The sequence below is a fragment of the Bacillus sp. C1 genome, assembly GCF_054570475.1.
Window position 1 is genome coordinate 40,779 of record NZ_JBTMZT010000011.1, and the last position, 57,671, is coordinate 98,449.

Here is a 57,671-nt window from a genome sequence, read left to right on the forward strand (position 1 = left end):
TGCTCCGGTTATTCCGGTTGGCCCAGTAGGTCCTGGAGGTCCACCTGAAGGTCCTGTTGCTCCGGTTATTCCGGTTGGCCCAGTAGGTCCTGGAGGTCCACCTGAAGGTCCTGTTGCTCCAGTTATTCCGGTTGGCCCAGTAGGTCCTGGAGGTCCACCTGAAGGTCCTGTTGCTCCGGCTATTCCGGTTGGCCCAGTAAATCCTGTCGCTCCAGTTATTCCAGTAGGCCCTATTTGAGGCAAAGGAAAGGCACATGGAAAGGGTATGTGACAATTCTTTTTAAATTTACTCATTTTTACACCTCCCTTATAAATTAACTACCAATTTATATTTATACTTTAACAACTTATGAGTAAACAGACACACGGGTATAAGGAAAAAACCTATAAAAATTACATAAAGGGCTTTAAGAGCAAGCCTCTATTTCACATTCCATACCAAAAAGAGCACCATATATAAGTGCTCTTCGGACCAAAACTCTTAATGTAAAAGAGTACGTGATACCATATGTGATTTTTTCATGAGGCGTGAAGGATTTGAACAAAAACGCTATTTGACTAGAATATGTTTAAATCGGTAAATTAGGGATGGTTTATTAATAAAAGGGGGCATTAAAATGAGTAACTATTATCAGAATCAACGTCTTGAAAGTATCAATCAACTAAAGGAGATATTCCCGGATGGAGAGGCGAATGAGCGGAATTGGTGTGTATTATCAACAAGTGGAGTGCATGGATCTTATACAACATTAGATGATTTAGAAAAAGATTATGCTAATGGTGAACGAGAAATGAGTATCACGGTATTGGTGATTATGCCGAGGGTTGTGTCAATGCTTTATGGACATATAGATATAACTATTAGCGATATCCCATATTTACGAAAATTGGTTTCGAGTTCGTTAAAATATATTGGAAAATCTCAAGAAAACAATATTACGAAGTAGTTATTCAAACAAAAATTTCATTTTGTAGAAAAGGGGAATGGATATGTGTACTTATTGGGAAAACGCAGTCAAAGAATTCTTCAAGAAACAAGAGCAGGAACGAAATAAAAGAGCAGCTAGCAAAAGCTAACTGCTCGGTTCTCCAAGGGGGAACAAGGAGAAAGTAACTTAATGGGTTGTCTACAGTATTGACGGAATATTGAGTTTTATTCAGGGGAGGAAGAGGGAAATGATTAACGAGCTGAAAATAGGGAGTGTATTCCCATTTTGGATACCAGTTAATTTAGGATTTGCACGATCAATGCACAAAGCAGAAGGTGAATACTTAGGTGAATACAATGGGGTACATTTAATTACTCATTTCGATGAATATTTGTGTATGCATGTAGTATCTGAACTAACTACTGGTTTCGGAATCACAAACAGCTTTAAAAAACGGTTTGCCATTGAAAAAGCAAAAATAAGAATTGATCAGAATAAGGAACGTGTTGATTTATGGATTAAAACAGCTAATGCAAAATACGGAGCATTAAATGAAATGATTTCAACAAAATAATCCTTTGAATAGAAAGAGGTAAATAATATGAGCAAAGAAAAATTAAGTTTAATTGAAAAAACAATTATTGATAAGAAAAGAATGGAACTTTATGAAGAGTTGTTGGATCTGTCAGCTTTAATACGTAGAAAAAAATACGAGATTATGACAATGGCAGGGATCGATACTGACGGAAAAAATATAGTGAGTGATTTTTTAATTGATGTGATTAAGGAGGATAAATTAACCCGTAGGAATGATTTTATTTTATCTAAAGAAACAGAAGAATACTTTTTAGAGAAAGGTGTAAATGAACTATTGAATAAATAATCTTTTGAATAGAAAGAGAGGTTAGGAGAAATGCCCAATTTAAAGAAAAGAAAAATAAAGAAAGCTATTGCTCGTCGTGCAAAGGCAGTTGATAAATATCAAGTTGACAATGCTTGGAGAAATATCTTTGTACAAGCTGGATTTTTAAAATAAAAAAGAAAAAGCAACTCGTTGGGGACGAGCCGCTTTTTCAGATAGCAATGATACATTTATTGTAACAGGATTAATGTATCAGCAGAATGAATAAAAAACGAAATTATTAGACAAACTCCGAGTCGAAAAATGAATACAGTCCGGCTAGAAAACTAGAGGACACCAATTTTTAGAACAGCAATTACAGCTGTTTTAAGAAATGGTGTCCTTTTTATTTTAAAAAGGGAGATGGGAAAATGAAAGCACTTAAAGATCAATTACGTGAATGGAAAAAACAAGCGAACCAAGCAAAAAAGAAAAATAAGAAAAAAAGAAAAGAGAAGTTAAGCACTCGTGAGATTGAAGAGTTAATGGGAATTCGTGGACCACGTTATGAGCGTAGACGTGGAGCATTGAGACAAAAATAAAATAATGGAGGAATTTAATATGAATAAACAATTATCATTTAAAATGCCAATTGTAGATGGTAAACGAACAAAACAAGAAGTTGAAAAAGTATTTGAATATTATCGTATATATTTAGTAACAATGCCCTGTGATTTGCTACCAAAAGTGACACCGTCATATTCTATTGTTCCTCCATCAGTTACAAATGAATTTAATAGTTCGACTGAGAATATTGCAATTGAAAGGGTAGAGTATGAGCAAGAAAGAAATGAATTCATGAATTGGGTTCATGCTGCGGTAAATCGCTTGAGAGATGATGAAAGGAAAATTATTATCAAATTCTTTATGGAAGATGTACCAGGATATGATCCAGATATTTGGTTGGAACTTGGGATAGGAAAAACAAAGTACTATGAGATCAAAGGACAGGCCATATTGCGTTTGGCTTTTAATTTAAAAAAAGAAGTATATAAAAAGAAACCTAGACAAAAAGAGGTGCAGGGTGCATGAATCTTGTTCAACCAATTCGAGATAAGGAAACGATTCAAGAAATAAAAGAATATTTCAAGGGACAGAATGAACGTAATTACATTCTGTTCCTTCTTGGTATTAATACAGGCTTACGTATTTCGGACATCTTACGTTTGCGAGTTCGAGATGTAGAGGGATGGAGTATCTTTATTCGTGAAAAGAAAACAAAGAAGGTAAAAGAAGTAAAGATGCCATCTGAATTAAAGAAAGCATTACGAGAATATTCGAAAGGGAAACCTAAAAATGAATTTCTAATTAAGAGTAGGAATGGAAAGAACAAACCAATTACTAGATCGATGGCATATGTCATATTGAATCAAGCAGCACAAAAATTTGGTTTAGAACGAATCGGTACTCACTCACTTCGTAAAACCTATGGTTATCATCATTATAAACAGTTTAAAGATGTTGTCGTTTTACAAAGAATGCTAAATCATACAGACCAAAAAGAAACATTAAGATATATCGGAATTGAGCAAGATACATTGAATGATTATCAAAAAAAGTTTAAAATCTAAGACTATATATTTTTTTATGTATTTTTGAATTAACTACAAAAGAAAAGTGTCAAATTCATTTTAGTGATATGTTAAAAAGCTTGATGTATCTAAGGGGAAACGAGATGGCTTAATTCAACACAATATAGTTTGTAGCGAATTCATTTTTTGAAATTATTAATCTGAAATATTAAAAATCACGTAAAAAAGTTGAAAATAATAAGAAAAGATATGTGATGAAATAATCCTTAAAGTTGATTTAGTTGTATAATGTAAAGGCAAGGAGGTGAAATCGTGTTTAAAAGACTAAGAAATTTTATAACAAGTTTTGAACTCATAATTGGATTCAACTTCATTTTAATGATTGTTGCTCTCGGTGGCGCAATTTTTAGTGTTTACGTAAAAGAATACACTTTAGCAATTTCATCTTCATCTGTCGTAGCAGCTTCTATCTCAGGTATCATTGCAGCTAGGGTAATAAAAAGCCAAAAAGATAAAGAAAGACCTTATCTTACCTTGGTACTAAATTATGATCGATATGATATTGTACAAATTGGTGTTAAAAATAGTGGGAATACACTAGCTGTTATAGAAAAAGTGGAAGCTGACAATAATATCAAACTACATCACGGACAAGTTATGTTTGATATTATAAAGGGATTACCGATACAACCTAATGAAACAGTTGCATATCCTTTAACTATTTTAAATGATAGTTTCGCAGATAGAAAAAGCTCATACACTACAAACGGAGAAATTGTATACAAGGATTTAACTGGTAAAACATACAAAAATAAATTTATGATAAATTTAGAGCCAACGGGAGCAACTTTAGCATATCCAAATGAGCAATTAAAAAGGGATTATCAACTTCAAAAGATACCTCAGGCTTTAGATAAGATAGCAGAAAGCTTAGATAAGGTTTATAAAATGTAAATAATAGTATTGAAGCCACTATGTTATTGATAGTGGTTTTTGGTTTGAGAAATAGCGAACTATTTGCGGAGGATTCGCGAACTATTTGCGGACGAAATTGAATTTTAAGCGTGTTATATTTGTATTGTGAATAATGGCGGAAAACGTTCTTCATAAAGATTACTTTATAAATTTTTAAAACGGCTTCATAATAGCGGCGCATAAAATCCGTAACCAGCAGGTGGTACTGATTGAATGATACCGGTAATGAGGAGAGCTTTTGCTCTTCTCTCAGTTACTTAATACAGAATGATGTAAAGCTGTATAAAACAGCATTAGGTGACTGAGAGAAGGATGAAACTTCATGTACCGTATTTAAATTAAAAATAATAATTAATCATAAAGCATCCATTAGGGTGCTTTTTATTTTGGAGGAGGATGAAGGATGAGTAGTTTCGAAGAAAAGATATTTTGTGAAATTGGCAAGGGTATTGAATCAAAACCGCTAGTACTCGAACCTTGACATAGATACAAGATTGATCCAAATCAAATCCAAACGTTGGATGATGTAATCCAAATTTTAAGAAGAGTAACAATGCATGTAGATGATGAAGGTGTAAAAGGGATTGAACATTTAATTGTGGAGGGTGATGAATGATGAATATACAAATCGAATGTATGGATGTGAATTGTCGTACTTTTATGTTTGGGAGCAGACTTCTTGAGGGGATATCTTGTGTGAGATGTGGTGGTCCAACGCATTCAAAACCATTTTCTTTGTTAAAAAAACAGATTGAAAAAGATAGTTCAAAAGAATTAACAATTCAAGTGAATGTTGATACAAAAGAAGCGAATGAAAACATTAGTGAGTTAACTACATCAGTTAATAAATGTATAGCTATATTGGAGAAATTGGAAGAAGTGAATACTAGGGTTGGTCTTGTGTTAGATGGCAAAGTAGTAGCTTCGGATATTGCACAGAGTATTAATTCCATGAAAAGAGGATGTCATATTTAAGTTATGATTAAACCAATAGCAATCATTCTAGGCGTTACCTTTATCGGTTTGACGTCTTATTTTATTTTGAAGAGGAAGTGATGGGATGAATTGGTTTAGTTACTTTCTTGGATGTGGAACAGGATTGATAGTTGGTGTACTAATCATGATTCAATTCCTCAAAGCAAAAGAAGTTAAAGAATTAGATTGATAAGAGGTGAGAGTAATGACCAGCCATTACTTAATCAATACATTAGTTAATTGGCGTGAGAGTCTAAAGCGACAACAATCTAATGGCACAGTTACACTTGAAGACATAAGACGTATATTGAGTCTTGATTGGGGAGAAGAGTTAGTTGTAAGTCCTTATGACAAGAATTCATTGGGGTATAGAGGTTATGAATGGAGACATCCGAAGTTACGTGAGTTATTAGGAGAATGGTAAGGAGTGAAGATAGATGAGTAATATTTTGAGATGTTGTTTAGCTTGTGACTATCAAATTAAAACATATCAATCGCCAAAAGATGAGTATCAAGAAATAACTGTTTGTCCGAAATGTACCGGTGCGTTTGTAGATGTGTTTAAGTTAGCTAAGTACAAACAATCGAATGATATAAAAGCTAGTGAAGAACCTTTATTACAAATTGTACAATCAGACATCAATGATGTTCCTGTTGTACTTTACAAAGGTCAAAAACTAAACAAGAAGATAAGAGTTAGCTTTGATTGGAAGACGGGAGAACATAATAATATACATAGTTCTTATATCCATATTGAACATATAGAACCAGATGAGAAATTGCTTAACACGAAGATCATACAGCACAATCATCCTATTGTGGAAGAAGAAGTGGAGTTCAAATATTTTAGGTAGGGAGTGAAGATAGATGAGTAAGGGATTATACAATTACGAATGTCGCAACTGTAAGTATGCATTTAGTTCAACTGTATGTGTGGATGTTATAGTGCCATGTCTTAAATGTAAACATAGTAGTCTGTACATGAAACCTCAATCAAATGGAGTTTACATAGAAAAGGTAGAACATAAAGATGTGTTAGAAGTCTTATCTAAGTTCTCAACTGAGGAACTAATTGAAGCGTTAAAGCTAAAGCAAGATGTACAGGTTCATGATACAACTAAGGATATGTATGCAGTAACAATGGATTTAACTAAGGTAAATAAACATGTCGTAGTAATCAACAACTGTGATCCGAATGTAGTTGAACATCGTAAAAGAATTATGGAAGCTGAAATGATTCGGTTTGCTGGTGGTTATTAATGAATACATTCTTTCATAATACAATCGGTGTACATGAAGCTGCATCTATTCTTAATGTATCACCTGGATATGTTAAGAACCTTTGCGCTCAAGAAAAGATTGTAGCAAAGAAGATCGGTAAGACATGGGTAATTGATAGATCGAGATTAAAAGGAGTGAGATAGATGAAGAAGGCTGAACTCATCGAAAAGAAAATTAGAGAAGGTAAGCTAAGTATCAATGAAGCAAGGATATTACAAGACTTGGAACCTATTGAAGAAGAACGGTGCAATCAATACTGTATATACTTTACAGGTATTGACTTTGCGATTGATTCAGACGGTACCTACATTAAGTAGGCGGACAAGATGCTATGAATGAATACAATACCAAACAACAGAATCGTAAGTTCTATGACAAACACAAGCGAGACAAGGGAGCAAAGAAGTTCTACAATAGCAAAGCTTGGCGTGACTGTAGACATTTAGCTTTGATAAGAGACAACTATCTTTGCCAAGAGTGTTTAAAGCATAACATCATTACTCCTGCTGATATGGTTCATCATATCAAAGAAAGAAGCGAAAATCCTGAACTCGCATTAACATTAGAAAATTTAATCAGCCTATGCAATCCATGTCACAACAAAGAACATCCTGAAAAGGGTGGAGGGGAAAAGAATAAAAAGAAAAAAAGAAACATTCCAATTTTAAAAGTTAAGGCAAATAAAGAATTAATATAATCCCCCCCACCTTTTAAAATATTTTTTTCAGAATCCGGAAGACCGGTCGGCACCGTCGTGTGCAGCGCAAGTGGTTCTTCTAAAGGGGGGTAACCTATGGAAATAGTTAATTTTCAGTTCAGAATAAATAATTTTTATCCATAAAATGTAAGTGGGGTGATATCGTGGATAAAGGATTAATTGAGAGGAAGCCCCCTACTCATTTGAAAAAGGTAGGGAAAGATACTTGGATTCGTATTTGGGCCGTTCTAGAAGGGGAAGGAAAGGCTGAAATCAATGATCCAATTGTAGTTGAAGCAATTGCTTTCAGTTATCAAATGTTTAGGGAGATGGCAGCTAATGTTAAGAAAGAAGGGCTGACAATGGAGTATACGAATAAAGCAGGTGCTACAAACTTGACTAAGCATACTTTGATACCAGAGATACCTAAGTATTTACAGCAGATTCGTCAATATTTAGGAGAACTCGGATTGACTGGAGCAAGTCGTAAAAAACTTCAGGAAGAATTAACCGGAGATTCTGAAGATGATTTCAACGACTTCTAAGCCATCTGAAATAGCTAAGTGGTATAAAAATTGGCGTAACGAACAAATAAAACATTTTTACATTTTGGCAAATCCATCTCCTGAATTAAAAACAACGTGGTATGCAGAGCAAGTTGTTCAAGGCAACATAAAAGCTAGCAAGAAAAATATTATGTCTTGTCAACGACATTTAAATGACTTAAAGAGACAAGGGACTGAGGAATTTCCTTGGGTGTTCGATGCTGAAAAGGCTCATCGTCCAATTCGTTATATTGAAAAATTTTGTTGTCCGTCAAAAGGAGACTATAAAAGTTTAGTTCTTCAGCCGTGGCAACATTTTGTTATTGGCTCTTTATATGGATGGGTTCATAAAGATACTGGTTATAGGCGCTTTCGTGAGGGCCTTATTTTTATTAGCCGTAAAAACGGAAAAACAACAATGATTTCTGGTCTATCTAATTATGCTGTTGCTAAAGATAATGAACCAGGGGCTCGTGTTTATGTTTTGGCTAATACAAAACAACAAGCTGGAGAACTTTTTGATGAAAGTCGTGCAATGGTTCAAAAGTCACCATTTCTTCGGAAGCATCTACGTGAAAACCAGAAAGGTATTTTTTATGATAAAACCCATTCTAAAATTGAACCTCGTGCATCTGATAGTAAGAAATTAGATGGATTGAATACACATCTTGGTATTTTTGATGAAATACATGAATTTAAAAACTTTAAGTTAATCAATGTTATTAAAAAGTCACGTGGTGCACGAAAGCAACCAATGATAGTGTATATCACTACGGCAGGATATCAACTTGAAGGACCACTTGTTCAATACTATGAGATTGCAACTGATGTTTTAGAAGGTGTTATCGATCAAGATAGAAAGTTTTATTTCATGGCTGAAATGGACAGTGTGGATGAGATTGAGAATCCAGAATTGTGGATTAAAGCAAATCCAAATATGGGAGTTTCGTTGGATCTTCCATCTCTTATCGATGATTGGAACACAGACAAGCATACAGCAGCAGAAAAGAACGACTGGATTACAAAGCAATTTAATATTTTTGTTGATAACGATGAAATGTCCTTTGTGGGTATTGAAATATTAAAAAGAAATGAAGAAGTTTTTGACATAAAAGAATTATCTGGTAAAGAATGTGTTGCTGGTTATGATTTATCTTCAACAGAAGATTTTACAAGTGCTTGTTTAGAATTCCCATTAGATGATGGGAATGTTTTTGTTTTATCCCATAGTTGGGTTCCACAAGCTAAAGTGGATCGTGATAATGAAAACATTGATTTTAAAGAGTTTAAAGAAAAAGGATGGCTAACCATTATCCCTGGTGAATATGTGAAATATGAGTATGTTTATGATTGGTTTATTGAACAATCCGAACAATATCTCATAAAAAAAATCACTTATGATCCCGCAAATGCTTATCGTTTAAATGAAGATTTGAAGACATATGGTTTTGAAACAGAACCAGTTCGACAGGGACATTTAACATTAAGTCCAGCATTGAAAGATGTGAAGGAATTATTATTGGATGGAAAAGTGATAAGCAACAAGAATCGTCTTTTCCGTTGGTATATGAATAATGTGAAACTTGTGGAAGACAGAAATGGTAATTTTTTACCCTCTAAACAGAGCAAATATCGAAAGATTGATGGTTTTGCCGCGTTTTTGAATGCTCATACAGAAGTCATACCAATGCTTTCTCAACCACAAGGTAATGGAAATATTAAATTTGTATCAGTTAGTGATCTCTTTAATTAGAAAGGCGGTGAGAATTTGAATTTTCTCAATCGTGTGAAAGGAGCATTAAAAGGTGCGGCTGCCGGATGGAAAGGTACTGGATTCAACTTTTCTTCATGGGCTGGAAGGAAGTTTTGGGGTATTGATAATGCAAAATTAGCTACAAATGAGACGATTTTCAGTGTAATTAGTCGATTATCGAACACATTATCATCATTACCTTTGAAACTTTATCAGGATTATGATGTAAAACTTAATCAAGCGGCTGATGTAGTTATTAATAATCCAAACCCTAATATGTCTGGGTACGATTGGATTAACAAAATTGAAGTATCTAGAAATGAAACAGGAAATGGATATGCAGCCATTATGAGAGATATCAGAATGCAGCCGAAAGCTCTAATTCCAATTGATTCAGCTTATGTAACATCATTTTTAAACACAGATGACAACAATTTATGGTATGAAGTGCGTGGAATTGACGGTACTTATTACATCCACAATATGAATATGTTTCATGTCAAACACATCACAGGTGTTTCGAGATGGAAAGGTATTAGTCCAATTGATGTTTTACGAAATACTTTAGAATACGATAAGGCCGTACAAGAATTTAGTTTGTCAGAAATGCAAAAGAAAGATAGTTTTATTCTCACTTATAATGCTCAAATTGATAAAGAAAAACGACAAGAAGTTGTGAATGATTTCAAACATTTTTATCAAGAAAATGGCGGTATTTTATTTAGAGAACCAGGTGTAACTATAGAAGAAATGGATAGAAAATACTTTGCATCAGATACGTTAGCGTCAGAACGAATTACCCGTTCGCGAGTTGCTAACGTTTTTAATGTTCCGGCTTCTTTTTTAAATGATACAGAGGGATTGAGTTATAGCAGTAATGAACAGTTGATGATTCAGTTTGTGCAAATGACTTTAACGCCTATTGTGCGGCAATATGAGCAAGAAATGAATCGTAAATTGCTAAATTCAGAAGAGAGACAAGATGGTTATTACTTTAAATTTAATATGAGTGGTTTACTTCGAGGAGATATGGCTGCTAGAACACAATTCTATCAAATGATGCTTAGAAGTGGTGGATTATCGCCGGATGAAGTTCGTGAATTAGAAGATAAACCGCCAAAAGGAGGTTCGGCTTCTCAATTGTGGATCTCAGGTGATTTATATCCAATTGATATGGACCCACTTCAACGAAAGGGGGTGAAGGATAGTGGGAAAACAGAAACAGAAGCAGAATAAATTTTTCCAAATGAAAGCATCTGCTAATGGTAAATCGGCAGATATTTTTATTTATGGCGAAATTACACAGTATGCATGGGAAGAGTATGGCGAGGTATCTTCTATTACTTTTAAAAACGGATTAGATGAACTAGGTGACGGAATTGAGACTATTAATCTTTATATTAATAGTCCAGGCGGATCGGTATTTGAAACAATGGCTATTATTGCAATGTTACAACGCCATCCAGCAAAAGTGATTTCGTACATCGATGGCATAGGTGCATCATGTGCATCTGTATTACCAATGATTTCAGACAAGATTGTTATGTATGCCAACTCAATGTTGATGGTCCACAATGCATGGACTTATGTAGTAGGGAATGCTGAACAGCTACGCAAAGCGGCTGATGATATCGAGCGTATTAATCAATCAATGGTTCAATATTATTTAAATCGCGCTGGTGATAAGTTGAATGCAGATACATTAAAGAAATTATTGGATGCTGAAACCTGGTTAACGGCAGAAGAAGCCATAGGATATGGACTTTGCGATGAAATCATTTCAACAAATACTGCTGCTGCATGTGTGGAGGAAAAGTGGGCGAAACAATACAAAAATGTACCACAACAATTATTAAATATGCAGTCTAATATACCATCAGATGAAATGTTAGAGCGACAAAAGATTGCCGAAGAAGCGAAAGCTAACGCGGAGTATATAAAAACAATTCTAGGAGGAATTCACTCATGAAAAATGTACAAAAAAACCAAAAATTCCGTTTATCTATCGGAAATTTACAACACTTTGCAAGTAATACACTATTCGAACTAAAACAAAATTTAACTACAATTGGTCAACAACTGCAAAAAGTAGAAAGTGACCTTTCTAAAAGAGCGATTGATCCTTCTGCAACCATTGAAGATCTTCAGGCATTGCAACAGTCGAAAAAAGATTTACAAATGCGCTTTAACGTAATTAAAGAACAACATGATGCAATGGAAGCAGAGCAAAAAGCGCAATTCGAATTACAGCAAAAACAAGTAAATCCGAATCTAAAAAGTGATGATCCTAAAGCACGTATGACTTCAGCGAAAGCGGAATTAATTCGTGCTGCAATTCGTCAGCGTTCAGTATCTGAAGAAGCAAAAATGGCTTTAGGTGATCGTAATAATTCAGGCGGTGAGAAGTTTTTACCATCTACTTTAACAAATGAATTATTACATGAACCATTTGTGAAAAATCCACTTCGTGATATTTCTACATTCACAAATATTACAAATTTAGAAGTTCCAAAGATTAACTTCACATTAGATGATGACGATTTTGTAGCGGATGAAGCAACTGCAAAGGAAATAAAATCAGAAGGTGATGTTGTAACATTTGGACGTCATAAGCTTAAAGTAAAAGCAAAAGTTTCAGAGACTATTTTAAATGGTACAGATACAAACTTAGTACAAACAGTAGATTTAGCTTTGCAAAGCGGTCTAGCAGCAAAAGAAAAGAAAGTTGCATTTGCAAAAACTCCAAAAGCAGGAGAAGAATCAATGTCATTCTATAAAGCAGGAATCAAAGAAGTTTCTGCAGCTTCAAAATTAAAAGCAATTAAAGACTCGATTGCTGATTTACATGAAGATTTCCGTGCCAATGCAAGAGTTCTAATGACATATAAAGATTACTCAGATATTATTGAACTCTTAGCAAACGGAAACGCAACATTATACAATGCTCAACCAGAACAAGTATTAGGAAAGCCTGTTACTTTCTGTGATAACGCAACTGATCCGATTGTAGGCGATTTCCGCTATTCTCATTTTAACTACGACTTAAATATGCTATATGATCGCGATAAAGATGTTGATAGCGGTGTAGAATTATTTGTTTTAACAGCATGGTTAGATCACAAAATTAAACTAAAATCGGCATTCCGTATTGCAAAAGTAGTTACTACACCCTAATCCACCCCAAACGCCAACAGGACTGAAAGTTGATTCTACTACAGTAACAACGGCCAACATCAGTTGGTCTCCTGTTGTGTATGATGGGGGCATTAAAGAGTATCAAATATTCCGTAATGGGAAACAAGTAGGAACGTCTGCCACAGCAATATATAAAGACACAGGTTTAACAGGCGATACAGCATATTCTTATCAAGTTCAAGTTGTGGGAAATAACGGATTAATTTCTTCGTTAAGCACTGCATTATCAGTGAAAACGACTGTTTCAGGAACGTAGGTGAGTATATGTTAGAACATATAAAAAACCGCTTAAAAATTGATGGGAATGAGGAGGACATGATCCTCCAACTTCTTATTGACGGTGCAAAAGAATCCTTACGTGAATCTGGTGTTCTTGAAAGTGAAAAGGCTCTATATAAAATAGCAGTAATAACACATGTTCTATTAAACTATGAGAATCATGATAAATCATTAAATGTTCCTGCTTTAAAGCAATCATTAGAAACTACTATATTGCAATTAAGAGACTATAGTGGTGATAATCAATGAATCCATCAAAATTAAATAAACGTATCGTTATTGAATATAAAATGTCTGAGGAAAAAGACGAAGAGGGAAATGTAATTCCATCCGAATGGAAGGAGTTTGCTACAGTTTGGGCAAAAGCAGCAACTCCATTTGGTTCAGGATTCAATTCAGAAGTTTTTAAAGGCAACGCGGAGTTTGTTATTAAATTAATAAACTTTACAATTCGATACCGAGAAGGTATTAATTCAGCAATGCGTGTTCGCTATGATGATAAATTACATGAGATTAAATCATCCATTGATATTGACGAACAGCATAAAGAAATTTGCCTTATTTGTGAGGAGCGATCCAATTGGCAGAATTAGAAGTCTTTGGAATCGAAGAATGGATTCGTGAATTAGAAAATTTAGGACAAGATGTGCCTAAAATTACAGCGAAAGCATTGAAATCTGGCGCTGAAGTGTTCAAAGAGAAGTTGGAAATGAATTCTCCAGTAAGCGCTAGACCCCATAAGCCTACGCCAAAGGAATCTTGGCGAGATGGAAAACATGCGAAAGATACCATTCAAATGGGGAGAGTTGTTAAGAAAAGGAGCGCATCATATGTACGGATTGGTTGGGATAAAGCGGATCGTTCTCCACATTTCTATATGAAATTCCAAAACTGGGGAACAAGCAAAAGACCAAATCCTCCACATAAAGGATTTGTGGAAAAAACATTGCTTCAATGTGAGAAAGAAGTGTTGCAAGCGATGCAAAAGACATTTATGGATGCGATAACAAGATGAGAAATTTAAATAAAGAAGTATTCGATGCTTTACGGACAGATTCAGTAATTAAAGCAGGAATTGGTGGGGAATTTGTATATCAGTTTGTGAAAGGAAATGATCGCACAAATACATGGATCACTTTTTCTGAACTGAATACATCACCAGGTTTTTATGCTGAAAATACAGAGAAATCATCCGTTGTTATGTATCAAGTGGATATATGGTCAATGTCACCTATTAAGGAACAATTAAAAAATGCAGTGCAGGCAGCTATGAAAAAGCTGTCTTTTCAGCGTTTAAGCACATTCCCTGATTATGAAATGGATACAAAAATTTATCGATATGGTTTTCGTTTTATAACGGAAATTATTAATTAAGGAGGAAAATGAAATATGGCAATGACAATCGATTTTAGAGATTTGCATTATGCGATTCTAACAGAAACATCTGATGGTAAATTTAGTTATACTACACCAAAACGAATTGGTAAGACAGTTAGCGGAAAAGCATCACCTAAAGCAGAATCAGTAACTTTTTACGCTGAAGGTGGACCAGCAGCAACGGCGTCTGCATTCGGCGGAACGGAAATTGAATTAGAAGTTGATACATTACCTTTATCTGTTTATGCGGAACTGCTAGGTAAAAAGCTTGTAAAAGGTCAAGTTGTTGATAACACAAGTGATGTACCTCCTTATGTAGCTTTACTATATCGTTTGCCGTATGACAACGGAAAAAATCTATATGTATGTTATTACAAAATGAAGTTTGAACTTCCAAGCGATGAGCATAAAACAGCAGAGGATAAACCAACATTCCAAAGCGCTAAAATTAAAGGTAAGGCAATTCAACGATCTGACGGAAACTGGAGACATCGATTAGATGAAGAAGAAGTTGGTTTTGATGCAAATGTTGCAGCGAATTGGTTTAAAGCAGTACCAACACCACCAGTAGTTACAGCTCCTGGAGCTTAATAGAAAACAAAGGGATGGCATGTTGCTGTCCCTATTTATTTTAGGAGGAAAAAGATATGAAAATTACATTACAAACAGCAGAAGGAACAAAAGATTATTATCTTCCACAATTTATTCCTGGTTCAGCAACATTTGAAGCTTCTACATTAGCAGATGAAATGCAAGCTGATCTTGTCCCAAAAGAAACGATTGAAAAGGCAGCACATTTTATAACGCGAGTATACGGCAATCAATTTACCGCGCAAGAATTTGTGGATGGTACTCATGTATGGTTTTTATCTCTTACAATTTATTCGGTTTGTTTAACAATCATGGGACGTTTAGAAGAAGCGATAAAGATGATGGATACGGTGAATGATTCGAAAAAAAAGTTGATGAATCAACTCGAAATGAAACCGAAGAAAAGAAAAATAAGTACAGCGAAGTCGTGATAGATATATATAATCTTTTGATGGATGCAGGTATGACACAAAATCAAATCAATGAAATGGATATTGCGTTTTACTTTACCTGTTTGGGAAGAAAACAAAAAGCAAATCGAGTGACAAGTGCGAATCAAGCGCCGGCGTGGTTGTAAAGGTAGGTGAAATAAATGGCATTAGGTGATAACACAATAGGTGGTCGAGTCCGATTAGATACCGAACAATTTGAACGTGGTGTATCTGGTATTAACCGTAGTCTTCGTGTCATGGATGCAGAATTTCGAAATAGTTCAGAGCAATTGCGTGCTGTTGGTTCAGAGATGGATCAGTTACAAAATAAAGCGAATCATTTAAACAATAAAATTGAGGGACAAACGCAAAAAATGCGTCATTATGAGCAAGCTTTGCAAACCTCAAGACAAAAACAACAAGAAATGCGTCAAAACTGCGAGCAGTTAGCAACTTCCATGCAACAATTAGAACAAGAAATTCAGCAAAGTACACAAACATTTGGAGCGAATTCTCAAGAAACTAGGCAATTACAAGAACGATATCAACAGTTGCAACAAGAATACCGACAAAGTACACAATCATTACAGCGTTTAAATGTACAAGTTGATCGCAATACAATTGGTTTTAACAATGCCGAAGCGGCTCTACATCAATTTCGAAATGAACTTGGAGATACTGAGGATAGAATTGCAGAATTAAACAATGTATCTGGACGATTACGAGAACGAATGAACGAAATTGGAACCGGGATGCAAGAAACAGGATCTAGAATCAGCCAAGGTTTTGGCGCTGCCGCAGTAGGCGCAGCGGCTGGAGTTGGTGCACTTGTCGTTAATGCCGGTCAATTCGAAGAAGCAAATAAGAAAGTCCAAACAGGTCTTGGTTTAACAAAAGAAGAGAGTCTGAAATTCAGTGCTGTAGCTAAAGAGGTATGGCGTGAAGGTTACGGTGAAGATTTACAAAGTGTTAGTGATTCTCTTGTAAAAGTAAAGCGCAATATTCAAAGTATTAACGATGATGACACCTTAAAACAAGTAACACGAGATAGCGGAATTTTAGCGGAAACAATGGAATCCGATGTAAATGAAGTAACTCGTGGTGCGAGTCAGCTAATGGATCGTTTCGGATTATCCGGTCAAAAGGCATTTGATTTATTAGCACAAGGTTCTGTAAAGGGTTTGAATTATTCCGGTGAACTATTTGATAATTTGAGTGAATATGGTCCATTGTTCAACGAAATGGGATTTAGCGCTGATGAAATGTTAAACATCTTGATTAATGGTAGCAAAAATGGTGCTTATAATCTCGATTATGTGAACGATGTAATGAAAGAGTTTCAGATTCGTGTGAAAGATGGTAGTAAGGCTACATCTGATGCGATGGGTCAGTTATCTGAAGGTACTCAAAAAGTGTGGAAAGATTTCTTAGAAGGAAAAGGCACTGTAAAAGATGTCTTTAATACTGTTCTAAATGAGTTAAAAACAACAGATGACCAAATTAAAGTAAATCAGATAGGCGTAGGGCTTTTTGGAACAAAATGGGAAGACCTTGAAGCAACAACGATGCTTTCTCTAAACAATATGGAATCTGGTCTTGGTAATTATGATGGCGCAATGCAAAAGATGGTCGATGGATATGATACAAGTGCAAAAAAGTGGAAATCTGTCACTCGTGAATTGCAACTTGCATTAGAACCGCTTGGAAAAGTAATATTGGATATTGCTAATCAAGCTATTCCATCCCTTAAAGAAGGTGTAAAAGGTGTAGCTGATTGGTTTAACGGATTAGATGATAGTTCTAAAAAGGTATATGGCACAGCATTATTATTAGCACCAGCAGTTATGGGAGTAGTGAGTGCGCTTGGTATGCTTTCTTTTGCTGTTGGAGCAATTATAGCAAATCCTATTGTTGCGACAATTAGTGCAGCTGTAATTGGGCTTGGTGCATTAGGTCTTGCTTTCGTTGATGCTGGTAAGAAAGCTCAAAAGGCAGACGAAGATAGTAGAAGATTTGGTGACGGTGTAAGCGAGGGTACAAAAAAAGCCATTGAAGGCTATGTAAATATGAAAGAGCAAGCCTTTAAGACACTAGACGAAATTCCGACCATGACAGGCGAAAAGGCTAAAGAAGCTGTACAACGAGCGCACGATGAATTTGGAAAATTAGCAGACGAAGCAATTCAAGCGATCAATAAAGATAAAGGAAAATTTCAAGCTCATTTAGATAGTTGGTTTGCTGGCGAAACTGATTCAGCGGTCTTACGTGCAAAAGATAAAATTGTAAATGATCAAATGGAAGTATTCAAAGCGCAAGAAGAAGCTGTTATCAAGGCAAATGAGAAAATACAGAGTCTACTCACGCAATATAACGGCCAAATTTATAAAATGACCGCAGCGGATAAATCTGTATTTCTTACAGCTTTAAAATCGATTGATGCTGAAGTAGGGAAAGCAGCTTCAAAAAGTGTGGACGAAATTCAAAAAATAGGCAAGGCAATGGATGACTTCAACCAAAATACTTCTGTCGAGACAATCCAAGGGAAAGTAAAAGATTTAGGTTCAGAGTATACCAAATTAACAAATGAGTTAGATAAAGCAAGACAAAAGGAAACAGAGTTTGCAAAAAGTAAAATAGCCGATGCTCAAGGGCAAGAAATTGCTATTGCGCAAATCAATAAAAAATACTCTGAGCAATCTATTCTGATTACAGAAGGATATAAACAACAGTTACAACAAGCGCAAGAAGTATTGAAATCCAAAGGCATTGAAATGGATTTAACAACCGGTATTACGAAGGCTGAAACCGAAAAAATAAAAATCCAAGGCCGAGGATTTGGTGAGTACGTTAAAAACTCTGAAATGATTGAGAGTAAGAATGATAATTTATTCAAGAGACTGCAAGACAGAGCGGCCAAAGAATCTGACCTACGAAAAAAGAGTGCTGATGAAGTAAAATCATACGGTGAATCTTTAATTTCAAATTCTAATACCGTTTATGATAGTCTTTTCCAATCAACACGTGAGAAAGCAGTAGAAATTGCGAATGATATCGCTCTTACATTTGAAGATGGTAGCAAAGCAATTGATTTAGGGGAACAAGGCTGGATTAAAGTAGAAGAATTTGTGGAAGGAATTAAGTCTGGTCAATATAAAGTTCAAGATGTAGCGATTGCAATTATTAATACCATGCGTGGGGAAATGGGTAATAAACCACTAACCCAAGAAGGTATTAAAGTAATGACTACATTTGCCGATGGCTTAAAGCAAATGAATGTTACTGATATAGCAGCAAAACTAAATCTTGACTTAAAGAAAAATTTAGAGATAGATTTAGGGCCACTTGGCAAAATGACCACAACTCAATTTGTAAATGGTTTAAAAGAAGGCACAGTTGGTATTGACGCTGTGTTTATTTTCTTTCAACAACATCTATCGAAATTAACGGCTACAGATTTAGCACAAGATGGAACGAAAATCATGTCTACTTTAAAAACAGGCATGGAAATGGGCTTCATCGGTGTCGAAGATGTACTTCTAAAACTTGGAGTTAGTCTTGATGATAAAACGAAATATGATCTTGGGCCTAATGGTCAAGTAACAATTGCTTCTCTTGTACAAGGTTTACAAAGTGGACAATTAAATATAGATCAAGCACTTGAAGTAATCAGGCAAATTGTTGTTCAAAAGACAAATGTCGATACAACGCAACAAGGCGCTAACATTTCGCAAACTACTGCCGATGGTATCCGACAGAACAGTCAACAACCTATACAAGCAGCAAGTGAAGTGAAATTAGGAATCGAGGGAATGCTCGGTCTCACTACAGACGGTGGGGGTGGGTTTGCTTCCACAATTCTGATGAAACAAAATATCGCTTCAAACAATCCAAGTGTGGTTGGCGAAGCCAGTAACATCAAACAAGGTGTAGAAAATACACTTGGTAGCACAACCGATAATAATGGCGGTAATAATTCCACCATGATGATGCGTAATAATATTGCTAATAATCATGGCAGCGTGGTTGGTGCAGGAGCTAATGTAAAATTGGGCCTTGAAAGAATCCTAGGGGCAACAACAGATGGTGGAGGCGGTTCATCTTCTACCTCAATTATGCAACGAGGGATTAATGGCAATAGAGGTAATATTGTAGGTGCGGCTTCTGGTATCAAATCAGGTGTGGAAGGAACGCTTGGAAGTGCTACAGATGGCGGCGGTGGTTCCAAAGCTGGTAGTGATTTTGCTAGAGGTATTTTTTCACAAAGTGGTAATGCAAGATCAAGTGGATCAAGTGTTGCTCAAGAAGGGAAATCTGGTTTAGATAGTGTAAGTACGAACAGTGTGGGGAAAAGTTTCTCTCAAGGTTTTATAGATGGTATGCAATCAAGTGGTTCAGTCATAAATAAAGTTGCTTCGGGATTAGCTCGCGGTGCATTTGAAGCGTTAAAAGCTACACTTGATGTAAACTCTCCTTCGAAGCTTGTTAGAGATCAAGGTGGTATGCCTTTCGGTGAAGGGTTTGCTGTAGGTATTGCCAAATCATCTTATATGGCTGAAAATGAGAGCCGTGTTCTTGGTGTGAAGGCTTATCAATCTCTTGTAAATATACTACATCCTGACAATTTATCTTTTGCAGGCGTTCGAATGGCAAATGGAATTGCTTCTGGTATCAAGAGTCAGTATTCTGTGGTACGAGATGCTTTACAAGATACAGTTTCGGGAGCAATTGACGGTATTCGTTCTCTTAAACCAGAAGAGATATTCAGTTTCAAAGGTGATGATCCATTAACAAAATATTTCAACTCAATCTTTATAGATGGGGACTGGATGAACGATTGGATTACGCATTTACCAGGTAGTATGCGTGATACTGTCATGAATATTGGTAAACAAATGGAACGTTTTGCAGGCTTGTCTATTCACGATGTAAATAGTCTGTCTAAGTGGAAAGAAGTATTGTCAGATGATCCAAATAGAATCCAATATAGACAATTAGAAGCTGGAATTCAAGCTAAACAACCAATCGCTATACAGCTCACTTTGGATCAGCCTATTAATTTAGATGGCCGCACAATGCAAAGAATTGTACGAAAAGAAGATTATCGTGCAGAAAATATCAATTTCTTAAAAAGGGGGTATTAAGAGTTGTGGTAGATACAATTCTTCTGTTTAAAAATGGTAAAACTTGCTCCCTTAAAAAAGACTATAATGTCGATACGTTACAATTAGCGGTTGATCCTCCCAAAAAAGAAGTACAGAAAACAAAGATAAATGGTAAATTTGGTATTCATTATTATAACAAGAGTTATACCGAACGCGGATGTCAACTTAGAGTCCTTGTCGATACCATAGATATTGAGGGAGTATATGAAAAAAGGAATGAGTTGTATGCTTTATTTGGGAGATTAGAAGACTTTTATATTATTTATACTGGAGAACCAGGTATACGAAGACGGGTTGAGTATCAAGATATGTCAATTCGTCGTGATCCTGGTTTTTTAACGTATGAAATTATCATTGAGTTTTCAATACCTGACGGCTTTGGTGAAAGTCTCTTTACATCACTTGATGCAAAAAAATGGGATTCTAATAAATTTGCATGGGGAATGGGAATGGAATGGGACGATGATTATGATTATACATTCAAAGATAAAAGGTTTAATTTTAAGAACATCGGTACAATGGAAATCAATCCAGCGCAGCATTCTATAACATGGCGGATTAAATGTGATCCGCGTTATGTAAAGATCACCAACTTTACTACTAATGACTCATTAACAATTTACAATCCGGGCGCAGTGTCACAGGGGATTATCGTTATTAAGGGTCTTCATATAGAAGATGAATATGGCAGAAACTTAGTTCGGCATGCAGATGCTGGTGAAATACATTTAGTTTCTGGTATAAATCAAATCAAAATTGAATCCTCCTCATTCCATTGGTGTGAGATTAATACAAGATTTTATTATTTATAGAAAGGAGTAATCAACTTGAGTTTATCACGACAATATTACATTGATAGCAGTATATCGGCTGACGAACGAAAAGAATTGAATTTAGAAATAAACAATATATATTCAGAGCTTGTGAACAACAATAAATTTATTGTTATGGTTCAGCAAGCTCTTTTAAATTTAACGGAAAAAGAATCCATTGATATTACTAAATTACAAGAGTTAATAAAAAATGGTGATACGAATGTTTTAAATGTAGTAGAAAAAATGATTTCAGATTTCCTTGCAGCAGCACCATCTAACTTTGATGAAGTAACCGCATCGCGATTAGGAGAAAAAACGTTACGCGACTTTAACCAAAAGATGAAAACGAAGCTGGATAATACAGATAAGTTTCAACAGATTAAATTAACAGATGATGCAGGCCTTGCTTTATCAATTGCGGATGTCAGTGAGTTGACAGGAAAATCAGGATTTTTCAAATATGCAGCAGGTGCAAAGGGAGTGCCGCAGGGTAGCAATGATGGAGTAGGTTTTTTTGTTGCTAATAATAAAACAGATGTGGCAGCTCTCGCTATAGATAAAACCATAAAGCGTTTACTGTTACGTTTAGGAACAGAATGGAGAGAATTAGAGTTTACGGGTGCCTATGATGATATTAAGCAAGAAGTCTTAGGGGTGAAAGGCATTCACGGCTCATTAGAAAAAGCGATTCGTTCTATGATTCCATATAACAGCGTGGACTATTATGGAAATGATAATGCAGCTTTCCAAAAGGCGCTAGATGAATCATCCGGAAAGACATTAGATATTCCAGCAGGAACATACACAATCGGAGATTTGAATATACCGAGTAATATCAACATTCGAGCTGATCCGAATGCCCTTTTTATTTTAAAAAGCGGTAGTACAACATTTTTCGCTAATAAAGATACAGTGAATATTGGTGGATATGATAAAACACAGGGTATTACTTTCAAAGGTGGCGTGTTTGATCTTAAAAAGATGAAAGATGCAAAAGTATTTGTATTGTCGCATTGCCAAGATATAAAGGTTGATACAAAAGTTATCAATGGTGGCGAATCTCAATCGTATATCGCTTTAAATGCTGTGAAAGATACAGAAATCAATATAGAAGCGGTAGATTGTAGCGCTACGACATCAATTGCAACAGTAGTAGGTATTTATGTATTCACTGATAAAAATACGCTCACAAATCAAAATGCGAAGCCTTACGATTTAACAGCTTGTGACAATGTGAATGTAAACCTGAAATTAAAAAACGTGAAGAAGGGTTTAGCTGAAATTGCGCCAGTTGATAAAGTCATCCACACCAATATTACGTATAATGTACGGGCTGAAAACGTATTAGAAGAACTTGGTTTGTTTAATAATATGTCCTATTTCAAAACTGAAAAAGTCATCGGAAATGATATTGGTCACGGACTTATTTTTCAAATTCTCAATGATACTTGTGAGGATTTTACCATTGAAGGTGTAAATATTCGGAAAGGGAAAAATAAGGAGTCTTCTCGTGGAGTCTGGTTTAAATCAAAAGACGGAACGAATTCACCATATTACAAAGACCTTCGTATCGTTAATCCTGTAATACGTGGTTTCAATAAAGGAATTACAACTGACTTCGGAACAGGTGCGGAGATATTATACCCTGCTGTTTCAGAATGCTGGGAAGATGGAATTTGGTGTTATTTCACACTTGATTGGTCTTTACATGGCGGAATGCTTAAATATAACAATAAAAACGGTTGGGAATCCAGGGCAGACCTACACATTGGCGAGTTAGCTTACAGCACAGATAAAAAAACATTTAGGGCAGTAGTAAATGGTGTACAAGCTAGGACTGTACGAGTAGAAAATATACAGGACACTACTATTGATAATGTAATTGTTAAAGGTGGCGCATTCTCTCAAGTGGGGTCTAATCATAATAATAAAGTCAATTATTTAGAAGTGGGATGGTAATATGCGAGTAGAAAGACCCAAAATTGAACAATTATCCACAGGTGATCAGTTTCATCTTATCGATACAGAAAAATTCGAAGTAATAGAGGGAAAGAATGAACCATCCTCTATTCGTTTTGTCGCCCCAGATACAGAAATGAATAAGCGTGTCTATTCGTATGTGGAAGATAGAAACCTACTTAGTTTTGAAGGTCAATACTATATTATTTTAGTGAATAAACAAAATGAGTTAGGTTTCAAAGATTGCGATGCAATTCAAGTTGGCGCTGAATTATCCTTACAAACACAAGAGCAAAAGATTACAGGTTATTTATCTATCGATGAAGGACTTGCTCACACATTCAAAGGTAGTAATTTTAAATATATCAATCGTTGTTCCAAACACAACCAATTACATTTCGAGAATTTCGGTGGAGAAAGCCGAATGAAAATGATTCGGAAATTATTAGACCGTTTTGATATTGAATGTATATTCGATAACATGACGGTTATTTTTGCGGATAGAATCGGAAAAACGACTGATAAATTATATAAGTTTGGTTATAATGTCAACGCGATTGAAAAAACAACAGACGATAGTAATTGCGCATTCTCTGTTCTGTTATTAGGGCATACTCCAACTGAAGAAGAAGACGGTGGTCCACAATTTCAATATTATTATGAGTCACCATTAAAATATAAAATGCCAGAATTAATCAGATATAGACAAGCGGAAAACATTGAGGATGACAAAATTAAAAATAAAGAAACAGCGTTGAAACGGTGTCAGGAGGTTGTGAATGATATCCCTATCATTTCAATTACTGTGGATCACAAGGAAGCAAATTTCGATGATACGAATGAACCCAAAGTCGGAGATAGAGCCATACTCCAACATCATAAATACAATATGGACTTTGATGTACGAGTAGTTCAGCGGAGAAGATATCCATTCGAACAAACGCCAAATGTTTATGAGTTCAGTAACAAACGTGATGAGCTTGTAGACCGTACAAATGAACAAAAGAAGTGGACTTCTGATATTCTCTCAGTGGTAAAAGATCTGAATGAAAAGTTATTAGAGCAATCTAACAATTATACAGATCGTATCAATGCTGGAACAGATAAAAAAGCAGAAGAAGCAAAAAAAGAAAGTGAAGCAGCGAAGAAGCTTGCTGAATTAGTCAAAGAAAATCAAAAAAACTACCAAACGCAAATTATTGAGAGTGATATAGCGCCTACAGATAATTTAGAACCTGGTAAATCGCTATGGCTGGATATATCTAAAGGTAAACCAGGCATTTTGAAAAAGTGGGACGGTAAAACATGGGAGCCTATCATCGCGGATGTAGAAGAAGCGAAAACAGAACTTAATAAAAAGGTAGAAGATGTCCAAAAAGAAGTTAACGGAAAATATAACGAAGTAAAAGAAACTGTGGACCTTGTTAATCGAACGATGAAAGATGTACAAAACGAACAAGGTAATATCAGTAAAAAAGTAGCTACTGTAGAACAAACAACGGATGGATTTAATCGTTCTATCGAATCGTTAAAAAAAGACAATGAAACTATTACTAACAAAATAACCACAGTAGAAGAAACTGTGGATGGCATAAAAGAAAATATAACAAAAGTTGAAAGTAATCAAAATTCATTTAATGAACGTATCACAACTGTAGAAAAAAGCGCAGATGGAATTTCCCAAAATGTTAGTAAAATCCAAGAAACACAAACAGCACAAGGGAAAGAAATTACAGATGCTAAGTCAACCATTCAACAGCATTCAGATGCACTAAATTTAGCTGTGAAAATAAAAGATGTTGAAGATTATGTTAGTGGAGTTGGGTTGAATAATGAACTTTTAAATACTCGTTTCAATCAAGGTATGAAGTATTGGGGGCTGGATAGTAAGTTCCCAGCTACTATTGATAAAAATGAAACTCATTGGGGAGATCCTTCTCTCACACTCACTGTTAGTGGTCTAGTCGATAATGGGTTTCATAGTACGACATCTACAAAAGTTCCTGTAACCCCTAATGAAGATGTTGTTGTATCAGCATATTTTAAAACCAAGAATATTAATGAGCATGTAAATAAAAACCTGAGAATCGCTATTATTTTTTATAAATCTGACGGATCACAACTATCGAGTAGTAATTTTCTTAACTTTTCACTAGAGAACGATACATGGACTAGACAATCCTACACAACGAAAGCTCCAGCCGATGCAGCTAAAGTTGGTTTAAGAGCATACGTTTTGCGGAACGGCACTTTTTGGATGGCGCATCCGATGCTACAAAAAGCATCTAAGACAAGTGCTTATGTTGAAAACCCAAGTGATATCCTTGACAAGGATAAAATTCTGCAAGATATAGCTGATAAAGTAGCGACTGCTGACTATAATCAAAAGGTAACAGAGTTAGGTCGCCAAATCAAAGCGAATGCAGAAGGTATTGAAATACGTGCGTTAAAAGAAGAAACATATACAAAAAAAGAAGCAGATGGATCATTTGCTAAAGATGCATATGTAAAACAGATGGAAGGACGAATACAGGTTACCGAAACTGATATTCTAAACACTGTAAAAAAAGGAACAGTTATTTCCGAAATAAATCAAACAGCTGAATCAGTTAAAATCAAAGCAGGAAAAATTGAATTGGATGGTGATACAGTAGCAAGTTCCTTAAAAGCAAAACAATTGAGTGGGGTTACGATAAAAACAGCCGACTCTAATCGTTTTGTAGAACTTAACAAACAGTATATGACGTTGTATGACAAATCGGTCCCTCGTTCGTTTTGGGGATTTTTCAACTCAGAAAACAGCAGCGAAGTTCGACCGGTATTTGTACTAGGTAGCGACTCTTTTAAAGGAACTGATATGACAGGAAGTATGGTGTTTTCTAATACAGTGACTCCTGGTTCTCTTAAAACCTCTGTAGGTAGTATCAACATGGTTAAAAATTCGAATTTAGAAACAAACACATATTCCACAAGTATTGGAGTATATTTTTTTAGAGAAAATGGACAGTTACAAACTCGATCTGAAGGTGATCACTGGTTTGGAAGTGATACTGGACAATTTTTCTTTCATAAAAATGGCGCTGATAACACAAATGTTATGTCGCTGGTTCGAAAGGATACAGATGCCGAATTAAAGTTATCTCGTTTCATAATTCGTGGGTCGTATAATCCAGATTGGATGGATTCATTGCAGTTTTGGACTCGTGATGGAAGTTGGGCGGATTTAAAGGCGGCTAGGTTCCTTAATACATCGCAAAGGAGTTTGAAAACTTATATTAAAGACTTAACATTCTCAGCTCTAGAGAAAGTCATGTCAGCTAATGTCCAAGAATACTATTTCAAATCAGATGTCGCTGATTTGTATCAAACAAGAGTGGATGACCCAGATAATTTACACACCATAAAAGAAATAAGGAAAAATGTTGGTTTAATCGCAGATGATGCTGATGAAATTTTCACAGGTGAAAAGCATGAAACGGTTGATACTTATAGCATGGTATCTGTAACAATGGCAGGATTGAAGGAACATGTTTTAGAACAAAGAGAAGTAAACAATCGTTTGTTTGAAGAAAATAAGCAACTTAAGGAAGAAGTAACAACATTAAAAGATAGATATACGGAGTTAAAAGAATTGGTTCAAAGTTTAATAGATAAAAGTAACCAAACAGAACCACCAACAACTGAAGAACCAACTGGGCCTATGGAGCAGCAATAGCTGGTCTTTTTTATTTTATAAAAAGGAGTGGATTTCAATGAATGAGCCATTTGAAATTGTTGTTGATACTCAAAAAGAAAATCGTATTTATGATATTGAGTTTGCTCAAAATAGTTTAAACACTTCGGATTTTATTATAAAAATAGAGACGAACTCAAAAAAATTCCCATTACAAGACACAGATAAAATCATTGCGACGTTTAAGAAACCTGATCAGACTACCGTTATGCAGAACAAAGAAATAAAAATAATAGATAAAGAGAATGGTAAAATAAGTATCTCTCTGACCACACAGACTCTTGCAAAAGTAGGAACAGTCCATGCTGATATCACAATCGAGCGAGAAGTAGCAGGTGTGAAAAAACGGAAAATTACCTATCCTTTCTCTTTCAAAGTAAGAGAATCATATTTAGCTGATGATAACATTGAGTCTAAAAATGAATTCCAGCTCTTTGAGAAGATTATAGAAGCGAGTAAAAACCTAGAGAAAGTGGATTTAAATGCTATGGCGGAAGTGCTTCCTAATCAAAAGGATTATGTGGAATTGCTCCGCAATCATAATATATCACCTAAAGTGTATACACGCATCTTAGCAGATCGTACGCTAGATATACTTGTACCGATTCGAGGGAATAAGGTTGCTCATTACACTTTGCGAAAAGACGTAAAGGATGATTATGTAAAACTTGAGGATTGCGCTGTTTCTAATCTATCTGTCGTATCTCAGAAAACGAATGCAATCAATTATAAATCAGATACAGGTGCGATACAAAAAGCTAATTCACCGAACTATTATGCAAGCGTTGTGGGTGACACGTTCACTTTTATATTCGATGGAACAGGATTTGACTTTCAACATTTCGCTGATAATCGTGGCGGTTTATGGGAATTTAAAGTGGATGGTACAGTAGTAAAAACAATAAGTACACATATCGCCGCGGTTCCTACTAACGAGTTAAAGGTTAACTACGGAATCCGTCCTGTAGTGCGTGGTTTAACAAAAGGAACACATACAGTCGTGGCAACTTTCAAAGGTGACGACCCTGCAAACGCACCAGCTGGCGGTGCTAACACTTCTCGTGGATGGATAAAGAATGACACGGGTTATGCACAAGCGGCAGAAGCACATAAGACCGCCTTAACTTATGATGATTTATTAAATCCCGTTAAAGAGATAGACTTGTTAGTCCCATTCAGTAACAAAGAATTTGCATTTCGAATTAAGCCAAATGGATCGGCTGTAAACGCTGAATGGATTCCAGAGCATAGTGCAGCAACAGTGTTCAAAACAAATCAAAAGATTTATGTGGATGATAAAGAAATAACTTCTTGGACAGCCGATACAACGGTAAAAGAAGCGCAAATCGTAAGAGCGGTTCAAAGTATGAAAGGATTTCATCCTGGCGATCTTACGAATGCACTATGCGAAATCTATTCCGTTCATACAATTACAACGCAAGGTGCTACTTTTGATATAAAAGTTAAATGGCTGAAAGACACTTTCATAGAAGATGGCTATATCGCCATGCTTCCAGGAAGTCGTCCTTTTGTGGATAAACTGCTGGATGCGAATGGTAAATCCCTTGATACAATAGCTACTGATAATAGCTTTAATGACATTGTAAATGGGGAGAAAATTACAAGTTACGCGATGTTAAATACTACCGGAACAGATTATGTCGCAGCTATGAAAATAAATAATATCAATACAAGTTTACGCAAAGGACAAGCAGGATTGCGCGATCCACTTGTTTGGTTACAGCATAGGGATGCGACATTGCAAAAGTTATATCCACAAGTATATAAGAATTGTGTAGTAAAAGCAGGAGAGACCCATCAATTCAGCGCTACGTATTATGTGGGAGAACTACCACTCGCAGCGCAGATACTATTATAAAAAAGGAGGAAACTATGAGCTACGAACATGATATAGGTGTCAATGTGAAAAGCTTTGGTGCAAAAGCAGATTGTGAGACAGATGATACACAATGTTTGTTAGATGCTGCAAGGTATGTGCTAGACACGCCATATATAGGAGTTAAAAATAAACTCATATTTCCGAGTGGTATATATATAGTAACAGACAAATTTTTAAGTGATTTAAATAACTTAGCTGGAATCCGGAGAGGGATAACTTTTGAAGGAGTCAATCCATATTCTACAATTCTGTTATTAAAAACAGACAGTAAACCTAGTTGGTTCTACAATAATGGAGAGAATAATCATCGCTTAGAAAGGATATTGTTTCGTGACATTGGTTTTTGTACAGATGATAGCAAACTAGGAAATGGCTTTAAAATATGGAGCAATGGCGGAGAAAAACAATTTCAATTTGAGAATTGTGCATTTGGATATTCAGTAGCATCTTCGATCGGGATGAATACATCCATGAATCAACTCTTTCAATTCGATGGACTTGCAAACGCCGATTTGATGAAGTTTGAAACATGTAACCTAAACTCTGATGGAGATGTATTTACTTTTAATAATCGCCAATCTGTAGCTATAGAAACAGTCGCTACAGACGTTGTAACAAAAGGGAATGTCATAAGAGTTTTGTCTGGTGGTGGCGGCTCTTTCCACGCCTTCGGTGGATCACATGAAATGTTTGAATCAGAAGGTGAAACAGAGGACAAGTACATCGTAAAAATTGAAAAAGATGCTGTCCTCGGTCAGGGGAATTGCGATTTCACTTTTACAAATGTTAGATACGAGCTACACGGACAACACAGGAAACTAGTAAATACAGATCCATTTGATACAAACATGTGTCAAATAGTGTGGGATAACTGTAACTTTGGAACTGTGGATGGAACACCACGGGATGTAGTGGAAATAAACACTCGAAAAACAGTCATATTCCGCAGTTGTATCCTGCATGATAATTTCCAATATTCCTTGAAAGGAGGAAGCGATCAACAATTGCCTGCTCAAAGTGCATTAATCCAGTTCGATAACTGTGATGTAGGAAGTGCGCTATCTGTTCCACTTTATGACCGCATAAAAATGGATGGTCACGGATGTAGAGCAATGGTGAAAGATTGTAGATCAAGAGGTTCAAAATCAATAGGCGAATTTCGCACGATGGATTTTGATTTAGGGTGGAAAAATGCCAGTCCGCGTGATCCGTCAGTTTCTTTAAAAATGGTTAATTTTAAACCAATATGGAGACCGTTCCCTTGTAATGGTTCAAACGAATTTACTCTAGAGCTTCCAGTAGGTACTTATGTTAAACGGCTCTATCTAAGAAAAGAAGCAAAGAGCACATCCACAAGATCTTATCAATTGTGCATTGGTAGCGATGATAAATCTATCGTATTCGGTAAAACCGAAGGATACATGAGGGATGTACATGAATTGGAAATCAATAATTTTATAGTGAATGAATCAAGAATTCGTGTATGGGCAGAAGGAACAGGGGATGAATCCCATACCGCTGGTCTTGCAATGATTGAATACTATTAAAACAATAAAGAGACGTATATGACGTGTCTTTTTTATTTTGTTCTAAAATACGGCTTTTAAAAGGAAGGGAGATGATACTTATCACTCTTCTTTTTATTTTAAGGAGGCATTTATCATGGCAAAAATTGTAGATCCAAAGGTTTATGATCAACACGTAAGTCAAGAAAACAAGAACCTCGTTAAAGATTTTCTCATTGAAAAGAAAGCAGAAGGAAGAGCCGAAAGTACAATTAGACAGTATAAATGGGATTTGAGAATTATTTTATATGTTATTTATCAACATTTTGATAATAAACATCTAGTTGATTTAACAAGAAAAGATATTCGGAATTTATCTATCTTTTTTCAAGATACTGGAGTATCGCACGCTCGAGTAAACGGGCTAATGAGCGCCTTGAGATCCTCATTAGAATATTGCGCCAGTGATGATGATTACAGCTATGAATTTAATGTTGGTTCTAGAGTGAAAGGGTTGCCCAAAAGACCTGTTAGGCAAATCACCTTTATTCCGGAGTCACAAATTAATTGGATGATTGACGAACTAATGAGTCAAGAAAAGTATATGTTAGCAATGTATCTATCACTTTCATATTTTAGTGCAGCAAGAAAAAATGAAGTGTACCAGGTACTTAAGAGTAATTTAGATCAAAGATATTTTACTAATATCGTTCAAGGGAAACGCGGCAAACAATTCCGTTTATATTTTAACGACCGTGTACAAGAATGTATTCGTTTGTATTTGCAACAAAGAGGGAGAGATACTATCCCGCAACTGTTTGTTAAATTATATAAAAATGGGCACAGACAGCTGATTAATAAGAGCACATTTAATTATTGGTGTAAGATTTTTGCACGCATGTTAAGTGAAAAAGAAGGTAAAGAGATTCATATCAATCCACACTGTTTCCGGCATAGCCGATTAGATAATTTAAAAGTTCAAGGAATACCATTGGAAATGCTAAAGTCTTTGGCGAACCACGCAGATATCTCTACAACAGAATCATATCTGAAAGACCGAAACGAAGAAGATATTGCGAAGATTTTCAACATGGATCCAAAATTATTTATAGCGTAGTGAAGAGAAGTCAAATGGCTTCTCTTTTTATTTTGAAAGGAGTGAATTTATGACAATTGAAATTGGAGTACTCATCGCAATACTTTCCTTAGTAATAGGGTATCTATCCTATTCACTAAATAAATCGAAAGCAATAAAATCTGATGGCCAACAAAGCGCTGAAGTAAAAGCTGAATTAGGTTATATCCGGAAAGGAGTTGATGACATTAGGATTGACTTAAAGGCGAGTGAAAAGCAAATGGTCGCACTTGGAGAACGAGTTACAAGGGTCGAAGAGAGTACTAAACAAGCGCATAAGCGACTTGATACTTTGGAAAAGGAGACAAATTAACTATGAATTTCAAAAAAGAAAATATTTTAAAGCGATGCCGCAACTGGAAAACATGGGTTGCGGTTTTTTCATTGGTTGGATTTTTATTTGCGAAAATTGGCATGCCAGAAGCTAAGAGTTTTCTTGAAGAATTATTACCTTATGTTTTTGTAGTAGGTGTCTCACTTGGTATTTGGACTAGTCACGAAGAAAAAGGAGAAGATGCTTAATGAAAAAATCATTCAAACTAGTTTCCTCTGTATTTATGACTCTATTGCTCTTGTTTAGCTTTACGACAGGAGCTTTTGCTAATAGAACGCTTATTATCGATGGTTTACCAAAACAACCATATCGTAATGGTGTAGGCGCATATGAAGGTGTTGTGGCGCATAGCACAGCAACGCCAGAAGCTCCAGCTATTAATATTCAAAAGTATGAAACTCGTACATGGCGTAATGCTTTCGTTCATTATGCGGTCGATTGGAATGAGACGATTCAAATCGCTGATACGAAGTACATCGCTTATGGCGGTGGACCAAGTGCAAATAAACGATTTGTACACGTAGAGCTTTGTGAAACAGCGGATTACGATAAATTCAAACGTTCATATGATAAATATGTGAAGTTATTGGCTAAAATTTTACGTGATCGCGGATTATCCGTAGAAAAAGGATTATGGACTCACTATGATGTAACAAAATACCTTGGCGGTACAGACCATGAAGATCCGCTTGATTACTTAAAATCTCATGGTGTATCAGAATCACAATTCCGTGCTGATGTACAACGTGCATACAATAATTCTAGTGTAGATGTTTCTATTCCAGAAAAGCCATCTAAGCCAGAAAAACCAACAGCAGTAACAGATGGAGTAGCATACATTACTGGTTACAACGTGAACTTACGTAAAGGACCAGATGCAAGTTACTCTGTAATTCGTCAACTTAACAAACCAGAATCCTATAAAGTATGGGGCGAAAAAGACGGATGGCTAAACCTTGGTGGAAATCAATGGGTCTATAACAATCCATCTTACATTCGATATGAAGGGGAAACGACAACTGCTTCAAATTCTGTAGTAGGAAAACGCGTTGTGTCCAAAGTGGACAACCTACGTTTCTATGATTCTCAATCTTGGCAGGACAAAGATGTTGCTGGTACTTTAGATGCAGGATTAGGATTCACAATTGATGCAAAAGTAACTGTAAATGGATCACAACAATACAAAGTACACAACAGCAAAGGTAAAACATATTATGTAACTGCAAACGAAGCCTATGTATATGTGAAGTAGGGAGCCAAACGTAAAAGAGTATCTTCTTATCCGGAGATGCTCTTTTAATTTTCACAAAAATAAATCTAAAAATTAAAAAAGAGGTGTAGAGATGAATTATTTAATTGATTTAGAAAAATGGGGCATTAAAAAAGGATTACCTAACAAGCCATATGTAGACGCAGATTATATACAAGCTGATAAGAATATCCAGGGAATAAACAATGCTTTACAGTATGCGTACGAGAATGGATACACGACAGTAGTCCTACCTCGTGGGGATTATGCTTTATGTTATCCTAGAGAGATACTGATGAGAGAGGGAGTTGATTTGAATTTAAACAGATCTAAGTTGAAAGTAATATTCGACTCAAATAAAAAGAGTCCTTTAGATACTCGCACAGGTACAGACTATTATAACTTTGTAGGTATTACGTTCGTTTTCGAAAAGGTAGAGAACGCAACTATTAGAAATGGCGAAATAGTGGGTTGTCGAGAAGACAGGAGCTTTTTTGATGTGAAAGAGGTGGCTGTAGAACATTCCTATGGAGTGGTATTCCGAAAAGGCGCTAGGTTTAACATTCTCGAGCACTGCAAGGTTCGTGACTATATGGGAGATAATATTTCTTTTCTCTCCACGGCATACACGAACTATGTAGAGTTTGACGAAGGGAACACTATTGAGTCCTTAGATTACAAAACAGGACAACCAATAGCGGTAACTACTCCTAAGACAACTATTACAAAAATGCTACCTATTCAGTTCGATGCTCAAAAGCAAATTGACTCCATGTATATAGCAGGTTCAGGCTACACGAGGCTCACTGGACTAGTCAATAAGTTCTTCGATATTTTCTTCTATGATAAGGATAACAAGTTTATAGGTGTACACAAGAGACGAAGAATCTATAGTAACATTTCAATTCCTAAAGGAGCCAATAAATATAGGTTACAATTTTTAGACGAAACAATAGTGAGACAACATAGTATTACAGTCTGGTTTGGACATATTCCTTCTCATAATGTTATTCAAAAATGTGATATCACCAATGGCCATAGAGGGGGAATAACATTTGGAGGGAGCCATAATATTATTGAGAATAATGTTATCCATGGGAACGGTAAAGGTTTAGCTTATTTCCTAGATGGGAAACCACTATTCAATGATCCAACTCGTTACGCTATCAACATGGAAGATTCTTATGGATCGAAGTGTGTAATCAGAAACAATGATATCTATGATAGTTTCCATGGTATATTGGTAGGTTGCTACGATGTAGATATCTATAATAATCACATTCACGATACTGACTTCACGGCAGTTAACTTATATGCAATGTCAACAGCTAAAATTAGAGATAATTATTTCTACAATAATCTAAATAATTTAAGTCTAATGGATCCTCAACTTTATAGCCCATATGTCCTAGTTGAAGGTAACACCTTCGTAGGCGGTAAATTTAACCTCAATCAATCTAGCCCTTACCGAGTAGAAATCAGGCATAACCATTTTGAGAATATGGGTTCTATATTCTTACCAGAAGGATTCACTATGTCAGATTGCCATATCACATACACCGAGACAGTAAGCGGTGCATGGTTGCTAATTAATAAACTAAAAAATTGTACTTTCAAGGCACATTCTACATCAGCTCAGCGAGAGTTAATTATTAAGACTTTTCAAGTAGATAATTGCTCATTTGAAAACTTTAAGGTGAGATTTGAGCCACAAAACAACAAAGTCCTATCTGAGTTTATTATTGTTGATTCTGATTTTGTTAACTGTGAAGTGCGGAATCACATCTTTAACGGTTGCCCTCTTAATGCAAAAATAAAAAACAGCAAGCTGACTGACACCGTTATTCAAGTTGGCATTACCAATGTAGAAAACCAGACACCATACACAATATTAGAAGATTGTACTGTATCTGTTGAAAAGAAAAATAACTTATTCTCATCTGAAACAAACAGACAATATACAACTTTCAAGGCAGTAAATTGTAAAGTTACAATAAACAACCCAACATTTAACACAGTATTAGCTTCTGGATCCGTTAACAGTGCAAACGAATTAGTGTTAGAAAATAGCGAGTTCATTTATACTGGTTCAACACCACTTAATTTAAAAGCGTACACAAATAAAAAACATATTCGTAACTTTGTTGATTCAGATAATATTTTTATAAATATCAATTTACAATAAACGAAAGCCGGCTCTTATGAGTCGGCTTTCGTTATTTATATTCAATTATAAATCTTTAGGAGAATCAACCATTACTGTAATGCTAGTAGGACTTCCAAAAATAGATATCCTTACACCATCAACCTTTATCTCATCTTTTTCTTGATTAGATTCTTTCCCTTCAATCATTTTATCTAGTTTATCAGACCAAGTTATACCTGTAGCTTTTACCATTGCTTTAATAGTATTAACATCAGGTGCACCATTAAACATAAGACCATCGATTGTTTTTCCGTCTCTTCTCAAATTTACACTAATCCATTTCGCGTCTTCTGTGCCGTAATTTTCTTGTTTTGTGTAATAAAATCTATGTGTTTTTGTGCTTTCCTCGAATTCTAGGTTAAAAGGTAGTACCTGAATTCCTTGTCCAGTTAACTCGTCTTTAATTTTGTTGTAGTTTTGCAAATATTGATCAGTTGTCATATCTTTGAAGGCAACTTTTTGTTTTGGTTTCTCTTCTTCTTTTTTATATGTAGGTTCTGATTTTTGTGATTCGGTTGTAGTTTGTTCATTAGAACCACAAGATGTTAACCCAACCAGTAATGTTCCGCAGGTTAATGCTGTTAATATTTTTTTCTTCATAAAGCATTCCTCCTATTTTTGATTTAGACGATGTGTATCATACATCTTCTTCTATCCAAATATCCTCAATATGCATATCAAGTGTTTTCGCAATCTTATAAGCAGTAAGGAAAGTAGGCAAGGTTGTGTTATTAACAAGTGAACTCATTGTAGTTTGACTAATTCCAATGAGTTTAGCCAATTCCTTTTGACGGATTTCTCTTTCAGCAAAAATAACACGAAGTTTACATTTAAAATGCATAACATCCCCTCCTTCATTATATATAATTCGCATAAAAAAATGTGTCCTCCTTTAATTTAATCAATAGATATTTTGAAAAGTTTAAATGGACAGGCAATATCTATGTTTCTAGGTCATATACCTATATCAAGACCACGGGGAATACCAAGTGGAATTAGGGACATCAAGATTACTGCAGAAAATAGGAGGGATGAGTAATGCGTTGGCAGTATGCATGTTTGAATGAAACACCTTACCTTTATTCTTCTAAACACCTCAAACAAATGTATAACCAATCAAGATCCAGAGGAGAAGTAGAATCCATTTTTAATCACATGCAAAGACATGAGGTATGCAATGAAAAAGAGTATAGAGGATATTTCAGTTTATCTCAGGTTATTGAAGAAGATTTATATGGGGAAGAAGAGGATATTTTAGATTGGCAAGATCTAATGGAACGGTATGAAGTTGTTGCTACGAAATCAGGAATTAAATTCCGTGAGAAGGATGAGGAGGAATAAGTATGACAATTGCAGGAGAAACGGTAATTATCTGGATGGCAACAGGGTTGTCTGTAATTGGAATGAAGGTTGCTGAGAAAATGGGTAAGAGTATTCCACATTGGCTTCCAAATGTAACCTTGTATACGACACTTACAGGCTCGTTTTTATACCTTCTACGTTATATTCTCGTTTTGTTTCTATGAAGGAATATGATGTGGAAATTCATCATTCTGCATGACAGAAGGTTTTTGGCTCGTATGCACGTATTCTTTGAAACAGGGATATATACCCTCTATAAGAGGGATATAGGGAGTGATTTTATGTTAGAGCTGTTATTTGTCCCAGCGGCGGCATTAATTTTTGCCGTGTTCGGTGATAAGTTCAAGAGTAAAGAAGATGACCGAAAGAAGATACAAGTATTTTTTGAAGTAAGTGGAATTGCTATTAGGAGAGATGAAAAATTACATTATCCAATCTTTATTGAACGACAAGAAGATGATCGTAGTACGACTTATGTGTACCGGTTACCTGTAGGGATGCCGTCAAAAATAATTCAAAAAGTGGAGGATGTCGTAAGTGAAGGATTAGGAAAGCCGGTACGGATTCAATACGATAATTACAAATTGAAAATTCGTGTTTTTCGTAAGGAAATACCGAAGAAATGGCATTGGTCTGCTGATTTAATTGTACCTGAAAAGTGGAGAGTTCCTATGGGGCAGAGTCAAGAGGAATTGATTTATCATGATTTTGACAAGACACCTCATATGACGCTTGGAGGCCTTACAAGAATGGGGAAAACAGTTTTTTTAAAAAACGTGTTTACATCTCTTACGTTGGCAAAACCTGATCACGTAAGCTTTTATATTATCGATTTAAAAGGTGGATTAGAATTTGGACCTTACAATAATTTAAAGCAGATTAATAAAGTGGCAGAAACTCCATTTGATGCATTTGACGTACTAAACAGTATTTTGGAAAAGATGGAAGAAAAAATGAGATACATGAAAGAAAAACATTACACAAATGTCGTGGAAACTAACATAAAAGATCGGTGCTTTATCATTGTAGATGAAGGTGCAGAACTATGTCCGGATAAGAGTATGAGTAAAGGAGAGCAAAAATTACTAAGCTCTTGTCAGCAAATGCTTTCTCATATTGCACGTATAGGAGGTGCCTTAGGATTTAGGCTCATATTTTGTACGCAGTATCCTACTGGGGATACACTACCGCGACAAGTGAAACAAAATAGTGATGCGAAATTAGGATTTAGGTTACCAACTGCAGTTGCTTCACAAGTCGTTATCGATGAACCAGGGCTAGAATCTATACAAAGTATTCCGGGACGTGCGATTTTTAAAACAGATAGGCTTACTGAAATTCAAGTACCTTACATTAGTAACGAAATGATGTGGGACCATTTAAAACAATATGAGGTGGAGAAAAATGAGGATGCAAACTCATATACAGATCAACCGTCATATGGCGATACTTGCGACGATTAGAAAATTGCAGTTTGCAACACGTCGTCATTTAATGTGTGTACATGATATGGGCGGTATACGGAATGCAAATCGCATCATGAAAGATTTATCCCCTTATACAAGTAAGGTGATTCATAATAAAGAGTATGTTTACTATTTAAATCAATTAGGACATAAGTTATTTGGGGAAGGGAAAGTGGTTCATCATGGTAAGGTAGCGCATGCGATTTTGCGAAATGAAGCTTGGTTACATTTGTATTGTCCGGAAGAGTGGCAAGTAGAAACAGAAATTAGATATATAAAAGATAATAAAAAGAAGAAAATTATTCCAGATGTGAAGTTTCGTGATGATGATAGAATACTCCATGCTGTAGAAATAGATCGTACTCAAAAGATGATAGTAAATGATGAAAAATTAAAATGTTATGAAGAGTTTACGAAAATTTATAAACAAAAATATAACGGAAAAGTACCAGTGATCCATTTCTTCACGATCACAAAATACAGAGAGAAGAGATTGGAGCAGTTAGCAGCTAAGTATGATGTATTTATGAAAGTGTATCTTTTTCAAGAATTTTAGGGGAGGCGTTGTACAATGACAAATGAAGGGAAAGTAATGGAACTGATTTTCAGTTTACAAAAAATATTAGAGAAGCATGAAATTACACATTTGGATTTAGCATTCATGGTGAGTTCTTTTTGTGAGGAGTTTACAAATGAGGAAACAGATGTCGAACCCGAAACATTTGAGAAATACACTAGGCTACAAACAGATGTAGATAATTATATATGGAATGTGCTTACTACTCTAGCTGATGCAGGTATTTGATAAACAAAAGGTGCTAACAAGTTTGCAAACAGGATTGCAAACGAAAACGCAAACTAAACGAATACTTCTTAATAACGGTAAGAGGTAAATGGTCGCTGATATGTCCTCTAAACCTTTATATTACAACGTTTATTAACGATGTATACTCATGCATAAAACTTACTACTTCACCCGTACGCAATCTGGGCACCATGTTGTGAAGAATTTTACTACTACTGGTTCCTCGCTTGCGATAATGTCTTTAAATTCCTTGCCAGACTTGATTTCTTTCATGTTTTTTGCTCCTTTTACAGTTGTTTTATTTAGGGTAATTTGAATGGATTTTTTGCTTAGAAATGAAAACTTCTAATGAACGTTTTTCTTTCCGAATAATTCGTTTGCAAATTGATCCACCGCAGTTTCTTGAAGTCCTGGTACAACATGCGAGTAGGTGTCCAATGTGATGCCTACTCTTTTATATCCTAATCGCTCACTCACAATTTTAGGATGAATACCTTGTTCCAGCATCAATGTTGCGTGAGTATGTCTTAGATTATGGAAGCGAATAGCAGGAACTCCACTTTTCTTTATAAGCTTTTTTTAGAGATGTGTCAAACTTGTGAGATTGTAAGGGTTACCGTTAAAGGTAGGGCAGACCAAATCATATTCGTTATATGCGCTACTGTATCGTTCCTTTTCTACGTGTATTCGCTCATGTTGTTCTCCCAATGCCTGAAGTGTAACTTCAGGAAGTACAATTAAACGTTTTCCTGTCGCTGTCTTGGGCTCGTGAAATTCTTTTGTGATATGAGAAAGAGAACGGTTGATAGATAACGTTCTTCTTTCAAAATCGATGTCTTTCCATTGAAGACCCAATATTTCTCCCTTATGCATACCACAAGTGATTGCAAGTAGATATGCAATGTAATATCTACTTTCTTTTGTATGATCCAAAAAGCGAAGAACTTCTTCCTCAGTCCATGTATTTACTGTTTTAGCGTCAGCATAAGCTGTGGGTGAACTAATTACATCGGATTAGTCATTATAGTTGTTTTCGGAGGAACGGCAGTCACAGGGCATATCATCGAACGACTTATCAACGAGAATGAACGGCTTGAAGTAGAAAATGAGAAATTACGAAAGGGGAAAGTGATATGAAATCAATTCAATTGGACGATGTGCCGGAAGTTTTGCAAAAGGCGATTCAAAAGCATCTCAATTCAGGATTTGAAATATTACAACTTACGACAAAAGAAACACCTTCAGAAAAAATAGCTTTTGAATCAATTGTTACACAACAACATGAAAAATTTATAAACCTTTACTGCTACCTCATTAAAGAAAAAACAGGGGAAAATAGAAGTTACAATTCTACTTTTCCCTAAAAATAAATAGCTTTGATTAAGGTTGAGTTATATTCGTTGTAACGCAACTTGCCTGGAATCTGTCATTGAATACAAGAGTACCATGACCAGTAAATGGTACTCTAATAATTAGATTATGACTATTAAAATCGAATTCCGTTTCTAGAGTACATTCTCCGCAAGTAACGGAAGAAGATATAAGTGTACCAGTGGAAATATTATAAATAAGAGTTAAACAAAGTGGCTGAGTTAATCCTGTTATAGTACAAGTCATTATATTTACACCTCCTATCCTTCTTACTATTAATAGGAAATGCAAATGGGACAACCTTTGGCACGGTAGAAGCGGATAGATTGTGGTGCAAAGATAAAAATTTTGAATAAGATAGTTATTTGAGTAGAAAAGGAGAATAAGAGTGAACATTGTAAGCACACTTAAATTAACTAGAAAGTATGCAGAATGTCCTGATTGTGGTAATGACAAGCTTGGAAACGGTGAAGGTACTTTAGAAATAAATGACGATACATTTAAGCGAACGTGTGAATGCGGATGGGAAATTGAAGTGAAAGAGAGGGATAAGAAGTGATGAAAGTGTTCAAGGTAAGTGAAGGAGAATGGGTTTGCGCTGAAACAGAAGAACAGGCAAAAGCATACTACAAGGAACAAACAGGATTCAGTGTTGAAGAGATTAACGAATATTATGAGGGAGAAGTTAATTTACAAGAAAAGATGCACGTAGATATTGATGACTTACCAGAAGAAGAAAAGAATAATCTCCAATGCGGAATACCATATGGAAATACGATTTTTGTTCTAAAGTCCTTTGAATGGGTAATTAAGCATGAGGAAATAACGGAACCTTGTTTTATTGCAGCAACGGAATAATGAAACAAAATCCTTATTTAATATCAAATAAAAAAGAGCGCCGATATAAGCGCTCTCTTAGAAAAGTAGATTTTAAGGAATGGTCGGAATCCCATACAATAACATATGCTTGTCTCGTTTAAATGTGCCTAGAATTTTATTAGACTTCGGTGGGAAGATTGATTAGAGCCTTTGCTGATATAGTTCATATTATTAGAAGAGCCTATCCGGCCTTTGTAACCACTAATATTGCATCACTATAAACAAAGTCTCCAGCTACAACACTAAAGAAATATCGAATGACATCCCCTGAATTTAAAGAAAGTTGATTTGTTCTCGACAGTGTAATTACTTCAGAGCCAGAACCTGATGTGGTTAGAAAATTGACACCTATTCCTGTTGAAATTCCATTTATAGTGAGGAAAATGTCAGTTCCTATTGCCATCCCTGGTGGGTTAACCAACGACTGTAGTCGTATAGAAAAAGTTACATTATATACACCTGAGCTACTAATAGTAATAGAGTCATCTGTGATATCTGGTGTAACTCTACTAGATAGCCCGGCAGATATAAAATTAACATTTGTACCTGCAATAGCATCAATAGAAGCAATTTGTTTAGATCTTGGTATAAAAGAGGCGAGTGTACGGAATGAGGATGGAACATTCGGTGTACCAATATTAGTAAAACCTATGAAAGAAGAAGGTTTGTATGCGGACAGTGATATTCCTGAAGATATAAATAAGGAGTGAGGATAAATAAGTAAGGGGTTACACAATTACGAATGCCGCAACTGTAAGTATGCATTTAGTTCAAGTGTGTGTGGATGTTATAGTGCCATGTCTTAAATGTAAACATAGTGGTCTGTGCATGAAACCTCAATCAAATGGAGTTTACATAGAAAAGGTAGAACATAAAGATGTGTTAGAAGTATTATCTAAGTTCTCAACAAAGGAACTAATTGAAGCATTGAAGTTAAAGGAAGATGTACAATTTGTTACTACAAGTGATGATGATCATGGATTAAGTATGGACTTACTCAAAGTAAAGAAGCATGTATTAGTAATGAATAATTGTAAGCCTCATTTAGTCGAACATCGAAGGGGAATCATGGAAGCTGAAATGATTCGGTTTTCTGGTGGTTGTAATGATTGATGAACGAATACAATACCAAACAACAGAATCGTAAGTTCTATGACAAACACAAGTGAGACAAGGAAGCGAAGAAATTCTACGATAGCAGAGCAAGTTGTTCAAGGAAACATCAAAGCTAGTAAGAAAAATATTTTGTCCTGTCAACGGCATTTAAATGACTTGAAGAGACAGGGTACTGAAGAGTTTCCTTGGATATTTGATGAAGAAAAAGCCCATCGACCTATACGATATATTGAAAAATTTTGTCGTCCGTCAATTGTGAGATTGTAAGGGTTACCGTTAAAAGTAGGGCAGACTACATCAAATGGATTATAGTCAGTTCCGTAACGTTTTTCTTCTATGGTTTGTTTCACCTGTTCTTTAGGAGCTTGGAAAGTGATGTCTGGTAGAACAATCAATCTCTTTCCAGAAGAAGTTTTAGATTCAAGGAATTTTGTTTGGATATGAGAAAGACTTGTCCAGTTTAAATGTGAAAAGTTTTTATATATAAATCCAATTTGATTTGCTAACAGATACATTATGGTTATGAAGAACAGACAGAGACCTTCACTCATTTGCTCCTTCTGTTTTCACATGGAATGGGGCTAAAAAAGCACTGACCGTTTCTACCCGTGGCCGGATGCTCTCATCCATCTGAAAAGAATGGTTTGATGTTAGTTTTTTATTTGGATTTATATAAAAACACTGTTTGAATAAAAGTTAGTGGATTAGGTTGTAACACTCACTGAAATGAACGCTCATAATATACTCTGTAACAACTTATATGGAAGTGAGCTGAATCATAATGTTTTATTCACATTTTAATACCCAAGTTGGAATACGGCCAGCATATGGAACGGCAGGTATTACGTATAGTGCGGCACAAAGTACAATTCATGCTGTTCACCAAGCATTGCAAATGCAACAACAAATGCAACAAGGTATGCAACCGTACTATTCATCTACGGAGTATGATTACCCGATGCATCATATTACACCATATGGAATGTCTTTTTCAACGATTCCATATGGAACTGTATACAATTTATAAAAAAATATGTCGAGATCAAATAAGGGCGCAAGGAAATAGCGCCCTTCTAAGAAATAATTTGAATCAAAATGAAAAGAGAATGAACAAAAACTCTGCTGTACATGCCTATAGGGAATAGAAGAGGGGGAGAAGGATAAAATAATCATTTCAAACAAACCTTGTTATGAAAAGAGTGTTATTAAAACTGTTTCTCTTCTTGTCTCTCCCAATCGTATTTCAAGAAGAAAGGGAAAATTTATACTCAAATTCCAAAGTGATACCATAAAAAGGGATTTATATTTCTCTATGTTTCGTAGCATATTAAAAACATAGGAGGTGATACAATATGGCAAACAATAAGAGCGGAAGTCGTAATGAATTATTGGTTCAAGGTGCTGAAAGTGCACTTAATCAAATGAAATATGAAATTGCACAAGAGTTTGGTGTACAACTTGGTGCTGATACAACATCTCGTGCAAACGGTTCTGTTGGTGGTGAAATCACTAAACGATTAGTAGCGCTGGCTGAACAAAAACTTGGTGGTGGATTCACTCGTTAACTTCATTCAAAACTAGAAATGATTAGGACAAGCAATATTGTTGATTATTGGAAATATAGCAGATTACAGTAGTTAGCATATAACTCTTTTCTATGTTTGTTGTCTGTATTTAATTTATCAAATAAATCCTCATACTGAATGCATTTGTACTCAAAGATTGTTGATAATTTTAAATAATAATTTTTGAGTATTTCATTTGAAAAATTATTTTCTAGATTACAAACACATATCTTGTGGGGAAGGTGTTTCCCATGAATTATAAAAGATCCTTTTTAGGAATAAATATACTTAAAAATTTATTTTCAATATTGAAAAGCATACTAACTATGATATTTACAAAAGGGAGGCATCTTAAAATGGGTGTATTAAGTGGAAATCCTCAAAATGAACCTTTACATTATGGAGAAGTATTTGATATTTGGAGTTATCTGCTTGCGGCACAGGGAGCAGTTGCAGGTCATCAAGTATATATTAACCACACAGGTGATGAAGATTTAAAGAAGTTCTTAGAGAATCTAATTGAGAATGATATGACTTCTGAAATAGAAGAACTAAAAGCTCTTTTAAAAGTAAATGGAGTGGCTTTACCACCCGCACCTCCAGAAAGACCGGTTGCATCTATTGAAGATATTCCTCCTGGGGCACGCATCAATGATGCTGAAATTGCAGCAGTTGTTTCTGGAGGTCTAGCGGCAGGATTAGTAACTTGTAGTCAAGTAATGGGAAAATGTCTTCGAGAAGATGTAGGAATGCTTTTTGGACAATTCCATATGAAAAAAGCACAAGCTGGGGCAACTTTACTACGTCTAAGTAAGAAAAAAGGCTGGGTAGTTCCTCCGCCATTACATGTTAAAAATACTGAACAAGCTTAATAAAAAAGTGGCTGAAAGCCCATAGCCATCAACTTAAGAAAATGTATAAAATAACGAAATTAAAACACCCTTTCATGCAGTACTGCATGAAAGGGTGTTTTAATTTATGTCTATAAACAACCATATGCCGGTTGAGGAGTTACGTATACTTGGTGAAGAATTCCAAAGTAAATTTTCTATTCGTCACCTACAGGAACTTGCATATCAAACAGGTATGATTCAACGAAAACGAAAGTTTCAGGCACAAGACCTTGTATCACTCTGTGTGTTTTTGGGACAAACAATCAGTTCTGAGTCCTTAGTTAGTCTCTGCACAAAATTAAATGAAGCCACAGGAACTTGCATCTCAGCCGAGGCTCTCAATAAGCGTTGGAACGAGCGAATTGTAGCCTTCCTCAAAGAGTTATTTCTGTATGCCTTCCGGCAAAAAATTTGTTCCTCCACATCACTATCCAGTCGTTTTACATGGATTCGTATTTCGGATTCGACATCCTTTCAACTACCTTCTTCCTATATCGAAGTTTATAAAGGCTTTGGTGGTGGAGGTTCTGAAGCCGGTGTGAAGATTCAATTGGAATACGAGCTACTTTCGGGAGAGCTTCTAGGAATGACGGCTGACCAAGCTACTAGCAACGATGCAAAATATGGGCAAGAACGCACCAAGACTTTGCAAGCTGGAGATCTCGTACTTCGCGATCTTGGATATCATGATATTGGTGATTTAGAGCGCATCTCACTGTGCGAAGCTTACTATATATCTAGAATTCGTTGGAACACGCAAGTGTACCAAAAAGGCGAAGATGGGAAATGGATTTTATTACATATAGAAGCTTTAACGAAGAACTTACAAGAAGGAGAGACGCTAGAATTGCCAGAGGTATATATCGGATTGAAATACAAGCATCGAGCTCGGCTCATCTTATATCGTTTAACACAGAATGAATGGGATAAGCGTTTGGCACACCATAAAAAAATGAAAAAGAGGCTGCGAGCAGAGTAAACCTATTAGTTACCAACACTTCTTCAGAGATACTGCCAGCCACAGAGGTGTACGCTTTTTATTCATTACGATGGCAAGTAGAAATTCTATTCAAAACATGGAAATCTATATTTCGCATTCATGTAATCAAGCGGATGAAACTAGAACGGTTTCAATGTCATTTATATGGCCAACTCTTGCGTTTATGTCTAGTCGCAAGCACGATCTATCAGATGCGGAGACTTTTATGGGAGAAACAAAGGAAAGAAATGAGCGAGTTTACATGTGCTTATATGGTGCAAATCTATCTAAAAAAATATACACCACACTTTTTTGTACTTTCCAACATCCTGTTTCAGTGCTTAGCAGGATCTTTCAAGGTATTGGTAATAATGGAAAAAAGCGCGGCGATACCGAAAAACAACGCCGTTTGAGATTCTAGGCTTAATAGAGATATCAACGGACCAGCTTCCAGTGGCTTCATAAAATATGTACCAAGGGAAGTTCTATTTGAGTATGCCCAAAATACAGGATTTTACTCAAAGATTGTAAAAGAAGTGTCTCCGATGCTTTTAGCATCGGAGACACTTCTTTAAAGTTGATGGCTATGGGCTGAAAGCCACTTTTTTATTTCGTTCTATTATTCTTTGTATCATCTTCCCTTTGAATGGATTTTACTTTTTCTATTTCAGAACGGTTTAAATATTCATGTGAGATCTCCATAGCATATCTATCCTGATGCATATTAGTTGATTCTCTTGAGTCTTCATCCTCATGTAAAACAACTTTTTTCATATAGATATGAAAGAATATTTCTCCCATACTAATAAGCAAAGCAGACCAAAATGCAGAAAAACCAATATTACGAGTTAAATCTATATCTGTTAAAAGATATGTTAATAGCCAAATTACTAAAAAACTTAATCCGAAATCAGCAATTGTAGCAACTATATTCCCATACTTAGGTAGAACAAATAAATCTCCTATTAAGTAGGCTGTCCCTGTAATCAGTAATGAAATCAGTAATACTCTAGGAATCGAAACGTCCTGGAATATGCCCAATATCATCAATAATACGGCACTAATAGCGGTATATTTAATTAATAATGCAACAATATGCTTCATAAATGATTCTCCTATCTTTTAACTTTTATGTAGGAATAATACTTTTCAATAAAAACAGGTTGCGCCTTCATGAAGCACAACCCATTTCATCGTGGTTTGGAGGTCTTTTTATTACATAATACCCATATGGCAAGAGTTTTTCGCTCTCCTACACAATATTATTTTGTGGAATATAAGTGTGAATTATGCCTTAAAGCAATAAAAATTAATACCAAAAAAAGGACTATATATTTTCGGATTCTTTTTTACATATTAAAGGGTGAAGGAGGTGACATAACATGTCAAACAATAATAGTGGAAGCAGCAATCAATTATTAGTACGTGGAGCTGAACAAGTTCTTGATCAAATGAAATATGAAATTGCGCAAGAGTTTGGTGTACAACTTGGTGCAGACGCAACAGCTCGTTCAAATGGATCTGTTGGTGGTGAAATCACTAAACGTTTAGTAGCAATGGCTGAACAGCAACTTGGCGGTGGAGTTACTCGCTAACTTTATATAGTACATGGATGTAAGGGTGAGACGTTAAGTCTCACCTTTTTATAAAGGTTTAATATGAGTATGAACAAAATAATTATATTGTTGCCTAACTTCAAACTTCTACATCTTATATGATGAATATTGTTAAATATATTTTCCATAATCAGGAATAGCTAATTTGTCAAAATCTCTTACCAAATGACGCAATCCATTTTTTAGTTCTTCCCCAAACATAGGTAAACCGTGTCCTGTTACTACAGATTTAGGATCTAAAGATTCAAGTGTTTTTACCGATTTCCATGCATTCTTCCAATCGGTAGTAAGATATCGTGGTGGACCGTTTAATTCTTTTTCTTGGGTTAATACTTTATATAATGAATCTTGTCTTACGGTAACAAAAGCATCTCCGGTGATTAAGAAATGATTTATCTTTCGAAACAGAGATATATGTCCAGGAGTATGCCCAGGGGTGTGTACCCAACGCTATTCTGGCATATGGGGAACACTACCATCGGGGGGTAATTCATGTATGTATTTACCTAAATCAATTCCTTGAGTTGGAAAACTTGGAGAAATTTTTGCTACAAATCCCCCCTCCACAAATCCGTCTGGTTTTGGATAGTTTTGTTCACCGTTTAAATAGGGGATTTCGAACTTATGTGCATAAACAGGAACATCCCATTTTTTTACTAATTCAATGACAGAACCAACATGATCAAAATGACCATGAGTTAATATAATTGCTTTTGGCTTACTATGCTGGCCAAACTTTTCTTCTCAAATTTCATTATAAGATCCATTGATTTTGGCATACCAGAATCAACTAGAACCCATTCGTTTCGTCTTACAGGATTTCCTACGAAACATATATTTACAATATTAATACATAAACAAAATAAGTGAGAGGCTACTTCGATACTATTACCACTGCCAAGAGAAGTTAAAGGTAAAATGGTATGATCTAAATTACTTTTTAATTTAACTTTTCATTCATCAGAGCAAACTCCTTTCCCAGTGTATTTTTTAGTATGTAGAGTTGCTAAAATAATAATACCTTCAAGATAATTATCATAAATAGAAATTAATTTAAATTAACATTTTACTCACTTCCAGCTTTGAAGAAATTTACGAAAGATGTTTCATTATAAATAAGAGTTAAACAAAGCGGTTGAGTTAATCCTGTTATAGTACAAGTCATTCTTTGTACAGCAGTGTGCCTATTGCCGAGATTTTTGAAAAGGGAATAAAGTTGTTATTCCAATTATGAAACTAGGCAGTAAGCTCCAAAAAAAGTAACAATTAAATAATCCAGCTACATTTCATAGTAGCGAAATGAAATCTTCATACAGCGTTGGTGGTTGTGCCCTTTTTTTACAACTGACCTGACTATAGTGAAGGTTATTTTATGTTTCTGAACTTATTAAAAGCAGATTAGGACACCATGAATATCGAGGGGGGCATTTGATTGAGTTGCACAAAATATAAACATATGTGTAACTGGGAGCATAGATTTATATAAGTATGTATATCAGTTGTAAAGTTAGCGAAGGGGGAATAAAGAACATGATATGTGAAGAATTGCTAAAAAGGTTAGTTGAATATCAAGTGCTTCAAAAAAGAAATCCAGATGTACTAAGATTGAATCCAGATTATTATAGAACGTTATTAGAACAACTAGCTTATCCCGAATGGCTTATAGAAAAACAAATGAGCATGAGCGATAAAAAATTATTAGGTATTCATGTAGAAATCACAGATGAGGTTGAAAAATTTGAACTGCCGGAGTTAAACTAGTTGCCAGAGTCGCGATTGCTTTTTTGTAGTAAGTGTGTTGGTAGCGAAAGTTACTTTTCATCATTGCTGTTGTTTTATGTTTAATAAATATGAAATGGAAAGAGGTGTTGGTATGAACCATTTTAGAAAATTTCCTAATATGAAAGGTTTTCTAGATCCTAAAACAGTAGGACCCACTCTTTCCTCACTTCCATTTATTACTTTTCCAACCGGAGCAACGGGTCCAACCGGAGCGACAGGTTTAACCGGAGCAACAGGAGCAACAGGTTTAACGGGTCCAACCGGAACAACAGGAGCGACGGGTTTAACCGGAACAACCGGAACAACAGGTTTAACGGGTCCAACCGGAGCAACGGGTCCAACCGGAGCAACCGGAGCAACCGGAACAACAGGAGCGACGGGTTTAACCGGAGCAACGGGTTTAACGGGAGCAACCGGAACAACCGGAGCGACGGGTTTAACGGGAGCAACCGGAACAACAGGAGCGACGGGTTTAACGGGAGCAACCGGAGCAACCGGAGCAACAGGAGCAACAGGTTTAACGGGTCCAACAGGAACAACCGGAGCGACGGGTTTAACGGGAGCAACCGGAACAACAGGAGCGACGGGTTCAATGGGGGTAATACAAACAACAAATGTCATGTATGTTACTTTTTCAGATGGGCAAAAACTCATATATACAAACGCTGATGGTTTTCCGGAATATGGAATAACACAAATACTCTCCCCAAGCGATGTTTCATACATTAATTTGTTTATAAATGGGATTTTGCAACCACAAACTTTATATCAAGTTACAGCGGGACAGTTGACTTTGGTAGGACCTGAAGCACCTATAGAAGGTGTATCCATTATTCTTCAGTTTATAACTATTAAGTAACGAGAATAAAAGAGAGGCTTCCTAAAAAGGAAGCCTGCTAAAAAATCGAATTACGTTACGACAAATTGGATAAGAAGTGGAGTAGAAGCGTCAAGGACAGCACCACCTACAATTGTGATTGCAGTAGTGGTGACACCTGTTACAGTATCGGCTGTTTGTAATACACCGTTAATATATAAGTCTAAATACGCGAATGAAGCAGGAAATGTTGTTACAGCACCTGTGTCATCAGTAAAATCAGTATTGGCAAAAGTTAAATCTGCTCCCGCTACAGTCCCTGTCGCTGCTGTGCTGGCGAATCTTCTACCACCTATAAAAGGCTTAACAATTGGCATATATTTCACCTCCTTAAAAATATATTTGAATATATTTTTAAAAAGCTTGTACCTATATTTTATTATATTATGTAACTTTTAAAGAGAGGCGGCTAATGGAGTGATAAATAGATACAATTATGAAGTTTAATAAAGTTGTTAAACTATCATAATTAAATACAAAAATCTCATTTATGAAAAAGGAGACTATGTCTATTATTATAAATTCACAGGAATGAAAGCAGAGTTCAAAGGTATAAGTACGGTATAAAATACTGAGATTATGCTGTGAAAAGAGGGTAGTGATGCACCATTTAAGAAAGACAAGCATATAGTAAAGTGTGGGACAAACACTTTCTTCCTACTCATAAAAAACTCCTTATCAAAGAGCACTTTTGAGTGCTCTTCTTTTTAATTGAGAATAAATGTAAAAGAAAGATGGTATTATGTTTGATAGATAGCATAGTACCATCTTTTTTGATTATTAAATTCTTGTATGACGATAAAAATTTCTAATATAAGTGTTATGATAATAGCTCTTGGATTGTGCGTTTTGCAATCCTTCATATATACTTGCTGGTACATCGTAAAAATCATACGTGCCATTTTTAAATTTAATGCGTAAAATCATAGCTAATGGATTATAGCCTATCGCGACTAAGTTTTTAGAAATCACTGGATATAAAGTCATGTTAGTATCACCTTTCTTCAATATATTTGAATATTAACAAAGAAAAATACTATTAATTCATGGAATTATAATCATTGTATGTAAATTCTATTTTTGTGATGATTTAGTTTATTTTAAGTTCACATGAAATTCATATTGTTGTGGTATTTTTATTTCACTCTGGATTTGTTAGTAATAATTATTTTAAAGGTTTGACCAAATGAAAAAAAAGTATATTATTTATACGAGGTCATATGTTTTCTATATTTGTTGTTTAGGAGTTACGAATGCACTTATGCTAATTAGTAACTTTGAAAGTCAATCTCTTATTCTTCTATGTGCTGCATGCGAGTATCATGAGAAAGATAGAGAGAAACTAGTTACCTTAACTCGGCTCATCATTTGAGGATAGCGAAAAATTAAGGGGATTTAGAATATTGTTTTTGAAGCCTGTTTTTAGGCTTATTTGTTGAGTTGAAATCAATAGGTTGATTTCATTTTCGTGTAAATCAACAAGAGAATTGAAAGGCAGGAGAAAGCAACATGTCAGAAAATTATCGTTCTCGAGAAGAGCGAAGACAAGTGAAAAGGAATACACAACCAAGTGTTCATAAAGAAAAAATGAAAGGCAAAAGCTCGATTTTTCGTAAATTTTTAATCGGTTGTTTAATTCTTGGAATCATAGCGCTCGTAGGGGGCGTAGCTACTTTTTTTGTAATGATTAAGGATGCCCCTAAACTTGAAAAATCAAAGCTTGTTAATGCACAATCCGCAAAAATCTATGATAAAGACAAAAATCTGATATATGAATATGGAAAAGAGAAACGCACAAATATTACGTATGAACAAGTACCAAAACTAGTAGAAAGTGCATTTTTAGCAACGGAAGATGCACGTTTTTATGAACATAATGGAGTAGATTTTAAAGGGACTTCACGTGCAATTTTAGTCAGTCTTACGGGGAACTATGGCTCGCAAGGCGGTAGTACAATTACCCAACAGGTTGTGAAAAACTATTTCTTATCTATGGAGAAAACGTCTAAGCGTAAGGTACAAGAAATCTATTTAGCTCATAAGTTAGAACAACAATATTCAAAACAGGAAATATTAGAAATGTACCTAAATAAGATTAACTTAGGAAATCGTTCGTATGGTATTGCAACTGCCGCTGAAAACTATTATGGAAAAGAGTTAAAAGATTTAACTTTACCAGAGGTTGCAATGCTTGCGGGACTGCCAAAGGGACCAAGTATTTATGATCCGACTAAACAGGAAAATGTAAAAAGGGCAACAGAACGAAGAGATGTAGTATTACATTTAATGAATCGTCACGGTTACATTTCTAAAAAGGAAATGGAAGAAGCATCAAAGGTTCCTGTAACTGAAGGACTCCTTCCTCCTAAAGAACTTACAGAAATGCCGTATCCAGCATTTATAGACGCTGTTGTGAAAGAAGTCGAGAATGTATTACCAGATGCAAATGTTGGATCTGATGGGTTATCTATTTACACAACTTTAGATCCAGAGGCACAGAAATATGCAGAGAAGCTTTTAAATGAAAATACTATTAGTTATCCGAATGATCAATTTCAAGGTGCGTTTACATTTATGGACACGAAAACAGGTGAAGTTCGTGCTATAGGAAGTGGACGTGGTGAAAATAAGGCAACGTTTAAAGGTCATAATATGGCTATCGCATTAGATCGCTCTGTAGGCTCAACAATGAAGCCGATTTTTGATTATGGTCCAGCAATTGAATATTTAAAATGGCCAACTTACCATCAGCTTGATGATTCACCATATAAATATTCAACAGGACAAGAGGTGCGCAATGCTGATAGAACGTATAAAGGCTCAATGACAATGCGTGAAGCTCTTAAAATGTCACGCAATATACCAGCAATTAAAACTGCAAAAGAAGTAGGTTTAAGTAAAGCACAAAGTTTTGCGGAAAATTTAGGTATTACATTTAGTGAACCAGCTGTTGAGGCGGATGCGATTGGAACGAACGAAGCTTCACCAACTGAAGTTGCAGGAGCATATGCTGCTTTTGGTAATGATGGTAAATATATAAAACCTCATTTTGTTAAAAAAGTAGTTTATTCTGATGGGAAGTCAAAAAGTTTTGTACCAAAATCAAAACGTGTGATGGAAGATTATACAGCGTATATGGTTACAGATATGCTACGCTCTGTCGTTCAATCTGGTACAGGTACAGCGGCAAATGTAAGTTCTTTAGATGTTGCAGGTAAAACAGGAACAACTAACTTTTCATCAGATGATATAGCAAAATATGGTTTACCAGATAGTGCCACACGTGATAGTTGGTTTGCTGGTTATACACCGCAATATACAATGGCAGTGTGGACTGGATATATGAAAAATGGTCCTGACAATTATATAAGTAGTAAAAATACGAAAATCGCACAGCAAATTTTCAAAGAGATGATGAGTAAGTTTGGAACAAATACGTCACGTTTTAAAGCGCCAAGCAGTGTTGTTCAAGAGGGCGATGAATTACGTGTGAAAGGCGCAAAACGAGATTCTTCGCCAAATCCGAGCACGTCAAGCTCAAATTCAAGCTCAAATTCAAGCTCAGGCGGACAGAAGAAAAATGATGAACAGCAGAAACAACAACTGGAAGAAGAGAAAAAGAAACAACAGATAGAGGAAGAACAGAAGAAACAACAAATGGAAGAGGAGAAAAAGAAACAAGAGCAAGAGCAAAAACAAAATGAAGAGAATAAGAAAAATGATCAAAATGGCCAAGGTCAAGGTAATACAAACCCGCCAAGTAATGGCAACGAAAATGGTCAAGGTCAAGGTAATACAAACCCGCCAAATAGTGGAAATGGAAATAACCAAGGTGGCACAAATCCTTCAGGTAATGGCAATGGAGAAGGTCAAGGTAATACAAATCCGCCAAGTAGTGGAAATGGAAATAACCAAGGTGGCACGAATCCACCAAGTGGAGGGAACAGTGAAGGCCAAGTTAGTTCGAATCCACCAAGCACTGGAAATGGTCAAAGTGAGACGAATCAAAACGGTCAATAAATTTAATGCTTTTTAAAATGTATATTGTATAACAGTGCAATAAAAACCCTGAAGATACTGTATGAATCGGTAACTTCAGGGTTTTTACATGCTCTTGAATATGAGGGGTGCCATAAAAATTGTAGAAATAAATAGCTGGGGAATAATGAGGGAATTGCAGCGCGTCATATAGGAAAGTGACTGGATAAGTATGATCAAAACAAAGATGGTAATGCTAAGGTGTTGTATGGATAGAAGGTATTAGATGGAGATATAGGAGTTGTAACTGTAAGTCTTGAAGAAAATAGATACATAGAAGAATTACTCCTAAAATGCAGTATAATCTATTCTTATATTTGTTGTAATGGTACTGGGGACAAAGGAATACACAATTTTGGAGCGATTCAAACGGTATGTAATAGTTTCAAGATTACAATGTAGCTGTAAGTTAGTATACGGAAGTGGTTGAAATTGAATTTAATTATGTAAAATAATAACTTTATTAAAAATGAAAATATTTTATACAAAAATTGTATTGTGTGAATAGTAGTATATAAAATTTGTGTAAGTGAGTTGGATATATGTACAACTCACTTTTTTGTATTTTGAAAAAGAGACCTAGATATATAGAAGTAAAGTATTTGTTTTATAAGATTTATATGAAATTTTGTTTGAAATTAATATATTTCGGTGCAACAGAATCAGAAGAGTGAGGGTGTTTTTTAATAAAAATTTAGATGTTATTCTTCAAAAATAGTTTTGTTACAGTGGGAAAAGTATAGGAAACTGATCATTATAAAATAAATTGAAATCTTCTAAAAACTCTGATACATTGAAATAGAAATGTAGTTTCACAATGTTGTAAAGGCTTACAGTTAAGTGCACGAAGACCTATTAGGATTGGAGGAAATGATAATGAAAGCTGAAGAAAAATTTTCCCCGGGATTAGATGGTGTAGTCGCAGCGGAGACGAAAATTTCGTTTCTTGACACAGTAAAAGGTGAAATTGTTATTCAAGGATATGACTTAATTGAGCTATCAAAGACAAAAGGTTATTTAGACATTGTGCACCTTTTACTAGAAGAACATCTACCAAATGAAGATGAAAAGAAGGCACTTGAAAAGAAATTGAAGGAAGAATATGAAGTGCCAGAAGGTGTATTCAATGTCTTAAAAGCATTGCCAAAAGAAACGCATCCGATGGACGGGCTACGTACAGGCGTATCTGCACTAGCTGGTTACGATAATGATATTGAAAATCGTTCGTTAGAAGTAAATAAAGATCGCGGTTATAAACTGTTAAGCAAGGTACCTAATATTGTTGCGAACAGTTATCATATTTTAAATAATGAAGAGCCGATCGAGCCGCTTCAAGAATTATCATATAGTGCGAATTTCTTCTACATGTTAACTGGTAAAAAACCAACAGAACTTGAAGAGAAAATCTTTGATCGCTCCCTAGTTTTATATAGTGAGCATGAAATGCCGAACTCTACATTTACAGCTCGTGTTATCGCATCTACACAATCGGATTTATACGGTGCTTTAACGGGTGCAGTTGCCTCTTTAAAAGGAAGTTTACATGGCGGTGCAAATGAAGCGGTTATGTACATGCTGTTAGAAGCAGGGAATGTTGAGAAATTTGAAGAGTTACTGCAAAAGAAATTATATAACAAAGAAAAAATCATGGGCTTTGGACATCGTGTCTACATGAAGAAGATGGATCCAAGGGCACTTATGATGAAAGAAGCATTAAAACAGTTATGTGATGTAAAAGGTGATTATTCATTATATGAAATGTGTGAAGCTGGAGAAAAGATTATGGAGAAGGAAAAAGGCATTTATCCGAACTTAGATTATTATGCAGCTCCAGTTTATTGGATGTTAGGTATTCCAATTCAACTATATACACCAATCTTTTTCAGTTCAAGAACGGTGGGCTTATGTGCGCATGTGATTGAGCAACATACAAACAATCGATTGTTCCGTCCGCGTGTAAACTATATCGGCGAGCGACATGTGCTTAGCAAATAAAAACAACTGGGGAGTTGTTAGAGCCGCCCGCCAGGTGGGTGTTTGACCGACACCCATTCTTAATAATAACGAATTTTCGACAGAAAGGGAAGGATAGCGTGATTAAAACAAATGAAATTAAACAAAAAGATGCAATTTTAGAAGAGATTACGGATTATGTATTAAATAAAGAGGTGACAAGTCCAGAAGCATTCAGCACAGCTCGCTATGTATTACTTGATACGCTTGGATGCGGAATTTTAGCACTTCAATATCCAGAGTGTACGAAATTACTAGGACCAGTCGTACCAGGGACTATCGTGCCAAATGGTACACGTGTACCAGGAACATCATTTGTACTTGATCCAGTAAAAGGTGCATTTAATATCGGATGTATGATTCGTTGGCTAGATTATAATGACACATGGCTTGCGGCAGAATGGGGACATCCATCTGATAATTTAGGTGGGATTTTAGCTGTTGCAGATTACATTAGCCGCGTTCGTATTTCAGAAGGGAAAGAGCCGTTAAAAGTAAGAGATGTGCTTGAAATGATGATTAAAGCACATGAAATTCAAGGTGTACTTGCATTAGAAAATAGTTTAAACCGCGTTGGTCTTGATCATGTGTTATATGTAAAAGTTGCGACAACGGCAGTGGTTACAAAAATGCTTGGTGGTACGCGTGAAGAAATCTTTAACGCATTATCTCATGCTTGGATTGATAATTCTAGTCTTCGTACATATCGTCATGCTCCAAATACAGGCTCACGTAAGTCATGGGCAGCTGGAGATGCAACGAGCCGTGGTGTTCATCTTGCACTTACAGCACTAAAAGGTGAGATGGGTTATCCAACAGCGTTATCTGCACCAGGATGGGGATTCCAAGATGTATTGTTTAATAAACAAGAACTAAAATTAGCGAGACCTTTAGATTCTTATGTAATGGAAAATGTATTATTTAAAGTATCTTATCCAGCAGAATTCCACGCACAAACAGCAGCAGAATGTGCGGTGAAATTACATCCAGAAGTGAAAGAGCGATTAGATGAGATTGACCGTATTACAATTACGACGCATGAATCAGCTGTTCGTATTATTGATAAAGAAGGCCCATTAAATAATCCAGCTGATCGCGATCACTGTCTGCAATATATTACTGCAATTGGCTTGTTAAAAGGTGATATTGTTGCGGATGATTATGAAGATGAAGTAGCTTTGGATCCTCGTGTAGATGAATTACGGAATAAGATGGTTGTTGTTGAAAATAAACAATACAGTTTAGATTATCTTGATCCGAACAAGCGCTCAATCGCCAACGCTGTTCAAGTTCATTTTAAAGATGGCACAGTAACAGAAAACGTAGAGTGTGAATATCCATTAGGTCACCGCTTCCGTAGAGATGAGGCAATTCCAAAGGTTGTTCAAAAATTCTCCGCGAATATGGCTGTTCATTATTCTAATAAACAACAAGAAAACATTCATGAAGT

General features: G+C 35.6%; 64 protein-coding genes and 6 pseudogenes (1 of these 70 only partly in view). 61 read left to right on the top strand and 9 right to left on the bottom strand.

Features of this window, described 5'->3' with window-relative positions; translation table 11 throughout:
• Positions 1-294 (bottom strand): annotated as a pseudogene (locus ACX5JI_RS21495) (BclA C-terminal domain-containing protein); the annotation flags it as partial.
• Between the two features lie 323 nt (positions 295-617).
• Between ACX5JI_RS21495 and ACX5JI_RS21500 the strand changes: the two are divergent.
• The 38 genes from ACX5JI_RS21500 (at position 618) to ACX5JI_RS21685 (ending at position 35,438) form a co-directional block, all read left to right on the top strand.
• Positions 618-947 carry a hypothetical protein gene (locus tag ACX5JI_RS21500; RefSeq protein ID WP_459503057.1) on the top strand — a complete coding sequence of 110 codons (330 nt, stop codon included), beginning with the start codon at positions 618-620 and terminating at the stop codon, positions 945-947.
• A 229-nt stretch (positions 948-1,176) separates the two neighbouring features.
• Entirely contained in the window at positions 1,177-1,503 is a 327-nt protein-coding gene (locus tag ACX5JI_RS21505; RefSeq protein ID WP_459503058.1) for a hypothetical protein, read from the top strand.
• Positions 1,504-1,530: 27 nt separating this feature from the next.
• Positions 1,531-1,812 (top strand): MFS transporter, encoded by a 282-nt coding sequence (locus ACX5JI_RS21510; protein WP_459503059.1) that lies wholly within the window; start codon positions 1,531-1,533, stop codon positions 1,810-1,812.
• A 30-nt stretch (positions 1,813-1,842) separates the two neighbouring features.
• A complete protein-coding gene (locus ACX5JI_RS21515; protein ID WP_459503060.1) occupies positions 1,843-1,965 on the top strand; it encodes a DUF3983 domain-containing protein in 123 nt (40 codons plus the stop codon).
• A gap of 236 nt (positions 1,966-2,201) precedes the next feature.
• Positions 2,202-2,372, top strand: a complete 171-nt coding sequence (locus ACX5JI_RS21520) for a hypothetical protein (protein WP_459503061.1) — start codon at positions 2,202-2,204, stop codon at positions 2,370-2,372.
• Positions 2,373-2,391: 19 nt separating this feature from the next.
• Complete coding sequence (locus ACX5JI_RS21525; protein WP_459503062.1) at positions 2,392-2,862, top strand: ArpU family phage packaging/lysis transcriptional regulator; 471 nt, start codon at positions 2,392-2,394, stop codon at positions 2,860-2,862.
• Positions 2,859-3,401: a tyrosine-type recombinase/integrase gene (locus ACX5JI_RS21530; RefSeq protein ID WP_459503063.1), complete on the top strand. Its 543-nt coding sequence runs from the start codon at positions 2,859-2,861 to the stop codon at positions 3,399-3,401. Before ACX5JI_RS21525 ends, ACX5JI_RS21530 begins: the two co-directional genes overlap by 4 nt.
• 273 nt (positions 3,402-3,674) lie before the next feature.
• Positions 3,675-4,316, top strand: a complete 642-nt coding sequence (locus ACX5JI_RS21535) for a DUF8453 domain-containing protein (RefSeq protein ID WP_459503064.1) — start codon at positions 3,675-3,677, stop codon at positions 4,314-4,316.
• Positions 4,317-4,949: 633 nt separating this feature from the next.
• Positions 4,950-5,312: a hypothetical protein gene (locus ACX5JI_RS21540; RefSeq protein WP_459503065.1), complete on the top strand. Its 363-nt coding sequence runs from the start codon at positions 4,950-4,952 to the stop codon at positions 5,310-5,312.
• A 205-nt stretch (positions 5,313-5,517) separates the two neighbouring features.
• Positions 5,518-5,736: a hypothetical protein gene (locus ACX5JI_RS21545; protein ID WP_459503066.1), complete on the top strand. Its 219-nt coding sequence runs from the start codon at positions 5,518-5,520 to the stop codon at positions 5,734-5,736.
• Positions 5,737-5,749: 13 nt separating this feature from the next.
• Positions 5,750-6,166 carry a hypothetical protein gene (locus ACX5JI_RS21550; protein WP_459503067.1) on the top strand — a complete coding sequence of 139 codons (417 nt, stop codon included), beginning with the start codon at positions 5,750-5,752 and terminating at the stop codon, positions 6,164-6,166.
• A gap of 127 nt (positions 6,167-6,293) precedes the next feature.
• On the top strand, positions 6,294-6,572 hold the full coding sequence (locus tag ACX5JI_RS21555; RefSeq protein WP_459503068.1) for a hypothetical protein: 279 nt from the start codon (positions 6,294-6,296) through the stop codon (positions 6,570-6,572).
• A complete protein-coding gene (locus ACX5JI_RS21560; RefSeq protein ID WP_459503069.1) occupies positions 6,572-6,736 on the top strand; it encodes a helix-turn-helix domain-containing protein in 165 nt (54 codons plus the stop codon). The genes ACX5JI_RS21555 and ACX5JI_RS21560 overlap by 1 nt, the downstream gene beginning before the upstream one ends.
• Complete coding sequence (locus ACX5JI_RS21565) at positions 6,737-6,910, top strand: hypothetical protein (protein ID WP_459503070.1); 174 nt, start codon at positions 6,737-6,739, stop codon at positions 6,908-6,910.
• A 14-nt stretch (positions 6,911-6,924) separates the two neighbouring features.
• Positions 6,925-7,290, top strand: a complete 366-nt coding sequence (locus tag ACX5JI_RS21570) for an HNH endonuclease (RefSeq protein WP_459503071.1) — start codon at positions 6,925-6,927, stop codon at positions 7,288-7,290.
• Between the two features lie 164 nt (positions 7,291-7,454).
• Positions 7,455-7,835 (top strand): phage terminase small subunit P27 family, encoded by a 381-nt coding sequence (locus tag ACX5JI_RS21575; RefSeq protein ID WP_459503072.1) that lies wholly within the window; start codon positions 7,455-7,457, stop codon positions 7,833-7,835.
• Complete coding sequence (locus ACX5JI_RS21580) at positions 7,816-9,588, top strand: terminase large subunit (protein WP_459503073.1); 1,773 nt, start codon at positions 7,816-7,818, stop codon at positions 9,586-9,588. The genes ACX5JI_RS21575 and ACX5JI_RS21580 overlap by 20 nt, the downstream gene beginning before the upstream one ends.
• Positions 9,589-9,603: 15 nt before the next feature.
• Positions 9,604-10,824 (top strand): phage portal protein, encoded by a 1,221-nt coding sequence (locus tag ACX5JI_RS21585; protein ID WP_459503074.1) that lies wholly within the window; start codon positions 9,604-9,606, stop codon positions 10,822-10,824.
• 10 nt (positions 10,825-10,834) lie between these two features.
• Complete coding sequence (locus tag ACX5JI_RS21590) at positions 10,835-11,557, top strand: head maturation protease, ClpP-related (protein WP_459503138.1); 723 nt, start codon at positions 10,835-10,837, stop codon at positions 11,555-11,557.
• Entirely contained in the window at positions 11,554-12,762 is a 1,209-nt protein-coding gene (locus tag ACX5JI_RS21595; RefSeq protein WP_459503075.1) for a phage major capsid protein, read from the top strand. The genes ACX5JI_RS21590 and ACX5JI_RS21595 overlap by 4 nt, the downstream gene beginning before the upstream one ends.
• Positions 12,763-12,784: 22 nt before the next feature.
• The gene (locus ACX5JI_RS21600) at positions 12,785-13,039 is read left to right on the top strand and encodes a fibronectin type III domain-containing protein (protein ID WP_459503139.1); all 255 of its coding nucleotides are present in this window, start codon (positions 12,785-12,787) and stop codon (positions 13,037-13,039) included.
• Between the two features lie 8 nt (positions 13,040-13,047).
• Positions 13,048-13,311 (top strand): head-tail connector protein, encoded by a 264-nt coding sequence (locus tag ACX5JI_RS21605; protein WP_459503076.1) that lies wholly within the window; start codon positions 13,048-13,050, stop codon positions 13,309-13,311.
• Positions 13,308-13,655, top strand: a complete 348-nt coding sequence (locus ACX5JI_RS21610) for a phage head closure protein (RefSeq protein WP_459503077.1) — start codon at positions 13,308-13,310, stop codon at positions 13,653-13,655. The genes ACX5JI_RS21605 and ACX5JI_RS21610 overlap by 4 nt, the downstream gene beginning before the upstream one ends.
• A complete protein-coding gene (locus ACX5JI_RS21615; protein WP_459503078.1) occupies positions 13,643-14,077 on the top strand; it encodes an HK97-gp10 family putative phage morphogenesis protein in 435 nt (144 codons plus the stop codon). Before ACX5JI_RS21610 ends, ACX5JI_RS21615 begins: the two co-directional genes overlap by 13 nt.
• Entirely contained in the window at positions 14,074-14,436 is a 363-nt protein-coding gene (gp17, locus tag ACX5JI_RS21620) for a tail completion protein gp17 (RefSeq protein WP_459503079.1), read from the top strand. The genes ACX5JI_RS21615 and gp17 overlap by 4 nt, the downstream gene beginning before the upstream one ends.
• A gap of 15 nt (positions 14,437-14,451) precedes the next feature.
• Positions 14,452-15,030 carry a major tail protein gene (locus tag ACX5JI_RS21625; RefSeq protein ID WP_459503080.1) on the top strand — a complete coding sequence of 193 codons (579 nt, stop codon included), beginning with the start codon at positions 14,452-14,454 and terminating at the stop codon, positions 15,028-15,030.
• A 56-nt stretch (positions 15,031-15,086) separates the two neighbouring features.
• Positions 15,087-15,461, top strand: a complete 375-nt coding sequence (gene gpG, locus ACX5JI_RS21630; RefSeq protein WP_459503081.1) for a phage tail assembly chaperone G — start codon at positions 15,087-15,089, stop codon at positions 15,459-15,461.
• 161 nt (positions 15,462-15,622) lie between these two features.
• Complete coding sequence (locus ACX5JI_RS21635) at positions 15,623-20,602, top strand: phage tail tape measure protein (RefSeq protein WP_459503082.1); 4,980 nt, start codon at positions 15,623-15,625, stop codon at positions 20,600-20,602.
• A gap of 5 nt (positions 20,603-20,607) precedes the next feature.
• Positions 20,608-21,435, top strand: a complete 828-nt coding sequence (locus ACX5JI_RS21640) for a phage tail domain-containing protein (protein WP_459503083.1) — start codon at positions 20,608-20,610, stop codon at positions 21,433-21,435.
• A 15-nt stretch (positions 21,436-21,450) separates the two neighbouring features.
• Entirely contained in the window at positions 21,451-23,397 is a 1,947-nt protein-coding gene (locus ACX5JI_RS21645; RefSeq protein WP_459503084.1) for a pectate lyase family protein, read from the top strand.
• Between the two features lies 1 nt (position 23,398).
• On the top strand, positions 23,399-27,112 hold the full coding sequence (locus ACX5JI_RS21650) for a phage tail protein (protein ID WP_459503085.1): 3,714 nt from the start codon (positions 23,399-23,401) through the stop codon (positions 27,110-27,112).
• Positions 27,113-27,149: 37 nt separating this feature from the next.
• Positions 27,150-29,009 (top strand): BppU family phage baseplate upper protein, encoded by a 1,860-nt coding sequence (locus tag ACX5JI_RS21655; RefSeq protein WP_459503086.1) that lies wholly within the window; start codon positions 27,150-27,152, stop codon positions 29,007-29,009.
• Positions 29,010-29,023: 14 nt separating this feature from the next.
• Positions 29,024-30,577 carry a hypothetical protein gene (locus ACX5JI_RS21660; RefSeq protein WP_459503087.1) on the top strand — a complete coding sequence of 518 codons (1,554 nt, stop codon included), beginning with the start codon at positions 29,024-29,026 and terminating at the stop codon, positions 30,575-30,577.
• A 115-nt stretch (positions 30,578-30,692) separates the two neighbouring features.
• Complete coding sequence (locus ACX5JI_RS21665) at positions 30,693-31,652, top strand: tyrosine-type recombinase/integrase (RefSeq protein ID WP_459503088.1); 960 nt, start codon at positions 30,693-30,695, stop codon at positions 31,650-31,652.
• Between the two features lie 49 nt (positions 31,653-31,701).
• A complete protein-coding gene (locus ACX5JI_RS21670) occupies positions 31,702-31,983 on the top strand; it encodes a hypothetical protein (RefSeq protein WP_459503089.1) in 282 nt (93 codons plus the stop codon).
• Positions 31,984-31,985: 2 nt separating this feature from the next.
• Positions 31,986-32,192, top strand: a complete 207-nt coding sequence (locus ACX5JI_RS21675; protein WP_459503090.1) for a hypothetical protein — start codon at positions 31,986-31,988, stop codon at positions 32,190-32,192.
• A complete protein-coding gene (locus tag ACX5JI_RS21680; RefSeq protein WP_459503091.1) occupies positions 32,192-33,256 on the top strand; it encodes an N-acetylmuramoyl-L-alanine amidase in 1,065 nt (354 codons plus the stop codon). Before ACX5JI_RS21675 ends, ACX5JI_RS21680 begins: the two co-directional genes overlap by 1 nt.
• A 91-nt stretch (positions 33,257-33,347) precedes the next feature.
• Positions 33,348-35,438: a right-handed parallel beta-helix repeat-containing protein gene (locus ACX5JI_RS21685; protein WP_459503092.1), complete on the top strand. Its 2,091-nt coding sequence runs from the start codon at positions 33,348-33,350 to the stop codon at positions 35,436-35,438.
• A gap of 45 nt (positions 35,439-35,483) precedes the next feature.
• Here the strand turns inward: ACX5JI_RS21685 and ACX5JI_RS21690 are convergent, their stop codons facing one another.
• Complete coding sequence (locus tag ACX5JI_RS21690) at positions 35,484-36,059, bottom strand: hypothetical protein (RefSeq protein WP_459503093.1); 576 nt, start codon at positions 36,057-36,059, stop codon at positions 35,484-35,486.
• 37 nt (positions 36,060-36,096) lie between these two features.
• Complete coding sequence (locus ACX5JI_RS21695; RefSeq protein ID WP_459503094.1) at positions 36,097-36,300, bottom strand: helix-turn-helix transcriptional regulator; 204 nt, start codon at positions 36,298-36,300, stop codon at positions 36,097-36,099.
• A 197-nt stretch (positions 36,301-36,497) separates the two neighbouring features.
• Here ACX5JI_RS21695 and ACX5JI_RS21700 point away from each other — a divergent pair, with 197 nt between their 5' ends.
• From ACX5JI_RS21700 to ACX5JI_RS21720, 5 genes are all read left to right on the top strand, one after another.
• Positions 36,498-36,800, top strand: a complete 303-nt coding sequence (locus ACX5JI_RS21700) for a hypothetical protein (RefSeq protein WP_459503095.1) — start codon at positions 36,498-36,500, stop codon at positions 36,798-36,800.
• 2 nt (positions 36,801-36,802) lie between these two features.
• A complete protein-coding gene (locus tag ACX5JI_RS21705; RefSeq protein WP_459503096.1) occupies positions 36,803-36,985 on the top strand; it encodes a hypothetical protein in 183 nt (60 codons plus the stop codon).
• A 117-nt stretch (positions 36,986-37,102) separates the two neighbouring features.
• Positions 37,103-38,284 (top strand): FtsK/SpoIIIE domain-containing protein, encoded by a 1,182-nt coding sequence (locus ACX5JI_RS21710; protein ID WP_459503097.1) that lies wholly within the window; start codon positions 37,103-37,105, stop codon positions 38,282-38,284.
• Positions 38,226-38,843: a replication-relaxation family protein gene (locus tag ACX5JI_RS21715; RefSeq protein ID WP_459503098.1), complete on the top strand. Its 618-nt coding sequence runs from the start codon at positions 38,226-38,228 to the stop codon at positions 38,841-38,843. Before ACX5JI_RS21710 ends, ACX5JI_RS21715 begins: the two co-directional genes overlap by 59 nt.
• 15 nt (positions 38,844-38,858) lie before the next feature.
• Complete coding sequence (locus ACX5JI_RS21720; RefSeq protein ID WP_459503099.1) at positions 38,859-39,092, top strand: hypothetical protein; 234 nt, start codon at positions 38,859-38,861, stop codon at positions 39,090-39,092.
• A gap of 168 nt (positions 39,093-39,260) precedes the next feature.
• Here the strand turns inward: ACX5JI_RS21720 and ACX5JI_RS21725 are convergent.
• Positions 39,261-39,404: pseudogene (locus ACX5JI_RS21725) on the bottom strand (thioredoxin family protein); the annotation flags it as partial.
• A 33-nt stretch (positions 39,405-39,437) separates the two neighbouring features.
• Positions 39,438-40,097: pseudogene (locus ACX5JI_RS21730) on the bottom strand (site-specific integrase).
• A 128-nt stretch (positions 40,098-40,225) separates the two neighbouring features.
• On the opposite strand from ACX5JI_RS21730, the gene ACX5JI_RS21735 reads away from it, so the two are divergent.
• The 12 genes and pseudogenes from ACX5JI_RS21735 (at position 40,226) to ACX5JI_RS21790 (ending at position 46,316) form a co-directional block, all read left to right on the top strand.
• Positions 40,226-40,456, top strand: coding sequence for a hypothetical protein (locus tag ACX5JI_RS21735; protein WP_459503100.1), 231 nt, complete (start codon positions 40,226-40,228; stop codon positions 40,454-40,456).
• A 395-nt stretch (positions 40,457-40,851) separates the two neighbouring features.
• Positions 40,852-41,022: a DUF3797 domain-containing protein gene (locus ACX5JI_RS21740; protein WP_459503101.1), complete on the top strand. Its 171-nt coding sequence runs from the start codon at positions 40,852-40,854 to the stop codon at positions 41,020-41,022.
• Positions 41,019-41,321, top strand: coding sequence for a hypothetical protein (locus tag ACX5JI_RS21745; RefSeq protein ID WP_459503102.1), 303 nt, complete (start codon positions 41,019-41,021; stop codon positions 41,319-41,321). The genes ACX5JI_RS21740 and ACX5JI_RS21745 overlap by 4 nt, the downstream gene beginning before the upstream one ends.
• A gap of 362 nt (positions 41,322-41,683) precedes the next feature.
• The gene (locus tag ACX5JI_RS21750) at positions 41,684-42,052 is read left to right on the top strand and encodes a hypothetical protein (RefSeq protein ID WP_459503103.1); all 369 of its coding nucleotides are present in this window, start codon (positions 41,684-41,686) and stop codon (positions 42,050-42,052) included.
• Between the two features lie 118 nt (positions 42,053-42,170).
• Positions 42,171-42,455 (top strand): hypothetical protein, encoded by a 285-nt coding sequence (locus ACX5JI_RS21755; protein ID WP_459503105.1) that lies wholly within the window; start codon positions 42,171-42,173, stop codon positions 42,453-42,455.
• Positions 42,456-42,494: 39 nt separating this feature from the next.
• A pseudogene (locus ACX5JI_RS21760) lies at positions 42,495-42,710 on the top strand (terminase large subunit); the annotation flags it as partial.
• Positions 42,711-43,239: 529 nt separating this feature from the next.
• Positions 43,240-43,485, top strand: a complete 246-nt coding sequence (locus ACX5JI_RS21765; RefSeq protein WP_459503106.1) for a DUF3947 family protein — start codon at positions 43,240-43,242, stop codon at positions 43,483-43,485.
• A gap of 325 nt (positions 43,486-43,810) precedes the next feature.
• Positions 43,811-44,023, top strand: coding sequence for an alpha/beta-type small acid-soluble spore protein (locus ACX5JI_RS21770; protein ID WP_459503107.1), 213 nt, complete (start codon positions 43,811-43,813; stop codon positions 44,021-44,023).
• 356 nt (positions 44,024-44,379) lie between these two features.
• Positions 44,380-44,895, top strand: a complete 516-nt coding sequence (locus ACX5JI_RS21775; protein ID WP_459503108.1) for a DUF3231 family protein — start codon at positions 44,380-44,382, stop codon at positions 44,893-44,895.
• A 106-nt stretch (positions 44,896-45,001) separates the two neighbouring features.
• Complete coding sequence (locus ACX5JI_RS21780; RefSeq protein ID WP_459503109.1) at positions 45,002-45,895, top strand: IS4 family transposase; 894 nt, start codon at positions 45,002-45,004, stop codon at positions 45,893-45,895.
• 47 nt (positions 45,896-45,942) lie between these two features.
• Positions 45,943-46,017, top strand: a pseudogene (locus ACX5JI_RS21785) (transposase); the annotation flags it as partial.
• A gap of 104 nt (positions 46,018-46,121) precedes the next feature.
• Positions 46,122-46,316 carry a hypothetical protein gene (locus ACX5JI_RS21790; RefSeq protein WP_459503140.1) on the top strand — a complete coding sequence of 65 codons (195 nt, stop codon included), beginning with the start codon at positions 46,122-46,124 and terminating at the stop codon, positions 46,314-46,316.
• A gap of 185 nt (positions 46,317-46,501) precedes the next feature.
• Here ACX5JI_RS21790 and ACX5JI_RS21795 read toward each other — a convergent pair whose 3' ends face one another.
• Positions 46,502-46,999 (bottom strand): YndM family protein, encoded by a 498-nt coding sequence (locus ACX5JI_RS21795; protein WP_459503110.1) that lies wholly within the window; start codon positions 46,997-46,999, stop codon positions 46,502-46,504.
• Positions 47,000-47,277: 278 nt separating this feature from the next.
• Between ACX5JI_RS21795 and ACX5JI_RS21800 the strand changes: the two genes are divergently transcribed.
• Entirely contained in the window at positions 47,278-47,490 is a 213-nt protein-coding gene (locus ACX5JI_RS21800; protein WP_459503111.1) for an alpha/beta-type small acid-soluble spore protein, read from the top strand.
• A gap of 132 nt (positions 47,491-47,622) precedes the next feature.
• Here ACX5JI_RS21800 and ACX5JI_RS21805 read toward each other — a convergent pair.
• Positions 47,623-48,431: pseudogene (locus ACX5JI_RS21805) on the bottom strand (MBL fold metallo-hydrolase).
• 610 nt (positions 48,432-49,041) lie between these two features.
• On the opposite strand from ACX5JI_RS21805, the gene ACX5JI_RS21810 reads away from it, so the two are divergent.
• Both ACX5JI_RS21810 and ACX5JI_RS21815 read left to right on the top strand, forming a co-directional pair.
• A complete protein-coding gene (locus ACX5JI_RS21810) occupies positions 49,042-49,272 on the top strand; it encodes a hypothetical protein (RefSeq protein ID WP_459503112.1) in 231 nt (76 codons plus the stop codon).
• Positions 49,273-49,384: 112 nt separating this feature from the next.
• Positions 49,385-50,152, top strand: coding sequence for a DUF4183 domain-containing protein (locus tag ACX5JI_RS21815; RefSeq protein WP_459503113.1), 768 nt, complete (start codon positions 49,385-49,387; stop codon positions 50,150-50,152).
• Between the two features lie 50 nt (positions 50,153-50,202).
• Here the strand turns inward: ACX5JI_RS21815 and ACX5JI_RS21820 are convergent, their stop codons facing one another.
• Together ACX5JI_RS21820 and ACX5JI_RS21825 are read right to left on the bottom strand one after the other, a co-directional pair.
• A complete protein-coding gene (locus ACX5JI_RS21820) occupies positions 50,203-50,487 on the bottom strand; it encodes a DUF4183 domain-containing protein (RefSeq protein WP_459503114.1) in 285 nt (94 codons plus the stop codon).
• A gap of 463 nt (positions 50,488-50,950) precedes the next feature.
• Positions 50,951-51,157 carry a KTSC domain-containing protein gene (locus tag ACX5JI_RS21825; RefSeq protein WP_459503115.1) on the bottom strand — a complete coding sequence of 69 codons (207 nt, stop codon included), beginning with the start codon at positions 51,155-51,157 and terminating at the stop codon, positions 50,951-50,953.
• Between the two features lie 522 nt (positions 51,158-51,679).
• On the opposite strand from ACX5JI_RS21825, the gene ACX5JI_RS21830 reads away from it, so the two are divergent.
• From ACX5JI_RS21830 to prpD, 3 genes are all read left to right on the top strand, one after another.
• On the top strand, positions 51,680-54,190 hold the full coding sequence (locus ACX5JI_RS21830) for a transglycosylase domain-containing protein (protein ID WP_459503116.1): 2,511 nt from the start codon (positions 51,680-51,682) through the stop codon (positions 54,188-54,190).
• Positions 54,191-55,084: 894 nt separating this feature from the next.
• Positions 55,085-56,203 (top strand): citrate synthase, encoded by a 1,119-nt coding sequence (mmgD, locus tag ACX5JI_RS21835; RefSeq protein WP_459503117.1) that lies wholly within the window; start codon positions 55,085-55,087, stop codon positions 56,201-56,203.
• A gap of 98 nt (positions 56,204-56,301) precedes the next feature.
• Positions 56,302-57,671: the 5' portion of a 2-methylcitrate dehydratase gene (gene prpD, locus ACX5JI_RS21840; protein ID WP_459503118.1), read on the top strand. It continues 67 nt past the right edge of the window; the window shows 1,370 of its 1,437 coding nt (coding positions 1-1,370); it begins with the start codon at positions 56,302-56,304; its stop codon lies off the right edge, out of view.

Excerpts from the sequence above, each read along its gene's own strand:
- ACX5JI_RS21580 (WP_459503073.1), top strand. The coding sequence starts at position 7,816 with ATGATTTCAACGACTTCTAAGCCATCTGAAATAGCTAAGTGGTATAAA.
- ACX5JI_RS21665 (WP_459503088.1), top strand. The coding sequence starts at position 30,693 with ATGGCAAAAATTGTAGATCCAAAGGTTTATGATCAACACGTAAGTCAA.
- ACX5JI_RS21500 (WP_459503057.1), top strand. The coding sequence starts at position 618 with ATGAGTAACTATTATCAGAATCAACGTCTTGAAAGTATCAATCAACTA.
- gp17 (WP_459503079.1), top strand. The coding sequence starts at position 14,074 with ATGAGAAATTTAAATAAAGAAGTATTCGATGCTTTACGGACAGATTCA.
- ACX5JI_RS21655 (WP_459503086.1), top strand. The coding sequence starts at position 27,150 with ATGAATGAGCCATTTGAAATTGTTGTTGATACTCAAAAAGAAAATCGT.
- ACX5JI_RS21540 (WP_459503065.1), top strand. The coding sequence starts at position 4,950 with ATGATGAATATACAAATCGAATGTATGGATGTGAATTGTCGTACTTTT.
- ACX5JI_RS21565 (WP_459503070.1), top strand. The coding sequence starts at position 6,737 with ATGAAGAAGGCTGAACTCATCGAAAAGAAAATTAGAGAAGGTAAGCTA.
- ACX5JI_RS21735 (WP_459503100.1), top strand. The coding sequence starts at position 40,226 with ATGAAATCAATTCAATTGGACGATGTGCCGGAAGTTTTGCAAAAGGCG.
- ACX5JI_RS21610 (WP_459503077.1), top strand. The coding sequence starts at position 13,308 with ATGAATCCATCAAAATTAAATAAACGTATCGTTATTGAATATAAAATG.
- ACX5JI_RS21530 (WP_459503063.1), top strand. The coding sequence starts at position 2,859 with ATGAATCTTGTTCAACCAATTCGAGATAAGGAAACGATTCAAGAAATA.
- ACX5JI_RS21625 (WP_459503080.1), top strand. The coding sequence starts at position 14,452 with ATGGCAATGACAATCGATTTTAGAGATTTGCATTATGCGATTCTAACA.
- ACX5JI_RS21675 (WP_459503090.1), top strand. The coding sequence starts at position 31,986 with ATGAATTTCAAAAAAGAAAATATTTTAAAGCGATGCCGCAACTGGAAA.
- ACX5JI_RS21605 (WP_459503076.1), top strand. The coding sequence starts at position 13,048 with ATGTTAGAACATATAAAAAACCGCTTAAAAATTGATGGGAATGAGGAG.
- ACX5JI_RS21660 (WP_459503087.1), top strand. The coding sequence starts at position 29,024 with ATGAGCTACGAACATGATATAGGTGTCAATGTGAAAAGCTTTGGTGCA.
- ACX5JI_RS21515 (WP_459503060.1), top strand. The coding sequence starts at position 1,843 with ATGCCCAATTTAAAGAAAAGAAAAATAAAGAAAGCTATTGCTCGTCGT.
- ACX5JI_RS21550 (WP_459503067.1), top strand. The coding sequence starts at position 5,750 with ATGAGTAATATTTTGAGATGTTGTTTAGCTTGTGACTATCAAATTAAA.
- ACX5JI_RS21545 (WP_459503066.1), top strand. The coding sequence starts at position 5,518 with ATGACCAGCCATTACTTAATCAATACATTAGTTAATTGGCGTGAGAGT.
- ACX5JI_RS21710 (WP_459503097.1), top strand. The coding sequence starts at position 37,103 with ATGTTAGAGCTGTTATTTGTCCCAGCGGCGGCATTAATTTTTGCCGTG.
- ACX5JI_RS21525 (WP_459503062.1), top strand. The coding sequence starts at position 2,392 with ATGAATAAACAATTATCATTTAAAATGCCAATTGTAGATGGTAAACGA.
- mmgD (WP_459503117.1), top strand. The coding sequence starts at position 55,085 with ATGAAAGCTGAAGAAAAATTTTCCCCGGGATTAGATGGTGTAGTCGCA.
- ACX5JI_RS21520 (WP_459503061.1), top strand. The coding sequence starts at position 2,202 with ATGAAAGCACTTAAAGATCAATTACGTGAATGGAAAAAACAAGCGAAC.
- ACX5JI_RS21570 (WP_459503071.1), top strand. The coding sequence starts at position 6,925 with ATGAATGAATACAATACCAAACAACAGAATCGTAAGTTCTATGACAAA.
- ACX5JI_RS21695 (WP_459503094.1), bottom strand. The coding sequence starts at position 36,300 with ATGCATTTTAAATGTAAACTTCGTGTTATTTTTGCTGAAAGAGAAATC.
- ACX5JI_RS21690 (WP_459503093.1), bottom strand. The coding sequence starts at position 36,059 with ATGAAGAAAAAAATATTAACAGCATTAACCTGCGGAACATTACTGGTT.
- ACX5JI_RS21755 (WP_459503105.1), top strand. The coding sequence starts at position 42,171 with ATGAAACCTCAATCAAATGGAGTTTACATAGAAAAGGTAGAACATAAA.
- ACX5JI_RS21510 (WP_459503059.1), top strand. The coding sequence starts at position 1,531 with ATGAGCAAAGAAAAATTAAGTTTAATTGAAAAAACAATTATTGATAAG.
- ACX5JI_RS21820 (WP_459503114.1), bottom strand. The coding sequence starts at position 50,487 with ATGCCAATTGTTAAGCCTTTTATAGGTGGTAGAAGATTCGCCAGCACA.
- ACX5JI_RS21810 (WP_459503112.1), top strand. The coding sequence starts at position 49,042 with ATGATATGTGAAGAATTGCTAAAAAGGTTAGTTGAATATCAAGTGCTT.
- ACX5JI_RS21650 (WP_459503085.1), top strand. The coding sequence starts at position 23,399 with ATGCGAGTAGAAAGACCCAAAATTGAACAATTATCCACAGGTGATCAG.
- ACX5JI_RS21715 (WP_459503098.1), top strand. The coding sequence starts at position 38,226 with ATGAGGATGCAAACTCATATACAGATCAACCGTCATATGGCGATACTT.
- ACX5JI_RS21765 (WP_459503106.1), top strand. The coding sequence starts at position 43,240 with ATGTTTTATTCACATTTTAATACCCAAGTTGGAATACGGCCAGCATAT.
- ACX5JI_RS21790 (WP_459503140.1), top strand. The coding sequence starts at position 46,122 with ATGGGAGAAACAAAGGAAAGAAATGAGCGAGTTTACATGTGCTTATAT.
- ACX5JI_RS21685 (WP_459503092.1), top strand. The coding sequence starts at position 33,348 with ATGAATTATTTAATTGATTTAGAAAAATGGGGCATTAAAAAAGGATTA.
- ACX5JI_RS21595 (WP_459503075.1), top strand. The coding sequence starts at position 11,554 with ATGAAAAATGTACAAAAAAACCAAAAATTCCGTTTATCTATCGGAAAT.
- ACX5JI_RS21770 (WP_459503107.1), top strand. The coding sequence starts at position 43,811 with ATGGCAAACAATAAGAGCGGAAGTCGTAATGAATTATTGGTTCAAGGT.
- gpG (WP_459503081.1), top strand. The coding sequence starts at position 15,087 with ATGAAAATTACATTACAAACAGCAGAAGGAACAAAAGATTATTATCTT.
- ACX5JI_RS21700 (WP_459503095.1), top strand. The coding sequence starts at position 36,498 with ATGCGTTGGCAGTATGCATGTTTGAATGAAACACCTTACCTTTATTCT.
- ACX5JI_RS21775 (WP_459503108.1), top strand. The coding sequence starts at position 44,380 with ATGGGTGTATTAAGTGGAAATCCTCAAAATGAACCTTTACATTATGGA.
- ACX5JI_RS21560 (WP_459503069.1), top strand. The coding sequence starts at position 6,572 with ATGAATACATTCTTTCATAATACAATCGGTGTACATGAAGCTGCATCT.
- ACX5JI_RS21670 (WP_459503089.1), top strand. The coding sequence starts at position 31,702 with ATGACAATTGAAATTGGAGTACTCATCGCAATACTTTCCTTAGTAATA.
- ACX5JI_RS21505 (WP_459503058.1), top strand. The coding sequence starts at position 1,177 with ATGATTAACGAGCTGAAAATAGGGAGTGTATTCCCATTTTGGATACCA.
- ACX5JI_RS21680 (WP_459503091.1), top strand. The coding sequence starts at position 32,192 with ATGAAAAAATCATTCAAACTAGTTTCCTCTGTATTTATGACTCTATTG.
- ACX5JI_RS21780 (WP_459503109.1), top strand. The coding sequence starts at position 45,002 with ATGTCTATAAACAACCATATGCCGGTTGAGGAGTTACGTATACTTGGT.
- ACX5JI_RS21825 (WP_459503115.1), bottom strand. The coding sequence starts at position 51,157 with ATGACTTTATATCCAGTGATTTCTAAAAACTTAGTCGCGATAGGCTAT.
- ACX5JI_RS21795 (WP_459503110.1), bottom strand. The coding sequence starts at position 46,999 with ATGAAGCATATTGTTGCATTATTAATTAAATATACCGCTATTAGTGCC.
- ACX5JI_RS21800 (WP_459503111.1), top strand. The coding sequence starts at position 47,278 with ATGTCAAACAATAATAGTGGAAGCAGCAATCAATTATTAGTACGTGGA.
- ACX5JI_RS21830 (WP_459503116.1), top strand. The coding sequence starts at position 51,680 with ATGTCAGAAAATTATCGTTCTCGAGAAGAGCGAAGACAAGTGAAAAGG.
- ACX5JI_RS21590 (WP_459503138.1), top strand. The coding sequence starts at position 10,835 with ATGAAAGCATCTGCTAATGGTAAATCGGCAGATATTTTTATTTATGGC.
- ACX5JI_RS21705 (WP_459503096.1), top strand. The coding sequence starts at position 36,803 with ATGACAATTGCAGGAGAAACGGTAATTATCTGGATGGCAACAGGGTTG.
- ACX5JI_RS21815 (WP_459503113.1), top strand. The coding sequence starts at position 49,385 with ATGAACCATTTTAGAAAATTTCCTAATATGAAAGGTTTTCTAGATCCT.
- ACX5JI_RS21635 (WP_459503082.1), top strand. The coding sequence starts at position 15,623 with ATGGCATTAGGTGATAACACAATAGGTGGTCGAGTCCGATTAGATACC.
- ACX5JI_RS21720 (WP_459503099.1), top strand. The coding sequence starts at position 38,859 with ATGACAAATGAAGGGAAAGTAATGGAACTGATTTTCAGTTTACAAAAA.
- ACX5JI_RS21555 (WP_459503068.1), top strand. The coding sequence starts at position 6,294 with ATGAAACCTCAATCAAATGGAGTTTACATAGAAAAGGTAGAACATAAA.